The organism is Nocardia cerradoensis NBRC 101014 (genome assembly GCF_000308535.1).
Classification (GTDB): domain Bacteria; phylum Actinomycetota; class Actinomycetes; order Mycobacteriales; family Mycobacteriaceae; genus Nocardia; species Nocardia cerradoensis.
In genome coordinates, this window is sequence record NZ_BAFW01000240.1 from 1 (window position 1) to 55567 (window position 55567).

Sequence of the window (55567 nt, forward strand, 5' to 3'; positions counted from 1 at the left end):
CGAAGTGGGGTGTCGCCATGTGGTCCTCCTCCGAATACGGCCTGTACCGGCACAGGCACTCATAGAGGGGACGAGTCGGGCCACCCGAATTCATCGGCGACCGCGAACGAACGGTTGCCAGCAGCACGCGGTGAGGGCATCCTCGACAGTGCCGGATCGCGGTATCCGGCGAGTCGGACCCCCGAGCGGAAGGGAGCAACCGATGACCGATCCCACCATCGACACCACCTCCGTCGACATGGTTCCGGAGGCCGACCAGCTGGACCAGAATCTCGAGGTGGCGCCGGACGAGCCCGAATTCGACGCACCGGCCGTCGACCGCGAAGCCGCCGAGGCCGACCTCATCGAGCAATCGATCCCCGTGCCGCTCGACGACGAATACGACGAGCCCGAGGCCGGTTACTGAACCGCCGGTCAGGGATCTACCGGTTACCGAGCTGTGCGGTTCACGCTCTATTCGATGCCGGCGCGCACCGCGGCATGCAACTCGCGCAGGCTGGATCGCTCGGTCGCGACCTCCAGCACGCGAATGCCGTGGGCGTGCCCGGTCAATTCCACCGCCAGCTCGGCCGGGTCGACCTGCCGATGCGGAATCCGGTAGGCCGCGCACAGCGCGGCCAGATCCATCCCGTGCGGGGTACCGAAGATGCGCTCGAAGACGCCGGCGTACTGCGGATCGCCCTGTTCGAGCAGTTCGAAGATGCCGCCGCCGTCGTCGTTGGCGACCACGATGGTCAGATCCGCCGGGCGCGGCTCCCCCGGGCCGATCAGCAGGCCGGAGGCGTCGTGCAGGAAGGTCAGGTCGCCGATCAGCGCGAAGGTCCGGCCGGGATGACTCAGGGCCGCGCCGACCGCGGTGGACACCGTGCCGTCGATACCGGCCACGCCGCGGTTGGACAGCACCTTCACGCCGGGACGCGGATGCGACACCAGCGCCGCGTCGCGCACCGGATTCGAGGCGCCGAGCAGGAGCTGGTCGCCCTCACGCAGGGCGTCCATCACCACCGAGGCCACATGCAGGCCGGTCGGCTTGGGATGACGGGCGAGTTCGGTGCGGATCGCGCGGCAGGCCATCGCGTCGAGTTCGCGGCACTGCTCGAGCCATTCCGGGCGTGGGGCGCCCGAGGTGACCGCACGGGTGCCGGTGCCGACGACATTGCCGGACACATCGGGCCAGCGCGGCCCGGTGGTCAGCGCGAAGACGGTGACATCCGGATCGGCCAGCACCTTCGACACCTGCCGATGCAGGGTCGGCCGGCCGGTGATGATGGCCTGGCGCGGCCGCAACAGGGGCAGCGCCAGCGGATGCAGGGCGGGGCCGGGCATCGCGGCGGTGGGTTCGGCGACCGTGGGCAGCTGCGCCAGCTCGGCGCGATAGCCCGCGCCGTGACCGGAGATGACGACGGTGTCGAGCGTCAGATCGATCTCGAGCGGTACGTCCAGGGTCGCGTACTGGGTTTCGGTCCACGGCGCGTCACCGGCGCGTCCGGCCGGAATCGGCTCGCCGGCAACGGCATCGGGGACCAGCGGCTCGCGCAGCGGAATGTCGAAGTGCACGGGCCCGGCGTTGCCGGACCGGGTGCCGCGCGCGGCGGCCAGGACGCGGCAGACCGCGGCTCGCCACACACTGTTCTGGCTGCGGTAATCCGGTTCCGCTTCGGCCAGGCCCAGGCTGATCGCGGCCCGGACCTGACTGCCGAACAGGCCGAACTGCTCGACGGTCTGGTTGGCGCCGCTGCCCAGCATCTCGTAGGGCCGATTGGCGCTGAGCACGATCAGCGGCTGCCGGGCGTAGTTGGCCTCCAGCACGGCGGGCCCGAGGTTGGCGACCGCGGTTCCCGAGGTCATCACCACCGGCACCGGCGCCCCGGTGGACACCGCCATGCCGACCGCGAGGAATCCGGCGGTCCGCTCGTCGATGCGCATATGCAGTCGCAGCCGCCCCGCCGCATCGGCCGCCTGCAGCGCGAAGGCCAGCGGCGCGTTGCGCGAGCCCGGGCACAGCACGACATCGCGCACACCCCCGCGCACCAGCTCGTCCACCACGACCTGGGCCTGTGCTGTCGATGGATTCACCTCCCCAGACTGTCAGACCTTCCGGCCGCAGGGGACGTCGACCCGCTCACACCCTGTTCATCGAGTTAGGTTCTGCTAACCTAATATCCATGCCCAAGCGCATCAAATGCCGTGCGCGAGTTCCGGCCGGCCGGGCAGGGAGAATTCGGCGAAACCGCCGAGCTGGACATCGATTTCGCCATGCACGGCGGGCACACTCCCGCCTGCGGGTGGGCGGCGAACACCACCCCGGGCACCGCGGTGGCCTCCGGCCTGCGGCGACATCTCGCGAACGAGCGCGGAATCGCCAAGGCGGACATCACTTTCACGGGCTACTGGCGGTTCGGGAAGTCGGCGCCGGGCTGATCGCCACCGCGCGACTCGGGTGGATTCCGACGGGACCCGCGGCGCTCACCTCGTGCCGCCGCGGCCCCCCGCCGTTCGGCATCCGGGGATCACACTCCATCCGGATGCCGAACGACGAGGTCGCAGAATCGCAACTCAGCCGGCGTGCCGCTGGACCAGGTCGCCGACGCGCGGAAGCGCCTCGACCACATGCTTTTTCGCCGACGAACGCAGCGACGAGTACGCCTTCTTCAGCGCCGGCCGCGACGAGGCCTCGGCACGCGCGTCGGTCACCGCGAGCAGCGACTCGGCAACCTCGTCGGAGTTGGCGACCAGCAGATCGGCAAACGAGCCGCTACCCGCCGCCTGGTACTGGGCCCAGTACGGTTCCAGCCGCTCGACGAACTTGGGTGCGAACGACTCCAGCGCGTCCGAGACGATGGTCGGGCTGACCTTCTTCACCGCGGCGTAGCCGCCCTTCACGGCCAGGCCCGATGCACCCCCCTTATCGGACACCTCCGCATCCAGAACCTCCTGGGCGTCGGCCAGGAAGGCCGGGCGTTTGGCGTCATCGAGCAGGGATTCAGACAGTGCTGCAACCACTTTCAGGTTCCTCCGGATAGTTTTTCGATGAGCGAGCGCGGGTAACTATACGCATCGGACGCACCGGACACACCGTCCTCTCGCCGACTACGGCTGCCAGGGCAGCAACTGCACCATGAGCCCTTCACAATCGGCGAGCAACGTTTCGGATTCGTCGCGCAGTCGCGCGGAGACGAAAGTCTTGCGCCCGTCCACCCGATCGACGGTTCCCTCGACCGTCAGCGGCGTCTCCAGCGGTGTCACCTTGCGGTAGTTGACGTGCAGAAACGCGGTGCGACTGATCGGCCGTCCGGCGTAGTGCACCAGCGAGCCGAACAGATCGTCGAACAGCAGCGGCAGCACGCCGCCGTGCACGGCGTTGTTGCCGCCGAGGTGATACCGGCGGAATTCGCCGCGCATCCGGACTCCCGTGGGACCGGCCTCGGTCATCACCCACGGCGGCAGCAGCAGACTGCCACGCCCCGGCAGCGACGGCACTCGTCCCGACGGACCCTGCAGTTCCGGTGCGCGATAGGGCTCGAGCAGTTCGGCCAATGCGTTCGCCTGGGCGAGGGCCTGCCCGAACACCTCGTCGGGGCAGTCGACGGAGACGGTGAGGTCCTGGAGCGTGCGCATCGCCTCCAGGAACGGCGCGTAGTTCGCGCCGAGTTCGGCCTCCTCCACCTTGGGAAATCCGCCGTGCTTCTCGTACCGATCGGCATCGACCGCACTGGTGTCGATGGCCGGTTCCGCGCGCTCACTCATACCTGCACGGTAACGCCAGTTCTTACACCGTCCAACCCAACCCGTCGGTAGCTCGCCGGTTCCGCGACGTTCCGGACGAACATCACATTTGCGGCAGCCTGTCCGGGCGCGGGCGAAACGATGGTGACGGGTGGGGTGCATGATGGCTCGGGTGACGTTCAATCCGAAACTCTGGGAGCCCGTCGCGGGTTTCGAGGACCTGACCGACATCACCTATCACCGGCACATCGAGCAGGGCACCGTCCGCGTGGCCTTCGATCGTCCGGAGGTGCGCAACGCCTTCCGGCCGCACACCGTCGACGAGCTGTACCGCGCGCTCGACCACGCGCGGATGACGCCGGATGTGGGTGCGGTCCTGCTCACCGGGAACGGCCCCAGTCCCAAGGACGGCGGATGGGCGTTCTGCTCCGGCGGCGATCAGCGCATCCGCGGGCGCAGCGGATATCAGTACGCCGACGGGGAGACCGCCGACACCGTCGACAAGGCCCGCGCCGGACGCCTGCACATTCTGGAGGTGCAGCGGCTGATCCGGTTCATGCCGAAGGTGGTCATCGCGCTGGTCAACGGCTGGGCGGCCGGTGGCGGGCACAGCCTGCACGTGGTCTGCGACCTCACCCTGGCCAGCCGTGAGCACGCCCGGTTCAAGCAGACCGACGCCGACGTGGGCAGCTTCGACGGCGGCTACGGCAGCGCCTACCTGGCGAAGATGGTCGGCCAGAAATTCGCCCGGGAGATCTTCTTCCTCGGCCGCCCCTACACCGCCGAGCAGATGCACCACATGGGTGCGGTGAACGCGGTCGTCGACCACGACCGGCTCGAGGACGAGGCGCTGGAGTGGACCGCCGAGATCCTCGCGAAATCGCCGCAGGCCCAGCGCATGCTCAAATACGCGTTCAACCTGACCGACGACGGCCTGGTGGGCCAGCAGCTGTTCGCCGGGGAGGCGACCCGCCTCGCCTACATGACCGACGAGGCGGTCGAGGGCCGCGACGCGTTCCTGGAGAAGCGCAAGCCGGACTGGAGTCCCTACCCGTACTACTTCTGAGCAGGACTTCCCGCCGGACCTCGCGAAGCGGCCACTGGGCCCGAGGTCGTCCCTCTAGGCTCGATTCGTGGACATCCTCAGCAGTCGAATCATCCTGCGGCCGAGCGATTACGAACGCACGCTGGCGTTCTACCGGGACGGGCTCGAGCTGGCGATCGCGCGGGAGTATCCGGGCGGCACGGTGTTCTTCGCCGGGCAATCGCTGCTCGAGGTGGCCGCGCACGGGCGCGACGAGGCGGCTCCGGCCGGTTTCGCAGGCGCTGTGTGGTTGCAGGTGCGCGACGCGAACATCGCGGCCACGGAATTGGCGATCCGGGGCATCCCGATCGATCGCGCGCCCGTGCGGGAACCCTGGGGTCTGATCGAGATGTGGCTGCGCGATCCGGACGGCGTTCCGATCGTGCTGGTGCAGGTGCCCGCCGACCATCCGATCCGGCGCGACAGCCGCAAGCCCCCGGAATGACCCCGCCTTACCATCCCGGTTCGTCCGACATGTCGGGAACCTGGCCAACGCGTTAACGGATCGATAACGCACACTGGAGGCGTGACCGCCGAACTGTTCGTTCTGCTCATCGTCGTCGTCACGGCTCTCGTTTTCGACTTCACCAACGGCTTCCACGACACCGCCAACGCCATGGCGACCTCGATCGCCACCGGCGCCCTGCGCCCGCGCGCCGCGGTGCTGCTGTCGGGCGGGCTGAATCTGATCGGCGCCTTCCTCAGTGTCGAGGTGGCCGCCACCGTCGCCGAAGGCATCGTGCGCCTGGACGAGGTGGGCGGCGCCGATCTGCTCGCCATCGTCTTCGCGGGCCTGGTCGGCGGCATTCTGTGGAATCTGCTCACCTGGCTGTTCGGGTTGCCGTCGAGTTCCTCCCACGCCCTGTTCGGCGGGCTCATCGGCGCCACCATCGCCGCGCTCGGCTGGAGCGGGGTGATCTGGTCGGCCGGGCAGAAGGGCGTGCTCACCAAGATCATCGTGCCCGCGGTGCTGGCGCCCGTGGTCGCGGCGCTGGTCGCCTCGGTGGGCACCTGGCTGGTGTATCGGATCACCCGCAGCAGCGATCAGCGGGTGGTGAACCGGAGTTTCCGATGGGGCCAGATCGGTTCGGCCTCGCTGGTGTCGCTGGCCCACGGCACCAACGACGCGCAGAAGACCATGGGCATCATCTTCCTGGCCCTCATCGCCTACGGATCGAAACAACCCAGCGACCCGTTGCCGCTGTGGGTGATCGTGGCCTGTGCGGTGGCCATCGCCGCGGGCACCTCGCTGGGCGGCTGGCGCATCATCCGGACCCTCGGCAAGGGTCTGGTCGACATCACTCCACCGCAGGGGCTGGCGGCCGAATCCACCAGCGCCGCGATCATTCTCACCTCGGCGCATTTCGGCTTGCCGCTGTCGACCACGCAGACGGTGACGGGCGCCATCCTGGGTACGGGCATGGGCCGCCCGGGCGCCGAGGTGCGCTGGCCGGTGCTCGGGCGCATGGTGGTGGCCTGGGTCTTCACCCTCCCGCTGGCCGGACTGGCGGGCGCGATCTGCTGGGCGCTGGCGCATCTGATCGGGGGACTGCCCGGCGTGCTGGTGGTCTTCGCCATCCTCGTCGCGATGGCCGGCCTGATCTATCTGCGCTCACGCCGGACTCCGGTGCACGCCGCGAACGTCAACGAGCAGTGGACGAGCCTGCCGGGGGCCGACGGCACCGGACCGGCCGCCGAAACCCGGCCCGGCAACCTGGAGTCCGGCCCGGCCGCCGAATCCGGGCCCGCCGGTTCGGCACCCGCCGACGCCGCGGCCTCCGCACCGCCCGAGCCCGGGAAGCCCGCACGGACCGACGATTCACGCGCCTCCCATCGCGCGGCAAGGAATTTCTGATGCAGACCCTGATCGACGATCTGACCGAACTGTGGCGAGTCACCGCCGCCGCCTTGATCTTCGGGGCGGGACTGCCGGCGATCTTCGCGCTCGGCGTGCGGCTGCATTCGATCGCGGGGGCTGCGCCACAACCGGATTCCACCCGCCGGCGTGCGGCTGCGGCCTGCGCGGGGTTGTGTTATTCGGTGGTAACGCTGACCGTCATCGCCGGAGTGCTGTTCGTTGCCAGAGGTTTTCTGGCCGCGCGGCTCGGCATCCATCTGTTCGGTCAAGGCTGAGCGGCCGCACGGCGCCACCCTGATCGTCGAAAGGACATTCGTGACCACCGAACCCGCATCGCCCCAGCAACCCGAACCGAACGAGACCACGCCGTCGGTCCTGCAGAAGGTGCTGGGCTGGCTGCGCGCCGGATATCCGCAGGGTGTGCCGCAATCCGACTATGTCGCGCTGCTGGCCGTCCTGCATCGCCGGCTCACCGACTACGAGGTGCATCTGGTGGTCGAGGAGCTGGTGCGCGAACGCGCCGGCGACGACGAGATCGCCCAGCACGAGATCGAGGCAGCGATCGCCCGAGTTGCCAAGGAGCTGCCGGGCGAGGACGATATCGCTCGAGTGGCATCGCATCTGGCAGCGGGTGGTTGGCCGCTGGCGACACCGACGTCGGACTGACCTTCTCCCCGATTCAGCGAAGGAAGTGCGGACCCGTTCACGGGTCATCGACCTCGACATGACACGATCGCGAACGTGAGCACCCTGCGGACCCTCCCCATGCCCACCGGAGCCGCGGTGGGTGACGTCTTGCCGCATCTGCGGGAAGCCTTGGAGGGCAACGGTCCGGCGTGGCTGCCGATCCCCACCGGCGATCGCCGGGAATCCCATCGACTCTCCAGCGCACTGCGCCCGGGCGAGGAGATCGAGGACGACGTGGCCCTGGTGGTCACCACCTCCGGCACCACCGGCGTACCCAAGGGCGCGATGCTCACCTCGGCCGCTCTGCGCGCCAGCGGCGATGCCACCCACGAGCGGCTCGGCGGTCCGGGCCAGTGGCTGCTGGCGCTGCCGACTCATCACATCGCCGGGGTGCAGGTGCTGTTGCGCAGTATTCAGGCGGGCACCGAACCGGTGGTGCTGGACGTCTCGGGTGGCTTCCTGCCCGGCGGGCTGGCGACGGCGGTATCCGCGATGACCGGACCTCGGCGCTACACCTCGCTGGTGCCCACACAGCTCATCAAGGCGCTCGACGATCCGGTCGGCGCGCAGGCGCTCGCGGCGCTGGACGCGGTCCTGGTCGGCGGCGCGGCGACACCGAAGCCGGTACTCGACCGAGCCCGCGCGGCCGGGATCAACGTGGTCCGCACCTACGGCATGAGCGAGACGTGCGGCGGCTGCGTCTACGAGGGCGTGCCGCTGGCGGGTGCGAAGGTGCGCATCGAGGACGGGCGCGTGCTGCTGGGCGGGGCCATGCTGGCCAAGGGCTATCGCGGCATCCCCGATCATCCGGCGTTCGCCGAGCCCGGCTGGTTCCGCACCGAGGACGCCGGCACCTTCGACGACGGCGTCCTGACCATCACCGGGCGCCTGGACGAGGCGATCATGACCGGCGGCCTGCTGGTGATCCCGCAGGTCGTCGAGGCCGTGCTGGCCACCCACCCGGCGATCAACGAGGCCGTGGTGCTGGGCCTGCCCGATCCGCGGCTGGGCCAGCGGGTGGCGGTGGCGGTGGTCCCCAATCCGGGCGCGACCCTCACTCTCGACGAATTGCGCGCGCACGTGGTGGCCGAGCTGGATCCGATCGCGGCCCCGCGGGAACTGGCGATCCTCGACGAGATCCCGATGCGCGGTCCCGGCAAGCCGAATCGCGTGAAGCTGCGTGAGCACCTGCTGGAGCAGGCGACGCGCTGACCGCACGACAGTGACACCGCCCACACCGTCACTGTCCTGATCGACGCTCCCACCTGCGACGATGCCGCCGCTTGCGTGGGCGGCCCGATATGCGAGCGACCCTCGATCACCCTTGCACGACCGTGCAACAGCGGTGCAAGAAGGGTGCAAGCCGGCCCCCGCACAGTAGTGGCATGACTTCTAACGCACCTGCTGATGCACTCGCCATCGAGGCGGACGGGCTGGTCAAGGTCTTCGGGGAGCAGCGGGCCGTCGACGGCGTGAGCCTGGCGGTGCCGCAGGGCGCCGTCTACGGCGTGCTCGGCCCGAACGGGGCCGGCAAGACCACCACCATCCGCATGCTCGCCACCCTGCTGCGCCCCGACGGCGGCCGGGCCCGGATCTTCGGTCACGACGTCGTGGCCGAACCCACCGCGGTCCGCTCGCTGATCGGCGTCACCGGCCAGTACGCCTCGGTCGACGAAAAGCTCAGCGCCACCGAGAATCTGATCATCTTCTCCCGTCTGCTCGGGCTGAGCCGGTCGCAGGCCAAGCGCCGCGCGGCCGAACTGCTCGAGGAATTCGGGCTGACCGAGGCGGCGACCAAGGCCCTGGAGAACTTCTCCGGCGGTATGCGCCGGCGCCTGGATCTGGCGGCCAGCCTGATCGCGACGCCGCCGCTGCTGTTCCTCGACGAGCCGACCACCGGCCTGGATCCGCGCACTCGCGCGCAGATGTGGGAGACCATCCGCCGGCTCGTGCGCGAGGGCGCCACGGTGCTGCTCACCACGCAGTACCTGGACGAGGCCGATCAGCTCGCCGACCGCATCGCGGTGATCGACCACGGCAGGGTGATCGCCGACGGCACCTCCGACGAGCTCAAGGGTTCGGTCGGGCAGTCGGCGCTGCAGATCACCGTCGCCGACCGCGCCACCATCGAACGGGCCCGCACCCTGATCGGGGAATTCCTCTCCCGCGCCGACGGCAAACTGGTCGAGGCGAGCATCTCCCCCGAGGCCGGCCGCGTCACCGCCCCGCTCAGCGATCCGAGCGTGACGGCGGATCTGCTGATCCGGCTGCGCGACAACGATATCCGCGTCGACGAGATCACCGTCAGCAAGCCGAGCCTGGACGAGGTGTTCTTCGCCCTCACCGGCCACGCCGCCGAATCCGAGGACGCCGGCACCGATTCCGAGGGCACCGCGGCATGAGGCCCGCCCCCGCTACCTTCCCCACTCCCCCGAAGGACAAATCGTGACCACCACTCTTCCCGCTCCCGCAACCGGCCGGCACGCCGCGCGCGCCGCGATTCCCGTTGCCAGCAACCGCATTTCACTGCGCCAGACCGTCGCGAATTCGCTCACCATGGCGTATCGCGGCATCCTCAAGATCAAGCACAATCCGGAACAGCTGTTCGACGTCACCGTGCAGCCGATCCTGTTCACCGCCCTGTTCGCCTATATCTTCGGCGGCGCCATCGGCGGCAGCGTGCAGGCCTATCTACCGGTGCTGATTCCGGGCATCCTGGTCCAGACGGTCGTACTCACCTCGGTCGTCACCGGCACCCAGTTGCGCGAGGATATGGACAAGGGCGTCTTCGACCGCTTCAAATCCCTTCCCATCGCCCGGGTTTCGGCCCTGGCCGGCGCACTGATCGCCGATATGGTGCGCTACGGCATCGCGACCGTGCTCACCATCGTGGTCGGCCTGATCCTGGGCTACCGGCCCGAGGGCGGCGTGGTCGGCGTGGTCGTCGCCGGTCTGGTCGTGGTGTTCTGCTCGTTCGCCGTCAGCTGGATCTGGGCGCTGGTCGGTGTCACCGGTAAAAGCGCCGCCTCGGTGCAGGGCATCTCCATGATGATCATGTTCCCGCTGACCTTCATGTCCGGCGCGTTCGCTCTCGTCAGCACCATGCCCGGCTGGATGCAGGGCATCAACAAGGCCAATCCCGTGTACTACATGGTGAATTCGTGCCGCGAGCTGATGAACGGCAACATCTACAGCAGCAACCTGGCGTGGTGCCTGATCGGCTCGGCGGTCGTCATCGCGATCTTCGCCCCGCTGGCCATCCGGGCCTACATGCGCCGGGCGTGACGTCTCCCTCCACCCTGTCCGCCGGTCGCGAAAGCGACCGGCGGACAACGCTTTTCACGGATGTGGCCGCAGCACCCGGCACGCAGCCCGGCGACCGCTCGACTGCCGCCTCAGGCGCCGAGCAGGATCTCGAGTTCCGGCAGCATCGCGAGGACGCGCTGCGCGGCCGAACGCCGGTTGACACTCGAGACCGCCTCCTGCCCGGCGGCGATCAGTTCCGCGCCGACGGTGGCCCGAGCCAGCGCCAGGTGACGATTCCAACGCATCGAGGAATAGTCCTGGCGGCCCACCACTTTCATCGCCAGCGCCAGCAGCGTCGCGCCGGTTTCCGGATCGACTCCGGATCGCACGAGATGGGAGCCCAGCGCGCAGGCGGCACCACCGATCTGCGGGAGATCGACGAACTGGGTGAGCCGTTCCCGCGCGACCCGGGCCACCTGACCGGGCAACTCCGGCACCTCGTGCACGGCGTCATGGAGAACATGGGCGTCGAGCACGGCGGCGGCGACGATGACATCACCCGGTCCGGGCCCGGGACCGCCATTCGGCCAATCGAACAGCTGCAGACTGCGCCGGAACGTGCGTAGACCACGCTCGATATCGCCCTCCGCCAGTTCGAGTTCCGCCATTCCGGCGACGACCGCGCCCTTGCGATGGTTCGGCTGTGTCACCGGTTCGTCCAGTCCGACGCCGTCGTCGATGACCCCCAGCGCGTACTCGAGTTCCCGCCGCGCATCGACCAACTGTCCGGCGCCGACCATGGAGACGGCGAGGAAGCTACGCACTTCCACACTTTCCTCGAAGCAGCGCAACTCCTGCATCAGCTCGGCCGCGCGCCGGTAGTAGCCGACCGCCTCCTCGTAGCGCGCCGCCTGCGAGGCCATCTGCCCGAGATGCTGGGAGCACATCGCGGTGGCCCAGACATCGCGGCCCTCGACCAATGCGAGAGCGGCCCGCGCATCGCGGATCGACCCGGCGGTATAGCTCGCGTTCTCGCGCATATTGGCGCGCAGCAGCAGGGCGAGCGACCGGACGAGCTCGTCGTCGGAACGGGTACCCGCCGCCATCAAACGCACGCCGTGGGCGACATTTATGCGCGTGCAGAGCATTTCACCGAGATACCGGATCCCGGGCGTGAGCTCGGCCGTGGCGAGCACGCGGCGGGCGCGGGCCCGGATCACCGCGAGGGGCCGCAGTCCGGGCTCGCCGAAGGCCAGATGCATGGCCAGGAAGACATAGCTCTGCAGTTCCAGATCCGACTCGATCCGGGTGCGCGGGCCCTCGGGCGGTGGCACCGGCACGACCCGGGGCGCCCAGCTCATCAACTCCATATGCGCGCCCCGCATGACCCACAGCATGGCGACGGGCGCGAAGACCGAGAACACGGTTCGGGAATCGGCGGTCTCGACGGCATGGCGCAGCACCGCCAGCAGGTTGTCGAGTTCGGCAGCGAGCGACAACACCGTGCGGACCTGATCCGGTCCGGCATAGTGCTCTGCGGCTTCGCGCGCGAAGTCCCTTGCCCAGCCGCACATCCGATCCATCACCAGATCGGCTTCACCGGCCGCGATCAGCTGTTCCTCACCGAATTCGCGCACCGTCTCGAGCATGCGGTAGCGGGTGGCGACCATCTCGTCGTCGGCCAGCACCGTCAGCAGCGACTGGCTCACCAATCCGTCCACCGCGCTCACCGCGTCGATCGAATCCGGTCCGGCCACCACGGATTCCGCTGCGTTCAAGGAGAATCCGGCGGGGAACCGGCACAGCCGCCGCAGGGCCACCCGCTGTTCGGGCTCGAGCAGATTCCAGCTCCACTCGATCACCGCGTGCAGGGTGCGGTGGCGTTCGGGTGAGCTGCGGTCGCCCGAACGCAACAGCGCGAAGCGGTGTCCGAGCCGGCTTTCGATCTCCTCGACGCTCATGGTCCGCACGCGGGCCGCGGCGAGTTCGATGGCCAGCGGCAGCCCGTCGAGGGTGCGGCACAGCCGGGCCACGACCGCCGGATCCAGCCGGGCCGAGGGCCGCACCGCCCGCGCCCGGCTGACGAACAACTCCGTGGCGGGTGAGCCCTGCGCGTCGATCGCCAAGGGCGGCAACGGATATACCGTCTCCGCCGTGATGGCCAGCGGCGCCCGGCTGGTGGTCACCACCGTGAGATGTTCACAACTGCCGACCAGGTCGGCAACCACCTCGGCCGCCGCGTCGATGAGATGTTCGCAGTTGTCGAGGATCAGCAGGACGGGACGCAACGACAGCGCCTCACGCAACCGGCGCCGGCCGTCGATGGTCTGGTTGCGGCGCAACACATTCGCTTCGCGGGAGTATTCGTTGACGCCGAGCACCGCCCCGATGGCCGCCTCGATCTCCGCGCACGTCGCGGCGTGGCGCTCACCGGCGTCGCCGTCGGAAGCGGCTCGCAGCGAGGCCAATTCGACCAGCGCCACCGCTTGCCTGCCCGCGATCCGCGCGCCCAGCTCATTGGCGACGCGGGTCTTGCCGGTACCGCCCGGACCCAGCACGGTCGTCACCCGGAATTCCTGGACGAGTTTCTCCAGCGCCACCAGATCGCCGTCGCGGCCGAGCAGCGGATTGGGCGCCGCGCGCAGGCCCAGGGCCGTATTGGGCGGCGCGGCAGCGGTTTCCGGGTGGCCGTACGGCGGTTCCGAGGTGAGCGCGTGCTGGGCGGTGGACACCCGCTGGGTCGCGGAGGTGACCGGCACGGAGTGCGACTGCACCGGGCCCACCGCCGGATGGTCGCCACGCAGAATCGCGGTGTTCAACGCGACCAGCGCCGGGCCGGGGTCCGCGCCCAATTCCTCACCCAGCCGCGTCCGCAGTCCGGCGAAGACCTCCAGGGCCTCGTTCGCCCGCCCGTCGCCGGCGAGCAGGCGCATCAGGGTGGCGTGCGCGGGCTCGTCGAGCGGCTCGGCCGCGGCCGCTCGCCGCGCCACCCGCAACGCCCCGCCGAGATCCCCCGTGGCCTCCCGTGCCGCCAGTTCCAGGGTGTCCAGGGCCGACCAGCGCGCGGCCGCGAATTCGTGCAGTTCGTCGGCGACGGGGCCGGCCGGCAGATCCGCACCGGGTTCGCCCCGCCACAGCGCACGCGCCCGCTGCACGAGGCCGAGGCATCCAGCGGTGTCGCCGCGCTCGAACCGCAGCTGCGCCTCCCGTTCCAGGCCGCGGGCCAGGCTCAGGTCGACCTGTTCCTCGGTCAGCAGCAGCCGGTACCCCGCCGGGCCGATTTCCAGCGCACCCTCCGGCAAGGCCGACCGCAACCTCGAGACCTGCGTATGCAGGGCGTTCATCGGCGCGCGCGGCGGTTGCTCGCCCCAGATGTCGTCGATCAGCGCCTGGGCACTGCGGCTGCGCCCGGGATGAACGGCGAGCGCCGCGACCAGCAACCGCGCCCGGGCACCGGGCACCGCGACGAGATCCGCGTCGCGGCGCAGCGCGACCTCCCCCAGAAGCGCCACGCGAACATCCATCTCGGGCAGCCTTTCGTCCCGGCCGCTGCTGTCCGGCCGGGTATGCGTCATCCCGGCATTCGCACGGGCGGCGCGCGATGCCGGCCCGGAGCCGCTGTGATCAGGAAACATGCCGTCGCAATCGTATGTGACCGGTCGAATGAATATCGGGCGCTGCGCCGGGGCCGACCGCTCCCCGGGCCACGCATCTCGTCGAGTTTACTCCGATATATCGTAATAATGTTGTCGACTGCAGTCGCGTGGTGACACTGCGCTGCCGCCTCCGGCCCACCACCATTAGGCTGCCGGATATGGCTAGTGCAGCACAATGGCTCGAAGGCGCCCGCCCGCGGACGCTGCCCAATGCGATCGCCCCGGTCCTCGTCGGCACCGGCGCGGCCGCGTCGCTGGATGCCGCGGCGTGGTGGAAGGCCCTGCTGAGCCTGCTGGTTTCGCTGGCTCTCATCATCGGCGTCAACTACGCCAACGACTACTCCGACGGCATTCGCGGCACCGACGACGAGCGGGTCGGCCCGCTGCGACTGGTCGGTTCGGGTCTGGCGAGTCCGGCCGCGGTACGCGGCGCGGCCATCGCCTGCCTGAGCGTGGGCGCGGTCTTCGGATTGATCCTGGTGATCACCACCGCGTGGTGGCTGCTGCTGATCGGCGCGGCCTGCCTGGCCGGCGCCTGGTTCTACACCGGCGGCAGCAAACCTTACGGCTACAGCGGTTTCGGTGAGATCGCCGTCTTCGTCTTCTTCGGCCTGGTCGCGGTGCTGGGCACCGAATTCGTGCAGGCCGAACGACTCGACTGGGCCGGACTGGTCGGCGCGATCGCGGTGGGCGCGTTCTCCAGCGCCGTGCTGGTCACCAACAATCTGCGCGACATCCCCACCGATTCGGTGACCGGAAAGACCACTCTCGCCGTCAAACTGGGCGACACCCGCACCCGCACACTGCATCTGGTGCTGATGGTGGTGCCGTTCGCGGCCTCGCTGCTGCTGGTGATGCGCACACCGTGGGCCCTGGTGGGTTTGCTGGCGATCCCGCTCGCCGTGCGATCCAACGCCCCCGTGCGCGGTGGGCAGCAGGGACCGGGATTGATTCCCTCGCTGCGCGATACCGGTCTGGCGATGCTGGGCTGGTCCCTGCTCACCGCGCTGGCGCTCGGCCTCGGCTGACGAACGGGCGACGCGACAGCGTCAGTCCCGCCCGCCCTCCGGGACCAGGACGCCGAGCACCCAGTTGACGAGGGTCACGATGACGGCACCGAAGATCGCCGCCCAGAACCCGTCGACCCGCAGGCCGTAATCGGTGGTCTCGGTGATCTTCGCCGTCAGCCACAGCATGAGGGCATTGATCACCAGCAGGAACAGCCCCAGCGTGACGATGACCAACGGGAGCGACAGCAATTTCACGATCGGCTTGATCAGCGCGTTGACCAGTCCGAAGACGATCGCGACGCAGACCACGACGAGTATCTTGCCGCCGGTGCCCGCATCGGGCGGATCCTTCAATTCGATACCGCCGACCCAGGCCGCCGCGAGCCAGATCGCGAGGGCGTTGATCGCCAAACGGAGCAGAAGTGCCATGCGGCAATGCTAACGGCGGCCGGGACGAGTTACCGGTCACGCGCTGCGCCCCTTCCCCGCCCCGTGGCGTCAAGCCGCGCGGTCGAGCATCTCCTGAACCGCGCCGCGCACTCGTTCCATCCCTTCGCTCCCGCCCAGCAGTTCTCGTGTGGTGGGGTTGGGGGCGCGCAGGATGCCGAGCAGCACGTGCCCCGCCTCGATGCGGTCGTCGCCGCGGGAGATCGCTTCACGCAGGGACAGTTCCAGCGTTTTCTTGGCCTCGCGGGTGAAGGGGATGTGACCGAAGGTCATTCCGCCGCCGAACCGGAACCGCCCGCGGCCCTTGTCCGGAACCGGCACCGCCTCGTCGAAGGCCCCCTCGCCGAAGCTGGCCTGCACACTGTCTCGCACCGCGTCCAGATCGATACCGATCGATTTCAGCGCGGCCGCGTCCTCCTCGCCCAGCGGTTCTTCCGCCTGCGGCCGGCCCGGTAGCGAACTCCGGATCGCTTCGGCGGTGATGCCGTTGTCCTCCAGCACTTTTCGCAGCTGTACGTCGGCGCAGGTGGCGAGGCCCAGCAGCAGATGCTCGACATCGATACTGGGCGCACGCAATTCACGCGCTTCCTCCTGCGCGTCCACGACGGCGGAGCGCGCCGCCTTGGCAAATCTCTCGAACATCAGTGGATTCCGCCTTTCCGGTTGTACTTCTGATGGACCGCCTGCCGACTGACCTCGAGCGCCTCGGCGATGGCTTGCCAGGACCAGCCCTGCTTACGGGCATTGGCCACCTGGATCGCCTCGAGCCGCTCGAGCAATCGCCGCAGCGCGAGCACCGCCCGCAGCCCGACCTGGGGGTCGGGACTGCCGGCGGCGGCCGCCAGCGTTGTCGCTTCACTCATGTACGTCAATTTACGTTGACATCGCGGGCGCGTCAATCAAAATTGACACCAAGGGTGTTCACCTGCGGCGAACGGTGATGCGGAGATCCCGCGACTCAGGCGGTCCAGATACCCGTGGCGGTGAATTCGTCGAGAATCGCGTGCGAGCCGGCCAGGTCCAGCCCCTGCCCCGCGACCCACTCGTCGTTGAAATACGTTCCGGCATAACGGTCCCCGCCGTCGCACAGCAGCGTCACCACACTGCCCTCGCGGCCCGCGGCGATCATCTCGGCGATCAGGGCGAACGCGCCCCACAGATTGGTTCCGGTGGATCCGCCCACCCGCCGGCCGAGCACCGCACTGGCATGGCGGCACGCGGCGATGGAGGCGGCATCGGGCACCTCGATCATCCGGTCGACCACATCGCCGATGAACGACGGCTCCACCCGCGGCCGGCCGATGCCCTCGATCCGCGACGGCATACCGGTCTGATATCCCGGGTCCCCGACCTCGTACCCGCCGTAGAACGCCGAATTCTCCGGATCGACCACGGCCAGCCGGGTGACGTGGCGGCGATAGCGGATGTACCGGCCGATGGTGGCGCTCGTTCCGCCGGTGCCGGCGCCGACGACCACCCAGTCCGGAACCGGATGGGTCTCCAAAACCATTTGCTGATAGATGGATTCGGCGATGTTGTTGTTACCGCGCCAGTCGGTGGCCCGCTCGGCGTAGGTGAACTGGTCCATGTAGTGGCCGTCGCATTCGGCGGCCAGCCGCACGGCCTCGGTGTAGATATCGGGCGCACGGTCGACGAAGTGGCATCGGCCGCCCTGCGCCTCGATCAGCGCGATCTTCTCGGGCGAGGTCTTCGCCGGCACCACCGAGACGAAGTCCAGGCCGAGCAGTTTCGCGAAATAGGCCTCGCTGATCGCGGTCGACCCCGAGGACGCCTCGACAATGGTCGTCCCCTCACACACCCAGCCGTTGCAGATCGCGTAGAGGAACAGCGAACGCGCCAGCCGATGTTTCAAGCTGCCGGTCGGATGCGTGGACTCGTCCTTGAGATACAGCCGCACACCCCATTCGCGCGGCAGCGGATACCGCAGCAGGTGGGTATCGGCGCTGCGCTGCGCATCGGCCTCGATCAGTCGCACCGCATTGTCGACCCACTCGCGCGAAGCACTGCGATCGCAGTACTTCACCGCAGCCGCCCGCTCACCGCGCGGTTGTCGCTCACTGCGCCTCCTGCGCCATGCGGGACACCCGCACCCGGTCGGCGCAGCGAGCCGCTGCGCGATTGTCGCTCACTGCGCCTCCTGCGCCATGCGGGACACCCGCACCCGGTCGGCGCAGCGAGCCGCTGCGCGATTGTCGCTCACTGCGCCTCCTGCGCCATGCGGGACACCCGCACCCGGTCGGCGCAGCGAGCCGCTGCGCGATTGTCGCTCACTGCGCCTCTTCGCCGCGCAGGCGAGCTCGCAGGTTCGCTTTGTCGTTGCGGCGCTTCTCGTCGACCGCCGCGATGTCCTCGTTCACGCGCGCCCGCAGCCGCTTGAACAGGACCAGCGACAGCGGCATCGCCACGATCAGCGCGAACAGCAGCGCGACGATCAGCGGGATGTCGACGTTCACCACGTGCGCCACCACCAGGATGATCGCGGCGATCACGGCGACCAGAGCCAGCCGGGCCAGGGTGTACAGCGCCAGATTGCGCGCGAGCCGCCGACCCGCCGAGGCCGGGGCCCGATCGCTCGCGGCGTCGTCGGATCGGGATGCTTCACTCACACGACCAGGGTAGGCGACGCCACCGCACCCGTTCCGACCTGCCCGGGTCCCGCCGAATTCGATCGCCGGATGTTCGCCGGCGCGACGTACGCAGCCGTACGTATATCCGTTTTGTCTATTACTTCCCCTTTACCAACGTTAGATCGTTCGAACACCTGGGGGTCCGGGTGCAACGATGTCGCTATCTGATGAGGGATCTGTCGATTACGGAAAGGTTTGCGAATGACTGCGATCACCGCGGCGAGCCGCACGTTGGGTTCCGTCAACGGCCAGGAGGCCCTCCTGACCCCGGGCCAGGTGGCGGCGCTGTTCCACGTCGATCCGAAAACGGTCACTCGGTGGGCACATGCCGGGCGGCTGGGCTCGCTGCGCACTCCGGGCGGACATCGCCGGTTCCGTGAGTCGGAGGTAATGCAGCTGCTGAAGTCGCTGACCACCGAGGCGACTCGCCCCTGAGTTCGAGGGCTCATTCTCGCGGTCACAGTGCGACAGGTACGTACACGGGATTACCCTCGATGACAGGAGGTGAGCGACGTGGCGTACCTGTTGGCACTCATCGCGGTCGTGGCTGTCGCGGTGTTGTGCTGGAAAGCGTTCGGACCGGAGCATGCGCCCCGGATCGGCATCGGACGGGGGCCCGAGAAGCGACGCCGAGTCGTGGGTCCCGATGACGACCCCGAATTCCTGTGGCGGATCTCCCGCCAACATCGCGACGGCGATCCGGGCACGGATCACTGACGCGCATATCCTCACCTCGGGTGATGGCCCGACCGCGGGCTCAGCCGATAGGGCCTGCTGCTGCCAATGCCGCGGACACCGATTCGGCGCACGCGGGCAGGAGCGGCAGGCGTACGTGGGCGCTCGGTATCCGTCCCTGCGCGGCGAGCACTCCTTTCACCACGGTCGGGTTGGCCTCGGCGAACAGTGCCCGGGCCAGCTCGACCAACCGGTTGCCGATCTTCCGTGCCGCCTCGACGCGTCCGTCCCGCCAGGCCGCGATCAACTCCGCATAGGCCGCGGGCGCCACATTCGAGCAGGTCAGAATGGCTCCCTGCGCGCCCATCGCCAGCAGTGGCGTCGCGTACAGGTCGTCGCCGCACAGCACCGTCGTCCGGTCGCCGACCGCCGCCAGCCACGCGACCGTGGTCTCGTCCACGACGCCCACGGCATGTTTGAATCCCGCGACATTCGGCAGTTCGGCCAGCTCGGTCAACGTTTCCGAATCGAGCGGCCGGCCCGTGCGATGCGGAACGTTGTAGATCAGCAGCGGCACCGGGCTCCGCTGCGCGAGCCGCCGGAAATGTTCCACCACGCCGCGCTGCGAGGGTTTCGTGTAGTACGGGACCACCGTGAGCGCCGCCGCCACTCGCTCGTCCAGCGCGGCCAGCGCGTGCTCGGAGTCGGCCGTCGAGTTGGAGCCGGTGCCCACGATCAGCGGCGCGTCACGCTCGGCGCACACCTGGGCGCAGATGTCGACGACCCGGCGCTTCTCCTCCGGCGTCAGGGTGGCCGGCTCGCCGGTGGTGCCCAGGGCGACGATGCCGGAGGCACCCGCGTCGAGGACGTCGTGCGCGAGCCGGCCCAGAGCGTCGCAGGCCAGCTCGCCGTCCGCCGTGAACGGCGTGACGAGTGGAACGAAGAGACCGCTGAACGTCATGCCACCTACCCTCGTCTAGACGTTGATTCAGGTCCAGTTCACAAATCTTCCGTCGAGATTAAGCTGAACTTATGCTCGATGTACGCCGCCTACGGCTGTTGCGGGAATTGGCCCATCGCCGAACGATTGCTGCGGTCGCCGAGGCCGTGTCCTACACCCCGTCGGCGGTATCCCAGCAGCTCACCGCGCTGGAACGCGAGGCAGGGGTCACGCTACTGGAACGCAGCGGACGCCGCGTCACCCTCACCGCGGCGGCGCGCCGCCTGGTGGAGCACACGGAAGCGGTCCTCGCGATCCTGGAGCAGGCGGAGGCCGAACTGGCCACCGCCGAACTCACCGGCGCCCTGCACATCGGCGCCTTCCCCACCGCCGTGCAGCGGATACTGCCGCATGCGCTGGTCTCGCTCAGCCGTGCTCATCCGCGCTTGGAACTGCATGTGACGGAACTGGATCCGGCGGCCGTGCCCGCGGCACTGCGCGCCGGCACGCTGGATATCGCACTCATCCAGGAGTACGACTACGTGCCCGCCGAACCGGAGGCCGGCCTGGAAACCGAACCGTTCCTGGAGGAACCGGTGTACCTGGCCGCCCGCACCACCCAGCCGCTGGCCGCCTACCGCGAGGCGGCCTGGATCTCCGGAACACCCGGCACCCTCTGCCACACCATGACCGTAAGGGCCTGCGAGGCAGTGGGTTTCGTTCCTCGCATCCGCCACCGCTCCGACGATTTCGGCACCGTGCTCGCCCTGGTCGCCGCCGGACAGGGCGTCGCGTTCATTCCGCAGCTCGCGATTCCCCTCCACCCCGAAACCGACACCACCCCGGTCGAATTGACCCCGCTCCCCATCCGCCGCCGCACCCGCATCGCCTACCGGGCCGGCACCCGCACCCACCCGACGATCTCCGCCGCCCGCACCGCCCTGCACGCCACCACCGGAACCATCCCCCCGGTGGACGAACTCGAGTGAACTGCCGCGCCATACCACCCTGCGCGGCCGAACCGGTGGGCCGCTGCCGTCACCTCAGAGATTCCGACTGTTCAGCGGCTCGGGCCATTCGAAGGTTGCGGCCGGTCAGGGCTCTGGCCGGTGAGGCTCCGGCCGTCGACTACCGTTCGGAGTTCTTCGGGATCCCAGAAATCTCGGACACCCGGGAGGTCGGACAGGTAGTGCAGGATGCGGTCAGGCGGCCAGCCGTGGGATTCGCCGAGGCCGCCGGCCAGCATGCTGAGGTATCGCGCGGACGGTTTGGTCAGATCGACGGTCAGCGGGCTGTCCGGGGCGGTGAAGGTCAGGACCGGAATGCCGTCGACGTCGTCCACGTGCCAGAGCGTTTCGTAGTGGCCGTCGCCGAGGTGGAGCGAGCCGCGGCGAACCACCTCCTCGGGGTCGAAGACCGGCCCGTGTCCCGGTTGCCGGTGCATCTCCTGGGCCATCAGATCGCTGAACTGGCCGACGGTCAGCAGATAGCCCCGCGCGGCCGCGCCGACCGGCCAGCCCGGCGGCGGCCGGTGAGCATAGAACGCCACACCACCGCTCCACACCGGGCTCTGCCCGGCGAAATAGACGCATCCGGGAAGTGACAGCGGACAATTCCGCGCCGGCGGCGTGGGATCGCGGAAACCCCCGTAGAGACGCGGGGTGCCCGGCGGATTGCCGCCTGCCCGGTAGTAGGTGAACCGCTTCTCGAACAGGTTCGATCCGTAAGCGGCGTACCACACGCGCTCCACGGTCATCGGAGCTCGGTTCCTTCCGGAATGGCCACATTCCGACCATACGGGAGGACACCGCGGGAGCTTCGGCACCTGCGGTCCGCCGGGCTCATTCCCGCAGGTCCTCGATGCGCCGGCGCAGGTGATCGAGTAACTTTTCCGGATCGTCGAACTCCGCCGGGTCGATGGGCGTGCCGAACTGGATTCGTACCCGCTGGCGGCGGTCGAACGCGGGGCCGTCACCTCGATTGCGACGCATCGGCAGCACTCGGTCGGTGCCCGTGGTGCCCACCGGAACGATCGGAACTCCGGTGGCCAGCGCCAATTTCGCCACGCCCGGCTTGTACGGCTCGGTGTCGCCCGATGCGACCAGCCGCCCTTCCGGATAGATGATCAGCACCCCGCCGTACCGCAGAATCTGTTCCGCCTGCGCGATCGCCGACTGCCCGGACACACTGTCGCGCCGCACCACCGGAATATGACCCAGTCGCCGCACCAGCCACCCGACCACCGGCCACGACCACAACTCGGCCATCGCGATGGCAATTGCCCTGCGCCGCAACGCACCCCACAGGAACACCGCGTCCAGCATCGAGATGTGATTGCTCGCCACGATCACCGGCCCCGACTTCGGCACCAGCTCTCGCCCCACCACGGTGACGTGCACGAAGTTCGACCACGCCAGCGTGCGCAGAATTCGTCGCACGAACTGTGTGGTGAGCCATGCCCGCTTACCCAACCCCTTGGGCCGACGCCCGGATCGCTCGCGCCGACGCCCTGGTTGTTCGCTCATTTCAACCCCCCGATTCCAACCGAACGAACTCGATTCTTCCACGGGGCACCGACAATTCCGGGTTCCGCTGTCGTGCGCCGGCGGGGACCCTTCACCGGTCGCGCGTGCACGAGCGCGCACCCTGAACTTTCCGTGCAAACCTCCACGAAAATGTGCGAAAAACCGCAAAAGACGCCGCGGTTTGCACGATTGATTCGGGCTCACGCCATCAGCAGCGCAGCCCCCTCACTATCGTGAACGAGTGAGTACTGGCGCGAGCGATGATCCGCGCGGCGTGAGCGCGCGAGATCGGCGGCGGGCAGAGTTGCGCGAATATCTGCGCAGTCGCCGCGAACGGCTCACGCCCGCCGAGGTGGGCCTGCCGGAGGCCGGGCGGCGCCGCACTCCCGGATTGCGGCGCGAGGAGGTCGCCGTGCTGGCCGGGGTCGGGGTGTCCTGGTACACGTGGCTCGAGCAGGGACGCGATATCAAGGTTTCGGGCGAGGTGCTCGATGCGGTGGCCCGCGCACTGCTGCTCGACGAGGCCGAGCGCGCACATCTGTATCGCCTCTCCGGCCTCAACCCGCCGCAGCGCGAGGCGGCGCCGTCGGTTCCGGCGTCTCCGCAGATGCAGGCCCTGCTGGACGCTTGGGCTCCGCGCCCGGGATACATCCGGGACCGGCATTGGAACTTCACCGCCGTCAACGACGCCGCGCGGCGCGTATTCGGTTACGGCGACACCGACCACAACTGCCTGGTGTCCTACTTCACCAATGCCCGCTACCGCGTCCTGCATCAGCAGTGGGCGGAGAACGCGCCGGGCGTGGCGGCCGGCTTCCGCGCCGACTCCGCACGTTATCCCGACGATCCCGAATTCGACCGCATCGCCACCGATCTCGCGCAGGTGAGCCCGGAGTTCGCCGAGCTCTGGGCGCGGCACGACGCCGCCGAACACAGCGTCGCGGTGAAGGCCGTCGAACATCCCGAGGTGGGCTTGCTGATCTTCGACGCCACGCTGTTCCCGGTGCCCGACCACCCCGGCCACCACCTGATCCTGCACAATCCGCGCCCCGGCACCGACACCGCCGAACGCCTGGAACGGCTGTTGCAGCCTGGTGGTCTCACACCCAGGATGAGCTGACACTGCCTCCTCGCCTTCCGCGCGCCGAGGATCGTCCTCATGAGCAATGCACAGATGCAGGCGATCACCATTCCCGAATTCGGTCCCGCGGAGGTGCTGCGGCCGGCCACCGTCGACATCCCGGAACCCGGCCCGGGCCAGGTCTCCATCGACGTCGCCTATGCCGGAGCCAACTTCGCCGAGGTGCTGTACCGGCAGGGCGTGGTCGGTGTGCCGTTGCCGTTCGTGCCGGGTATCGAGGTCTCGGGCCGGATCCGTAGCGTCGGACCCGACGTGACGGGGCTGACGGCCGGCCAGCCGGTCGCGGCGCTGACCATCGTCGACAGTGGCGGTTACGCCGAGGTCGTGGTCACCTCCGCCGCCTTGGTCGCCCCACTCGACGGCCTCGACCTGAGCCTCGATATCGCGGCGGCGTTGCCTTCCAACAGCACCACCGCCCTTCTCGTTCTCGATCGCGTGGCGCGGATCGAGCCTGGCGAGAGTGTGCTGGTCCATGCGGCGGCCGGCGGCGTCGGCAGCCAACTCGGCCAGGCAGCACGATTGCTCGGTGCGGGCCGGGTGGTCGGCACCGTCGGCAGCGCCGAGAAGATCGACGTAGCCCGATCCTTCGGCTACGACGAGGTGATCCTGCGCGAGAACATCTCCAGCGCAGGCGAGTTCGACATCGTGGTCGATATGGTCGGCGGCCCGGCCCGACGCGCCGGCCTGGACCGGCTTCGCCCCCCTGGGCCGAATGATCGTGATGGGCAACGCTTCCGGCGCCGAGGATGTCGGAGTTTCCGCGAACGAGCTGTGGTTCACCAACAAAACGGTCTCCGGATTCAACCTCGCCGCCTTCGCCGCCACCTACCCCGCCGAAGCGGGAGCCGCACTGCGCCGGGCCGTCGAGGCCGCCGCCCGTGGAGCGCTGCGCGTCCAGGTCGAGTCGCTGCCGTTCAACCGGGTTGTCGATGCCCACCGGCGCATCGAATCGGGTTCCAGCACAGGAAAATTGGTGTTGGCGACGGCGACGGAATGACCACCCGGACGGCGTGTGGACTCACGCCGGTCCCGTCGGTGCGCGGGTCGCTGGTGGCGGTGGGTGCTGTGCGGGTCTCGGGTCGCCGGTGGCAGATCACCGGCCGCCAGTTGCCGGTCGCGGATCACCGGCCGCCCGTCGGTCGCCTGTCGCGGGTCACCGGCCGCAGGTAGCCCGGCACGGGAACACGGGTACCGGTCGCCGGCCTCGGGTTGGGATTGCATCAGGTGGATTCCCTTCTGTTGCGGCGCGTTCAGTGGGCCTGTGGGCCTGCCGATTACGAGCGGCTGCGCCGCCGTTTGTGGCCTCGGAGCGCGGGTACTGCTGAGAAGCCGCACACCGGAATCCAATTCGGTCCGGGGATCGCGGCACAGGAGGAGTGATCATGGACTTGTTGCTGGCGGCCGCCCACACCGATCCGGAAGCGGCCGGATTCATCCTGCGCGGCGTCAAAGGAATCTTCGTCGCCATCGGCAGCATCATCGCCGCGTTCATCTGCGCCGCCATCGCTGCCGCCAAGGGCCGCAACCCGTTCGGCTGGGGGTTACTGGGACTGTTCTTCAGCATCCTGACCCTCATCGTGGTCATCGTCATCCCGAGCAAGAAGTCCTGAAAGGCTTTCGTGCACAATTCGCCCCGGAAATCCGTTCATCCGGGGCGAGTTCTGCACGGGCTCGGCGACCATCTCCACGGGGTCGATCACGGTTCGATCCGCATGACGTCGGAGGTAATGGACTTGCGTCTCCCAGACGGGCAGGGTCGACAGAGTGAACGATTCCGCTGCCACCCGCGCCGTCGTCGCGGATCTGCTGACCCGCATGGCGGGCGGCGATCCGGAAAATATTGCCGCGCTGTACGCCCCGACGAGCGACTGGAAACTGAACTGGCCGGCGGACGAGCACGGCCGCGTCGCCACCCCGTGGATCACGCACCGCTCCACCCGCGCCGACGCGGCCGCGCATTTCCGCGAAATCGCTGAACACCATGTTCCCGAAGAGGTCGGCACGGTGGTCGAACGTATCCTTGTCGACGGCCCGGATGCGGTGGTACTGGGCGAGATTCGCCAAACCGCACGCGCAACGGGACGCCCCTACCGCGCCCGCTTCGCCCTTCACCTCACCGTGGACAACGGCCTGATCACCCGTCACCACGTCTACGAGGACAGCCTCGCCGTCGCCCGGGCGTTCGCCCCGGACACCACGGCCGTCACCGCGCCGTGAGGTATCGACCACCTCGGGCCGGGATACGCGCCCGAGACGTGCGAACCCCGAACTGACCGTGCGAACCTCGTCCGCCTCGCGAGTTTTCCTCCATTCCGGCGGAAATTTGCACGAAAACTCAGCCAGCGGGCAAAAAGCCCCAGGGACGACGCGACCCCGCCGAAGCTCCGCGCCGATCCACGCCGTGAATGTCGACCGCCCCGCAGGCCGAGATGCGCGTTCGAGGTGGGCGAACACTGAACTATTCGTGCAAACCTCCTCGATTTTTCGAATTTTCCGCGATTTTCGCGGAGGTTTGCACGAATAGTTCACCCCCCACCGCCCCCCGGGGCACGGAAGGCGAAGGGTTTCGCTAGAGCCCCGCGCCGATCCACGCGGCGAACCCCAGCAATCCCTCGGATTGACGGCGCTGCGCCGCGGCGATGCCGTACACGGTTTCTCGAACCGAAGGATGCAGTCGCGTCTGCTGTGGTGCGGCGGCACGGGCCTTGTTGAGCGCCGCCAGCGCTCGATCCGGCTTACCGGACATCAACCACGCGCGCGCATTGTCCTGCCAGTGGTGGCCGACGCGGGTAGGCGGCGCTCCGGCCGGCGCGGCTAGTTGCGCGCCGTCGATGGCCGCCCGGTTCGGGTCGCCTGCTTCGAGTTCCACTGCGTGAGCATGTATGTCCACGTTCAGCGGGCCGAAGGCCGTCATGTACAGATCGGTCTCGCCCGTGTGCCCGGCCAGCTCACGTGCCGAACCGATATGGTCCAGCGCGCGTGCGTAATTCAACGAACGCGCCTCGTTGATCGCCCCGGCGAGATGTGAGTAACCGGCGAGCACCATCCCCGCATGAGAGTCGTCCGCCGCGTCCAGCGCCGAATCGATCAGCCGCGCAGCGACTTCCGATTCACCGTAGTGCGTGAGCGCCCGTGCGCGAGCCAGTGCCGAGAACGCCGCGTAATTCGGGTCGTCGGCGAGCGAAGCATAGGTATCCGCCAGATCCAATGCCGGGAGGGCGAGCATCATATGCCCGGTGCGGCGCACCGACCATTCCGCCAGGACGTAAGCCGAAGTCAGCAGCGTGTATGCCCGTGCTCGCTCATCGCCGCTCAGATCTCGCACCGCGCCGTGCAGGCGGCGGATCAGATCCGGCAGTGCTTCGATCGTTTGACGCGTTCGATCGCTCCGGTAAAGCTGTTGCGCCGCAGTCAGTTCCGATTCCAGTTGCACCAGCGAACCCGGTTCGGCCGCTCGCGCGTATCGCCCCTCGGTGAGCAATACCGAGAGCCCGTTCACCGCGTCCGACAATGGCTTTCCGTCGTCGTACGGCGCCCCGGTGAGCTGTTCGGGCGTAATGTGCAACGCCCGCGCGACGGCCGAAATGAATCCCGGTGAGGCAACCTCTCGCCCCTGCTCGACCGCCTTCACCATCGACAACGAATAGTTCGCGCGCGCCGCCAACTGACGCTGCCCCAGACCGGCAATCTTGCGCTCGGATGCGATCCGCCGCCCCACGTGTTCGCCCATGCTCCGAGAGTAGATCGATACCGCCGCCCTGTCCCCCTGTCCCTTCACTGGTCCTCGAGGCTCCTACCTGCGCCGAATCTGACATACATAGACAGGAGGGGTAGGGATGAGAACACGTCCGACAGCGCTGGCCTGGATCGACCCGGAGGTCAGCACTGCGCCGAAGTGGGATGCGGCACAGGTGAAACGGCTCGCCCGGCACCTCGGTTACACGCTGCTCCGGCCGGCGCCGCATCGGACGATTCCGCTGCTCGACCAGGTCCGCACTGCCGACGTAGATGCGATCGTCATGCCCACACCCGCCCATCTCGACGCCCGCACTCTCGACCTGATCATGCACCTCGCGGATGTCGAAACCGCGTGCCCCCGCCTGTCTTTCGCACGATGGAACGCGTCCGGGGCGCGGGCGTGAATCCGACCGAACGCGCCGTCCTGCGTACGCTCGCGCCGGGTGGTCTCCTCACCACCGCCCAACTGCAACGGGCCACGGCGCACACCACGCGAAGCATTCGCAACGCGCTGGCCCGCCTGCAAGCGCGCGGCCTGATCGTCCCCAGCCGGGACCGCTCCCGATGGCAGCTGAGCCCGCGCGGCCGCGCCGTCGCGGCAACGGTCCGGTGATCGGCCTGCTGATCGCCGCAGGCCTCCCGACAGCCGTATTGCTCTGGGCCGCATGCTGGCCGACCCGCTCGGGCGAAACCTTGATCTGGAGACGCCCGCACTCGGCAGACGACCTCCACGGCACCGGATCGTCATCAACGGTGACGTCATCGGGCGTCCCGCAGGCCGGCATGAACCCCGCCCCGGCTCGGCACCGGTCTGCGGATGCGTCCGGAGATGTCACCGGAGAACGTCGCGACTACGGCCATCGGCGAGCCGGTACGCCGCCTCTTCGACGATCTGATCGATCTGAGACGGAAGGGCGCGGGGCCTCACCGACCACACAGCGAGGCGACCATCCCGTCCACGAAGATTCCGCGATGCCGTGGCCGCCCACGCCCACCGGCACACGCCATCGACGCGGCGGGAGAGGAGGCCGTGAGAGGAGGCAGTGCCCCACCCGCTGGGCGGCTCAGACCCGCAGAAGTGGGGCACCGGTTCATCCCCTAACAAACGGAGGCCGACGTATCCGCTCCCCGGGGAGGGCAACCTCCGCGCACCCACCGTAACCGGTATGAGGCCTCCGGTTAGGTCGCATTAATGCGATTGCAATGAATCGTTACCTCCCTGTCGATCCCGAGCCGCAACCCCGCAGGTACGGGCATCATCCGTGTCTACGCAGGTTGACGCAGCCTTGTTCGGATCAGCACTCGTCGATTCGGACCCCAGCACGAAATCGCAAGATTGCGCATCACCAGTCGGCAAGTCTCGTAACTGCCCGGCGACGGCGCCTTACCCGGCGGCCGCCAGTGCGGCGGCCATGCGGTCCAACAGCAACTGCCGTTCTTGTCTGGTGGGGGCGAGTTCGGCGGCTCGTTCCAGCTCGGCGGCGGCGTCGTGATGGCGGCCCAGCCGGGCGAGAAAATCTCCGCGTACCGCGCCGAGCAGGTGGTATCGGGCCATCCGCCGGTCGGCGAGCAGGGGCTCGGTGGCGGCCAGCGCGGCTTCCGGACCGTCGACGTGCAACACCGCGACCGCGCGGTTCATCTCGACCACGGGAGACGCGGTGAGCTGAGCGAGCGCGTCGTAGAGAGCGAGGATCGCGACCCAATCGGTCTCGCCGAAGGTGGTGGCGCGGGCATGGCAGGCGGAGATCGCCGCCTGCAGCGAATACGGCCCGAGTGGGCGCGCCAGATCGAAGGCACGGTCGAGCATGCCGAGGCCGTGTTCGATCAGGGTGCGATCCCAGCGGTGGCGGTCCTGGTGCTCGAGTTGGACCGGAATTCCGTTCTCGTCGACGCGGGTGCGGAACCGGGAGGCCTGTAGTTCCATGAGCGCCGCGAGGCCGAAAACCTCCGGCTCGGTGGGCAACAGGCCGGCCAGGACTCGTCCCATCCGCATGGCCTCGGTCGCGAGGTCGGTGCGGACGATGTTCTCGCCGGAGGAGGCCGAATATCCCTCGTTGAAGATCAGATACAGCACCTCGAGCACCGCGCGCAGGCGTTCGGGCAGTTCTCCGGCCGACGGCGCCTCGACCGGGACCCGAGCCTCCGCGAGCGTGCGCTTGGCGCGCGAGATGCGCTGACCGATGGTCGCCGAAGGGCACAGGAACGCCCGCGCGATCTCCTCGGTGGTCAGGCCGCCGAACAACCGCAGCGTCAGCGCGACCCGCGACTCGGGCGAGAGCACCGGATGGCAGGTGGTGAACACCATCGTCAGCAGGTCGTCCGGAATGGGAGTGAGCGCCTCGGCGGTGACGTCCGGTAGTTGCCCGTCGCGCCCGGCGAGCAGGAGCGGCGCCTTCTTGCGCGCCGTCTCCTCCCGCCGGGCACGGTCGATCGCCTTGTGCCACGCGGTGCTCATCAACCACGCGCCGGGCCTGGCCGGAACGCCCTCGGCGGGCCACTGCTCCAGGGCGGCGACGAATGCCTCGGAGACCAGGTCCTCGGCGATGTCGAGGTCGCCGATGCGGCGGGCGAGCGTGGCGATCAGCTGAGGTGCCTCGATCCGCCACAGCGCCTCGACCGATTCGCGCAGTTCCATCGGCCCGCCGGGTTCATTCCGAGGGCCGGTGCTGCAGCTGCTCGCTGCGGGCCAGGGTCTCGGCGTCGACGGTTTCGGCGAAGTCGTCCATATCGAAGAGCGGGCGAATCTCCAGAACCTGGGAATCACCGTACGACGGATCGAACGGGCAGCGCTTCGCCCATTCGACGGCCTCCGCCAGCGAGCTGACCTCCCAAATCCAATATCCCGCAATGACTTCCTTGGACTCGGTGAACGGACCGTCCACCACCGAGGTCCCGGAAGTCGAGAAGCTGACCTTCGCTCCGGTGCTGCTCGGCTGGAGGCCTTCGCCGCCGAGCATGATGCCCGCCTTCACCAGCTTCTCGTTGAACTCCCGCATCTTCTCGAACATCTCCTGGGTCGGCTGCCCCTTGCCTTCATCGGCGGCATCGCCCTTGGTCATCACCATCACGCGCATGACGAAACCTCTTCTCCTCAGTTGGTGCCCGCGACGCGGCGCAGCAGGTCGGCGATGAATCCGGAATCGACAGCGTCGCCTTCGCGGAAGTCGACGGCCTTGCGCTCACCGGACCCCAGCGACCGAAGCACCCCCGGCACCGGCTCGATCTCCTGTGCGCCGAAAACCATGAACGAGACCTTAGCCGCGGCCACATGCAACACGGCGACGTTCGTCCCGTCGACCGTGAAATGTGGCTTCCCGTACTGGAATACCTCCGCGACGCCCGGCAGAGTGCTGTGCACGGTCCGGCGCAGGTTCGCGCAGATTCCGCTCTGCCAGGCTTTCTTGCCGTCGATATAGGCGGTGACGTCGGGGTTCATCTCGTTCTTCCCTCTGTGGCTGAGCCGGCCGGTCCGGCTCTCGACAAGTCCTTCGCGCGCCCCTCGGGGATTTCGACATGGAAGGAAAACTTTCTTTCGGACCGGCACGAGTCCTTGGTCACGGCGGCACCGACGTTCGGCCCTACCGGCGCGACGGGTGCGGTGCATACGGTCGAGACACGAGCGGCGCCGGGAGTCGCATCCGCGGCGATCACGGCGCCGGGTCCCCAGCGAAGGCACGCCGATGACGGACACGCGCGAATCTCACCTCAGCCAGTCCGACCTGTTCTCGTGGAGCATGGAGCGCGACGCGATCCTGCGCTCGACGATCGTCTCGGTCGTGATGCTCGACGCCGAGCCCGACTGGGAACGACTGGTGCAGGCCGTCGATCGCGGCACCCGGGTGGCGCCCCGCTTCCGGGATCGGCTGGTCGCCCTGCCGGCCGGTCTCGCGCCGCCGCGCTGGGAGGCCGATCCCGGCTTCGACCTGTCCTGGCATATGCGCCGGGTCGCACTGCCGGCCGCGCTCGACCGGACGGCGGTGTTCGAATTCGCCCGTGTAGAGGCCATGACGGCCTTCGATCCGGTCCGCCCGCTGTGGCAGGTGACCGTGCTCGGCGATGTGGCCGGCGGCGGCAGCGCGCTGGTGCTCAAGGTGCACCACTGCCTGACCGACGGCTTGGGCGGCATCCAATTGGCCAACGAGATCGTCGATTTCACCCGCTCCGGCGGCGAACCTCGGCCGGATCCCGAGCCCGCCCCGGAAAGCCGCGGTGGACTGGCCGACATCGTCGGATGGAACTGGGCGGTGGGATCGGAGTTGCTGCGCGGCGGCCTCGCGCATGTGCTGCCGCTGGCCCGCCACGCCCTCACCCACCCGGTGGGTACCGTGCGCGACGGGGTGGGGCTGGCCGTCTCGATCGGCAAACTGGCGCGACCGGTGGTCGGCACCCTCTCCCCCGTGATGACGGAACGTGGTCTGGCGCGCCATCTTTCGACCGTCGATGTGCCGCTCGAACCGCTGCGCCGCGCCGCCCACACTGTCGGTTGCACCCTCAACGACGCCTTCCTGGCCGGGGTGGTCATCGGGCTGCACCGCTATCACGAAGTGCACGAAACGGAGGTCGAGCGGCTGCGGGTCACGATGCCGGTCAGCGTGCGCAAGGACACCGACCCGATCGGCGGAAACCGCATCACCCTGGTCAGATTCGCGCTACCGGCCGGCATCACCGACCCGGCGGCACTGATGCCCGTACTCGACGCGATGGTCCTCGGCTGGCGACACGAACCGGCGATTCCCTATTCCGCCGCGGTCGCCGCCACCCTCAACCGGCTGCCGGTCGCCATCGTCACCGCGATGCTCGAGCACGTGGACTTCGTCGCCTCGGACGTCCCCGGCTCCCCCGTACCCATCTACATCGCCGGCGCCGCCGTCGAGCGGATGTACGCCTTCGGCCCCACCATCGGCACGGCGTTCAACGTCACCCTCATCTCACACACCGACACCGGCTGTGTGGGCATCAACGCCGACACCGCCGCCGTGCCGGACGTGGAAATCTTCACCGATTGCCTCGCCGAAGGTTTCCACGCCGTCCTCGAACTGGCTGAAACTAGTTGAGTCCCGCGTACGAGTGCAACCCGCTCACCACGATGTTGATGATGAAAAGGTTGAACAGCATCGCGACGAATCCGGCCACGTTGATCCAGGCGGCCTTGGTTTCGCGCCAGCCGGAGGTCGCGCGGGCGTGCAGGTAGGCGGCGTAGATGACCCAGGCGATGAAGGAGACGGTTTCCTTCGGGTCCCAGCCCCAGAAGCGGCCCCACGCGCTTTCGGCCCAGATCGCGCCGAGGATGATGCCGGTGCCGAAGAGCGGGAAGGCCACGACCGTCGTGCGGTAGGCGAGGCGGTCGAGGGTGCGGGCGTCGGGCAGGCGGCGAGCGAGGGCGCCGAGCGGGTTGCTCGATTCCTGACCCTCCGGCTGGTTCATGCGCAGCAGGAACAGCAGGCTCGCCACACCGGAGAGCATGAAGATGCCGCTGCCGATGCTGACGATGGTGACGTGGATCGGCAGCCAGTACGACTTCAGCGCCGGAACCACGGGCGCGGCGTCGGCGTAGAGCACCTGGCCGGCCAGGAACATCAGGATCAGCACCGGGACCAGCAGGAAGACCCACATCGCGCGGTACCGGCGGTCGTGGATGAACACCAGGCCGGTGACCATCGCGGCCGCCGTCGCCATGGTGATGAACTCGTACATGTTGCCGAGCGGGAAGCGGTGGGTCGCGAAGCCACGCAACACGATCGAGGCCAGATGCAGGCCGATCGCGACGAAGAGGACGGCGAACGCCATATTGCCCAGCTGCTCCGCCAGCGAACGCTTCGGCGCGGGCTCCAGCTTGCCGGGGCCGATCGGCCGGTCCGCGCTCACACCACCGGAGGCTCCGACGCCGACCAGTTCGCGCTCACGCTCCTGGGCGCTGGTCACCTTCTTCTTCGCCGAGGCGTACTGCACGATCAGCATCGCCAGCACCAGCAGGTAGACGACGAACGCCGTCTTGAAGGCGAGATTGCTGTAACCGGCGAGTGTCTCGTCGATCGGCATGTTCACTCTCCCGTGCTCTCGGTCCGGGCGACCGGGCGCTGATCCGCGGGGCGGCCGGTATCGGTGCGGTCGGAGCCGAGCAGCCGCGTCAGCAAGCGGTCGAACTCGCCGCCCCAGCCCGCCTGGTCGGTGCGGGCCAGCCCACCCATTTCTACTACAGTACGTCGTTCACCGGAACGATCGTCGTCCGGGCCTTCCGGATAGGCGCGCAACCAGATCCGCCGCCGCTTCACCACCAGCGAGACCAGTAGTCCGGCCATCATGGTCAACGCACACACCAGGACCCAGCTCTGTGCCGGATCGTGGGACACCTGCAGATTCGCGTACTGCTGCGCGCCGTCGAAAGTGACCTTGGTGCCGTCGGCCAACGTCGCCGATTCACCGGGCCGCAGATTGACCCGCTGCTGCTTGGTCAGCCGGCCCTGTTTGATCATCTCCGGATCGAGCGAGAACAGCGACTGCGCGCGCCCGGTGTCGAGTCCGGTCTCGCCGCGATAGATGTCGATCGCCACCGCCGGATCGGTCAGGCCCGGATACGAGGAGGTCAGCAGGCTGCCGTGCATCAGCGCGGTGGGCGCGAACAGGCCCTCGATCGCGATCTGGTTCTTGCGGCGCTCGTCCTCGCTGCCGTACATGCCACCCGGCGGGTCGAACCGCATCACACCGCTGGACAGGAAGGTGGCGCCGTCGTCGGGCCGCCACTGGATGGTCTCGGTGCGCTTCTGCCCGTTCGGATAGGTGACGGTGAAGGTCGGCGCATACCCGTGTCCCTGCAGGTAGACGCGGTCGCCGGCGACGCGCAGCGGATGGTTGACCTGGATGGTGGTGTCCCGCCAGGTGTCGGTCGCCAGATCATCGCCGGTCTGATACGAGATATTCGCGGTGAACATCTCGGCCTGGCCGTTGGGCAGGTAGTCGGCCTTGAAATCCTTGACCCGCACGCACACCGGGGTCAGTCCGGTGCCGTCGTTGACCCGCCCGGCCTTGAAGGAATCGAAGACCGCCGGCGAGGTGGTGCAGAACCCGGGACCGCCGTCGGCGACGACGATCACGTTGCCCTCGTAGCCGAACAGCTTGCCCGCCGCGATCGCGACCAGCAGGCCGACCAGGGCCAGGTGGAAGACCAGATTGCCGAGCTCGCGCAGATATCCCTTCTCCGCGGACAGCGTCATCTCACCGGGACGGCCGTTGCGCACGTCGGATTCGTCGCGCACCACCGTGCGCCAGCCGCGCAGCCCGCGCCGCGCCTGCTCGATCGCCTCGGCGGGGGTGTCGTCGGTGGTGGTCGCGGCGTGATGCGGCAGCCGGGACAGGTTGCGCGGCACCATGACCGGCGGTGTGCGCAGCGCCTTGTAGTGGTCGAAGACGCGCGGCACGATGCAGCCGACCAGCGAGACGAACAGCAGAGCGTAGATCGCGGTGAACCAGAAGCTGGAGAACACGTCGAACAGCTGCAGCCGGTCCATCCACGGGCCGAGGGTGCCGCGATCGGCGATGTACTTGTCGACCTTCTGCGGGTTGAGACTGCGCTGCGGCAGCAACGCCCCCGGAATCGCCGCCAGCGCCAGCAGGAACAGCAGCATGAGCGCGGTGCGCATACTGGTCAATCCGCGCCAGGCGTTGCGCAGCAGCGCGAACGCGCGGCGCGGCAGCGACTGGCGCGGCGGTTTCGCGGCGGTGGACGGGGGCGTCATCGTGGCAGTCATGGGGCTCAGATCGGCAGGGTTACCTGGGAGACGAATACGTTGCGGATCCATCCGACGAACTGATCCCACATCCCGGTGACCAATGCGATGCCGACCACGACGAGCAGTACGCCGCCGATGATCTGGATGGTGCGCGAATTGCGCCGGAGCCAGCCGACTCCGCGTAGCGCGGTGGCCGACCCGAACGCGAGAATCACGAACGGCAGCCCGAGACCGAGGCAGTACGCCACGATCAGCGCGACACCGCGAGCGGCCGTCGCCCCCTCGGTGCCGGCGGATACCGCCATCACGCCGGACAGCGTCGGACCCAGGCACGGCGTCCAGCCGAGGGCGAACACCGCGCCCAGCAGCGGTGCGCCGACGATTCCGGTGAGCCGGCGCGGATGCATTCTGGTGTCGCGCTGCAACATCGGCACCAGGCCGAGGAACACCAGCCCCATCACGATCGTCACCACGCCGCCGATGCGTTGCAGCAGTTCACGATTGACGTTCAGGGTCTGGATGACCCCGAAGACCGTGGCCGAGGCCAGCACGAACACCACGGTGAAACCCGCGACGAAGAGTCCGGCCGCACCCGCCACGCGCATCCGCCCGGTGCGCAGCGCGACGGCCGCGTTCTTGCCCTGGGCCTCGCCGACGGTGACCGGCGGCGCTTCGGCACCCACGAGCCCGGCCAGATACGACAGATATCCCGGCACCAGCGGCACCACGCACGGCGAGGCGAACGAGACCAGTCCGGCGAGCAGGCAGGCGCCCAACGCCAGCAGCAGCGGCCCGGTGGCCGCGGTCTGCTGGAACGATTCGCCCACCGAAGCCAACGCGCTCACTGCCGGCCCTCCTGCGCGACCTGATTCACCACCGGCAACAGATCCTCGGCCAGCAACGACCGCAGGAAGACCGCGGCGACGCGATGCTGCCGATCCAGCACCAGCGTGGTGGGGATGACGCTGGTGGGGAATTTGCCGCCGAGCGCCAGCAGGCTGCGCATCTCGGGGTCGTAGATGGAGGGATAGCCGACGTGGTTGTCGGTCACGAAGTCGCGTGCCTTGTCCTGCTGCGGATCACGCACATTGATCCCCAGGAAGGCGACGCCCTTGTCCTTGGACTGTTCGTAGACCTGTTCCAACGCGGGCGCTTCGGCGCGACACGGCCCGCACCACTGCCCCCAGAGGTTCAGCACGACGACCTGATTCGGGAAGTCGTCGACCGAGACGGTCTTGCCGGTCAGCAGATTCGGTCCCGAGAGGTGGCCGATCGTGCCGCGCGCGGCCGGTGGGTCGTACCGGATGTCGGTCTTGCCACCGGGTGAGACGAAATCGAAGGTGCCGCCCTGGGCGACCGCGTCGTTACCCGACGAACAACCGGCCAGCGCGGCGACGACCGCCACGCAGGCCAGCAGCATCGGCAGCAGACGCCGGACCGCCCCGCTCACGCCCCGGTCACCCTGGGATCCGAGCCGCCGGAAGGCTCGGAGTAGACGATGTCGATCAACGTATCGCCTTGGTACACAAGCGAAGTCAGCGAAGCCAGCGAGCACTGCCGCTGCCGCGGATCGTGCCACAGCCGCTTGCCCTCCAGGAAGCGACGCAGCGTCCACACCGGCAGTTGATGCGAGACCACCACGGCCTCGTGCCCGGCCGCCTCCACCCGCGCCTTGTTCACGGCGGCGAGCATGCGATGCGCGATCTGCAGATACGGCTCCCCCCACGACGGGGTGAACGGATCGCGCAACTTCCACCAGTGCCGCGGCTTGCGCAGCGCGCCGTCGCCGACCGACACCCGCAGGCCCTCGAAGGTATTGCCGGCCTCGATGAGGTTGTCGTCGGTGCGCACGATCAGCCCGTGCTGTCCGGCGATCGGCGCGGCGGTCTCCTGGGCACGCTGCAGCGGCGAGGCGACGACCAGGGCGATGTCGTGGTCAGCGAGGGTGCGAGCGACCGTCGCCGCCTGCGAACGACCGGTCACCGAGAGACTGAAGCCGGGCAGGCGGCCGTAGAGGATGCCCTTGGGGTTGTGCACCTCGCCGTGGCGCATCACGTGCACGATCGTCTCGGTATCCGAGGCGACGTCACCGGGGAGCGAGGGAACCTTGCCGGCATCGGCTCCCGATCCGGGGACGGGCGCCTGCGGCGATTCGGTCTCCCCGTTCGCCGCGGCCGCACCGGACGACACCGGTTCTTCGTGCGAGGGGGATTCTGTTGCGGCAGTGACGGATTCGAGCTGATCTGAGTCGCTCACGCGCGGGATCCTTCGGGTGTGGCGGCCGCGGCTGCCGCGGCGGCGGCGGGCAGAGCGGCAGCGATACGGTCGAATGCGTCCTCGTCGAGGGCGGCCGAGACGAACCAGGCCTCGAACGGGCTCGGCGGCGCATAGACGCCACGTTCCAGCAGCGCGTGGAAGAAGGCCGGGAAACGCCAGGTGGCGGTGGCCTTGGCGGTGGCGTAGTCGGTAACCGGACCCTCGGCGAAGAACACGCTCACCATATTGCCCGCGAATTGCACGGTGTGCGGGACCCCCGCGGTGGTCAGAGCCTCGGTGATCAGGGATCCGAGTCGTTCGGCGTTGCGATCGAGGGCGGCGTAGACATCCGCGTCGGCGGCGCGCAGCGTGGCCAGCCCGGCCGCCACCGCCACCGGATTACCCGAGAGCGTGCCCGCCTGATAGACCGGCCCGATCGGCGCGAGGTGATCCATGACCTCGGCGCGACCACCGAAGGCCGCGGCCGGCAGTCCGCCGCTCATCACCTTGCCGAAGGTGTACAGGTCGCCCGCCACCGGATCGCGGCCATACCAGCCCGCGGCGCTCACGCGGAAGCCGGTCATCACCTCGTCCATGATCAGCAGGGCGCCGTGTTCGCTGGTCAGCTCGCGCAGGCCGGCGTTGAAACCGGGCAGCGGCGGGACCGCGCCCATATTGCCCGCGGCCGCCTCGGTGATCACGGCGGCGATCTGCCCCGGATATTCGGCGAAGGCCGTGGCGACGGCTTCGAGGTCGTTGTAGGGCAGCACGAGAGTGTCGGAGGCCTGCGCCCCGGTCACCCCCGGCGAGGTGGGCAGGCCCAAGGTGGCGACGCCGGAGCCGGCATCGGCCAGCAGCGCGTCGACATGCCCGTGATAGCAGCCCGCGAACTTGACGATCTTGCTGCGCCCGGTGAATCCACGCGCCAGCCGGACCGCGCTCATGGTGGCCTCGGTGCCGGAGTTCACCAGCCGCACCCGCTGCACCGGATCGACCCGCGCGGCGATCGCCTCGGCCAGCTCGATCTCGGCCTCGGTCGGCGCGCCGAAGGACAGCCCGCCGGTGGCGGCCCGCTGCACCGCGTCCACGACGGCCGGATGCGCATGTCCGAGGATCATCGGTCCCCAGGAACACACCAGGTCCACATAGTCGTTGCCGTCGGCGTCGGTGAGCGTGTACCCGCGCGCCGAAGCGATGAATCGCGGGGTGCCGCCGACCGAATTGAAGGCCCGCACAGGCGAGTTCACACCGCCGGGAATGATCGCGGCGGCGCGTTCGAAGAGGCGGGCGGAGACCGGCACGTTCACCTGGGTCGCGCGCGGAGAAGAACTCACGACCACCAGTGTCGCAGCCCCCGCCGGAGCGGTCGACGACAGGGTGTAGTGGGGTGAGCCACCCCACAGGACGGGTCGGCGCATTGTACTCTCACTCGCCCGACCAGCGGTTTGCCGAGAATTTCCTCACATTCGGCCGTCGGCGCCCGCAGCGCAACACGCGGCGTAAATTTCCTGCCATAAGGGTTGTGCCCAGGTTGCCCATGCGTAACCTCGTACCCATCATCACGCTCACCGCCGGGAGGGTCCATGCGAAAAGCACTATTCGGGTTAGCCCTGTTGACAACCCTCGCCGGCTCCGTCGCGGCAGCGACCCAGGCCGCCGCCGCGGCGCCCGTCGTCCAGCCCGATCAGCAGCGCGCCGGAGTGATCCTCACCCACGACGAGACCGCCGCGCTGGGCGACGGGCCGATTCCGGCACTGGTCACGATGGTCGTTCCGGAGAGCCGGATCGGTGCGGGCCTGAAGCCGGACACCCAGCTCTATCACGATCAGAACGGCAATGTGCACGCCTCACTGCGGCAGGTGATCGAGGAGGCGGCGAGCCACCCGGACGGCAGCGTCGTGGTGATGGCGAACGTACCCGGATCGCACGGCACGCGCCTGCTCGACGTCTTCCAGCAGTGGCACTGACCGAAGGTCGCTCAGGGCACCGGAACGCCCAGGCACAGCAGGGCATAGCCGGTGGACAGCAGGCAATTCAGCGGCGTGGGAAGCAGATCCAGCAGTGAGGAAACCTGCTCGGCGCGCGGCGACACCGCAGTAGCGGCCACCGAATCGGCGACAGCCGCGGCGGCTCGGTTCTGCGCACCGGATACCCGCGGGCCGGCCGGCTCCACAGTGACCGCCGAAGTTCCCGCGCCCGACGGACTTTCAGGCGAGGCCGCGGCCACGGCCACCGGGGCCATACCGATCGCCACGGCCGCGAGAATCGTGAACGAGGATTTCCGCACCGCTCGGGTGCGCGTCATGGTGCTCATTTTCCTGCAATACCCACAACACTCGATCCGCTATCGGGCGACGCGCCGCGAAAACGGATACGGCTGTGGGAAACAGGCGTTTCAGCGCGGGCGCACCGCGCACCGCACCACCAGATCGATGGCCGCGAGACCGGCGGCCGCGACCAGCACCGTGGCCAGCGCCAGCCACGGACCGGCGTAGTGAGTGGATTCGAAGGCCGGCTGATCGCCCACCGCCGCGAACCAGGTCCGGTGCACACCGTGCCGCCAGATGGGCACGGCGGCCACCGCACAGGCCACGACCAACACCAGATCGAGCAGGATCCACAGTCGGCGCATCACGCGACATCCTCCCTACCCTCGGAACCGATCTTGCCCTCGGAAGCCACGGCGCCCTCGCTGTCCGCATCGAACGCCACCACCGAATTCTCCGCATCATCGGCGCTCGCGGCGAGCACGGCGGACTCCTTCGCCGGAGAATCCGCCGCCGCGGACTTCTTCGCCGCCGGAGCCGATTCCTGCGCGAGCCGGTCGAGTGCGGCGCTCAACTCGGCGCGCAACTGCTGATGATCGCGCGCCCAGGCCTGCACCATGGCGCCGTCGCGCAATTTCAGGCCGATGCCGCGGCGGCGGCGCGGCACTCCGGTCAGCTCGCCCAGTGCGCGGGCCGCCTCCCAGGGTTCGTCGTCCCACGATTCCTCGTCCAGTTCGGGAAAGACGCGCGCGATCGACTCCAGCGGCAGCGTTTCGGTGCCCTCGCGCAGCACCGAGTCGGTGAGTTCGACGCTGACGTGGCGTTTTCCCGCCACGACCTGCAGCGTCACGAATCCGGCGAGCAGAATCGCGCAGAAGGCGAGACCGAACCAGTGCACCGGACCGCGCCGCAGCGCGAGTTCCAGGATCAGCACCAGCAGGCAGAGCAGCGGACCGTAGGCGACCGTTCGCCAGCGGGCGCCGGGCTCGCTGAACAGCACGGAATCCGGCCGCACCGCGGCGGTGGGTTGGGCGTCGCTCACGCAAGACCTCCGAATACGACGCGCGTGCCGGACCTAGCGGGTGGCGGCGGAGTCAGCCGACCTTCCCCGGGAGCAGCAGGCCGGCGAGGGTGAGCAGTGCCAGAAGCAACAGCAGTCCCATCACCAGAACATCGCGTCGAATGCTTTGCCGCTGCTGAATCACCACGCGCATCGATGTCTCCGATCCACCGAAGCCATCCGTGCTGCGCTCTCATCGCGGTGATCGATCGATGCGACCACCGACCGAAAAACCACATCCGAAGAACAACGCACAACCAACGACTTTCAGTTCCCGAGCTATCTGTGACAACCCTCACCATACATCCCGGTCGGCACGCGACAAATTCGGCCTCGCGTCTCAGTGGCCGTTCGCTCGGAAGAAAGCTTCGGATTCCTTTCTGCGGCAGAGGAATACGGCTCCGCAGGCCAGGACCGCCTGCAATATCGCCGCGGCCCCGATCAGCACCGCCGGGCCGCCCGCGACCGCGCCGAGGCCGAACATCGACCCGACGGCGCCGAGCACCAGCACCACGGTCGCCACATCGGCAACCGTGCGCGCCCACAGTCGCCCGCGACCGAGCTCGTGCACCACGGCCACCGCGCCGATCCCGACGGCCAGGCCGTAGGTGAGCACCAGCACCTCGAGAATCGAGACCACGAGCTCCATCTGCGCCACGCTGAAGTCGGGTCGCTCGCCGTGCAGCTGGTCGTAGAAGTCCTGGGCTACCTGGCGGCGATTACCGAGACGGTCGACCGCGCCGAGGATCAGCCGCAGCACACCGAGCGCGACCACGGCCCACCAGAGCTGGCAGGCGGTGCGCACATCTTCGGGTCTGGTTCGGATGCCGGGCTCGGCCGGCATTGTCGCCGGGTTCACGACAGCCAGTGCGCGGCCTCGGTGGCCCAGTAGGTCAGCACGATATCCGCGCCCGCCCGGCGGATGCCGAGAAGCGATTCGAGGATGGCGCCGCGGCGGTCGATCCAGCCGCGTTCGGCGGCGGCCGTGATCATCGCGTACTCACCGGAGATCTGATACGCCGCGACCGGAACCGGCGAATGATCGGCGACGTCACGCAGGATGTCGAGGTACGACATGGCCGGTTTGACCATCACGATGTCGGCGCCCTCGGCCAGGTCCAGCTCGAGTTCGCGCAGCGATTCACGCCGATTCGCGGCATCCTGCTGATAGGTGCGGCGATCGCCCTGCAGCGACGATCCGACGGCCTCCCGGAAGGGGCCGTAGAACGCCGAGGCGTATTTGGCCGCGTAGGCGAGGATTCCGGCATCGATGTGGCCGGCGGCATCCAGACCCGCGCGGATCGCGCCGACCTGGCCGTCCATCATGCCGCTGGTGCCCAGCAGTTCGGCGCCGGCCTCGGCCTGGGCCAGCGCCATCTCGACGTAGCGGTCCAGGGTCGCGTCGTTGTCGACGGAGCCGTCGCCGGCCAGCACCCCGCAGTGCCCGTGATCGGTGAATTCGTCCAGACAGGTATCGGCCATCACGACGGTGTCGCCGCCGACCTCCTCGGTCAGCGCGCGCAGGCCACGGTTGAGAATGCCGTCCGGGGCACTGGCCTGGCTGCCCACCGCGTCCTTGTCCTCCGGACGCGGCACACCGAACAGCATGAGCCCGCCGACGCCCGCGCCGACCGCCTCCGCCGCGGCCTTGCGCAGCGAATCCATCGAATGCTGGTACACGCCGGGCATCGAACTGATCTCGCGCGGTTCGGCCAGTCCGTCGGCGACGAACATGGGCAGTACCAATTGCCTTGGTTCCAAGGTGGTTTCGGCGACGAGGCGACGCATCGCGGGGGTACGACGCAACCGCCGCGGGCGGTCCATTCCGGTCATAACCGCACGATACGCCGCGCGCAAGCCCGGCTCCCAGGCACCTCCCGGCCGGTTGGCGCGGATCACAGCCGGCAAATTCCGGGCGACGCGCGGGCGACCCGGCCGCGCGCCGAAACCCGTTGCGGGGCCCGATTTTTGTCGGCGCCCTCCGGTAGAATCGAAGATGTGTTCGAGGGGATTCGTCAGCAGTCGAACCGGCCTCGGTAGTGCGCTACTGCCCACGGCGCACGACCGATCGATCGGCGGTGGGACGGACTGCCCATATCCGTCCCGCCTTCGATTCCGCCCACCGACGGCCCGGCGAATCTCCATCCGAGGGGAGGATTCTCATGCCCACCGCACCGACGATCATCGATCCCTACGCGCCGCTGCTGAAACAGCCCCTACCGGCCGGACGGCCGCGCTCCTGGTACGTCATGCACAACCGCAGGCTGAAGGCCATGCGACTGGCCATCGCCCTGCTCGACTCCGGCGTCTACCGCGCCAACCTCGCCGACAATCAGACCATCCGGCACACCGCCGAGGTGGTCGGCATCCGCCCGCCCTCGAACAAGACCTGCAGCCTCGTCCGCGACCTCATGCGCGTACGCCGAGTATGAGGGGCTCCTAGCGGCCCTGCCCATCGAGCCGCTAGCGGCTGCGGCGGCTCTTCTTGCGCGGCGGGGGCAGCAGGCCCTCGGCGCGCAAGTGGGCGGCGTGTTCGGCCAGGGCGTCGACCAGCGGGCCGACCTGAGCGATCTCGGGTTGCACATCCACGCGCAGGCCGAATTCGATGGCCGTTTCGGCGGTTTTGGGGCCGATACAGGCAACGATGGTGCGCGCGTGCGGCTTTCCGGCGATACCGACCAGATTCCGGACCGTGGACGAGGAGGTGAACAGCACGGCGTCGAAACCGCCGGTCTTGATCATCTCCCGCGTTTCGGCCGGCGGCGGCGAGGCCCGCACGGTGCGGTACGCGGTGACATCGTCGATCTCCCAGCCGCGGTCGCGCAGACCCTCCGCCAGCGTTTCGGTGGCGATATCGGCGCGCGGCAGCAGTACGCGGTTGACCGGGTCGAAAACATCGTCGTAGGGCGGGAAGTCGGCCAGCAGGCCTTCCGAGGACTGCTCACCACTGGGCACCAGTTCGGGATTGATGCCGAACGAGCGCACCTTGTCCGCGGTCGCCTCTCCGACGCAGGCGATCTTCACACCGGAGAAAGCCCGTGCGTCCAAACCGAATTCGCCGAACTTCTCCCACACCGCGCGCACGGCGTTGGTGGAGGTGAACACCACCCACTGGTAGCGACCGTCGACCAGGCCCTTCACCGCGCGCTCCATCTGCGCGGGGCTGCGCGGCGGCTCGACGGCGATGGTCGGAACTTCCATCGGGATGGCGCCGTGCATGACGAGCTTCTCGCTCATCTCACCGGCCTGCTCCTTGGTGCGCGGCACCAGCACGGTCCAGCCGTACAGCGCCCGCGACTCCCACCACGACATCTTGGAGCGCTTCTCGACCTCCTTGCCGACCGTGACCACGAGCGGCCCGACCAGCTCCGAGGCGGCGGAGTTCAGGGTGGCCAGCGTCGCCTCGATGGTGCGCTGCTGCCGGGTGGTGCCGCGCACGGTCACCGCGACCGGGGTCTGCGGGGCGAGGCCGTGCTCGACCAGCGCGCTCGCGGTCTCGGCCAGGTGGCCGGAGGTGGCGTGCAGCACCAGCGGGCCGGGGGCGGCGGCGACGGAGGCCCAGTCGACCTCGCCACGCACATCGACCTCGGTGTGCGAGGAGCCGAGCGCGATACCGGCATAGGCCGGCACCGTGGTCGCCGACGGCAGCCCGGGCAGCACCTCGAAGTTCATATGCGACCGGGTCACGGCATTGACCTCGGAGATCACCGAATCGGTGGTCATCGGATCGCCGGAGACCAGCCGCACCACATCGTGTCCGGCGCGGGCCTCGTGCACCAGCGTCTTCGCGACCTCGGCCGGCTCGCCCAGTGCGGGACGCACGTCGACGGCGGATTCCCCGTCGGGCCCCGGCTCGACGGCGGTGCCGATCATGGTCAGCACGCCCTTGTCGACATCGGGATCGGTGAACGCCAGGCGCGCTCGTCCCAGCACCTCGCGGGCGCGGACCGTGAGCAGCGCCGGGTCACCAGGACCCGACCCGACGAACAGGATCCGACCGGGATGCTTCTTGGTGGCTCGGCTCATGGCTTGTTCTCCATCGGGCTGGGATTGGTGAAGTCGGACGCGCCGGCGGATACCTCGCCGGCCAGCAGGTCGCGCGCCCCCAGCTCCAGGAGCTCACGCGCCAGATCGCGGCCCAGCTGCTCTGCGTTCGCGAGCGAGCCGACCGCCGAGGCCCGGATGACATCCGAGCCGTCGATCGCCGCCGCGCCGCCGCGCAGCGACAGTTCCTCCACCACGCGGCCCTCGTCGTCGAGCGATTCGACGACCTCGGCGAGCGCACCGACCGGCGCCGTGCAACCGGCTTCGAGTTCGGCGAGCAGCGCGCGTTCGGCGACGACCGTGGCGCGACTGCCCGGATCGTCGAGGGTGGACAGGATGCTGACGAGATCGCTTTCCTCGCTGCGGCATTCGACCGCGAGCGCGCCCTGGGCCGGTGCCGGCAACATCTGCACGGGCTCCAGGGCCTCGGTGACCGAACCGAGCCGGTCCACACGGGACAGCCCGGCCCGCGCGACGACCACGGCGTCGAGTTCACCCTCGGCGACCTTGCGAAGTCTGGTGTCGATATTGCCGCGCAACGGCACGATCTCGAGACCGAGCCCGAGTGCGCGCAACTGGGCGGCACGCCGCGGCGCGGAGGTGCCGACCCGGGATCCGGCGGGTAGTTCGCCCAGCACCAGACCGTCCCGGGCGACCAGGACGTCACGCGGATCCTCGCGCGGCGGGATCGCGGCGATGGTGAAGCGCGGGTCGGGCGCGGTGGGCAGATCCTTATAGGAGTGCACCGCGATGTCGACCGTCCCGGCCGCCAGTTCCTCACGCAGCGCGGCGGTGAACACCCCGACACCGATCTTCTCGACCGGGTCCGACGACTGATCACCCGCGGTCTTCACGATCACCAATTCGGCGTGCTGCCCAGTGGCGATCAGCGCGTCGCGCACGGTGCCGGCCTGGGTCAGTGCCAGCACGCTGCCGCGGGTGCCGATCCGCCACGGGGCGTCGGTGGTGCCGCGTCGCGTCATGTTGTGCTCCTGCGTGTCGACCCCGGTGGCCGCGCCCCCGAATGCGGTGGCCGTATCAGCGCTCACTGCGGATGCCCCTGTTCGTCTCCGAGATGGCTCGTGGTGAAGTCGTCGGCCAGTTCGCCGCCGAGGGTGGCGATTTCCATCGGCGCCGCAACAGCTTGTGCCGCACCGGGTTTCAATTCGAACAATTCGCGCAGCGCCTCGGCGTAGCTGCCGCCGCCGGGCGCCGAGGCCAGCTGCTTGACCCGGACCGTGGGCGCGTGCAGCAGTTTGTCGACCACCCGGCGCACCGTGCGGGCCACCTCTTCACGCTGCGGATCGCCGAGATCGGGCAGTTTGGATTCCAGCCGCATCAGTTCGGCCTCGACCACCTCGGCCGCGCGCTGGCGCAGGGCCGCGACGGTCGGGGTGACTTCGGCCATCCGCTGGCCGGACAGATATTTGGCGAGTTCCTCGGCGACCAGGGCGCGCGCGGCGCTGGTGTCGTCGGCCGCCGCACCCGCTGCTGGGTCGCGCTGCAGCGTCTCCATGTCGATGACGGTGATATCGGGCAGGCCGGCCACCGCGGGATCCACATCGCGCGGCAGCCCCAGGTCGCAGATCACCATCTGATGTCCGGCGCGGGAGACGTTGAGGGCGCGGTGGGCGTCGGCCAGGCTCACCACCGAACCGACCGCGCCGGTGCTGGTGATCACGATGTCGGCATCGGCCATGGCGTTCACCAGGTTCGACAGCTCCATCGCGGTCGCCGGTGCGCCGTGCATGGTGGTCGCGGTGTGGGCCAGCCGCTGGGCACGCGCGAGCGTGCGGTTGACCACGATGATTCTGCCGATTCCGGCCCGCGCCAGATGTGCGACCGACAGCCCGCCCATCGCGCCCGCGCCGACCACGACCGCGGTGCGCCCGGCCAGATCACCGAGCACGTTCGCGGCGCGATCCAGCGCGACCGACACCACCGAGGCGCCCGCGCGGTCGATTCCGGTCTCCGAATGCACCCGCTTGCCGACCCGCAGCGCGTGCTGGGCCAATTCGTGCAGGGTGCGCCCGGCGGCCTGCTGGGCATCGGCGGCGGCGTAGGCCGAGCGGATCTGGCTGAGCACCTGCTGCTCGCCGACGACCATCGAATCCAGGCCGCTGGCCACGGCGAACAGATGTTCGGCCGCGGCCTCGCTGTAGCGCACGTAGGCGTGTTTGGTCAGTTCGGGCAGCGGCAGATCGGAATGCCGGGCCAGCAGATCACCGACCTCGGCGAGCCCACCATGGAAGGCGTCGACGACGGCGTAGATCTCGACGCGGTTGCAGGTGGAGACGATCATCGCCTCGGAGATGTGCTGGGAGGCCAGCATGCGATCGGTGAGCTTGGGCCGGTCCTCCTCGGTGACCGCGACCTTCTCCAGCACCGCCACGGGAGCGCTGCGATGCGAAATTCCGACGAGAAGCACACTCATGGTGCGACCACCGATCCCTTGCTGGTTGGCTCCGTTGCCGAATGCGAGGTTGTCTTGCGGGGTGCGGGCTGGTGGGCCGCGCGTCCGGCCATTCGCCGCCCGATCGGGGTGGATACCGCGTGCACGGTCTCCCCCGCGGCGACGCGCTCGGTCGCGGCCGGCTCGGCGGCCTCGAGTTCCGCGCTGCGAGCGCGCTCGAACGACAGCATCTGCAGTTCGACGGCGAGGTCGACGCGGCGGACCTCCACGGTGGCCGGAACCGCCAGGTTCACCGGCGAGAAGCTGAGGATGCACTGCACCCCGGCGGCGACGAGTTCGTCGCAGACGCTCTGGGCCGCGGCATCGGGAACGGTGACGACCGCGATCGTGGGGGCGAGTTCGGCGACCGCGGCCCGCAGCCGGGCGGTGTCGAGCACGCGCAGCCCGGCGACCGGGGCGCCGATCACCGCGGGATCGTTGTCGAAGATGCCGACCATGGTGAATCCGCGCCGCGAGAATCCGCCGTAACCGGCCAGCGCCCGGCCCAGATTTCCGGCGCCGACCAGGATCACGCGATGGCCGTCGGCCAGGCCGAGAACGTCTTCGATGCGGTTGCGCAACTTGGCCACGTCGTAGCCGACGCCGCGAACCCCGTTGGGGCCGAGGAAGGATAGATCCTTACGAAGCTTGGCCGAACCGACACCCGCCGCGACAGCCAGTTCTTCACTCGATACGATGAGCACACCCTCGTCGGCCAGGACGGCGAGCACTCGGAGGTAGGTGGCCAAACGGGTCACCGTCGCCTGCGGGATGTCCTTGTTGATGGATTTGCCGGAAACGCTGTTCAGAGCTCTGCCGGAGACGCCACCTGGCGTCTCATGCTGCTCTGTCACGTCGTTCGGCTCCTCGTCCGGCCGGGGGGTAGTGTCCGGGTTTTCGCTTGGTCCGCCGCCGATACCGGGCACAGGCATCGGTATCGGATCGGTATTGATACACGGGGTGCGGTTGCGTCCGCCGCCAGAAGCAGGCGGGTCGCGTGTCACCACCGTAACCGCTTGTGAAGCCCTGCACAAAGTCGGTGAATTCAGTCACTCTCCACTCGTCGGCTTCACGAATGCCTGCTCACATTCAACCGCCGTGGCACGAGCTTCGGGGCAGGCACGCCGGACCGGCGTTTTCGTCGCGCGAATCCGGCGATTCGCGGCTAATCGCAGCTCTGTCGGCACCGTGGCATTTAATGGCGATATGAGTACTGCCACGCATTCGGTGACTTTGCTGACCCGCGACGGCTGCGGTATGTGCACGGTCGCACTGACGCAACTGCGCGCCATCTGCGCGGACTTCGGGCTGGAGCCGGCGACCGTCGATGTGGACGCGGCGGCGGCCACCGACCCGTCGCTGCGAGCCGAGTTCGGCGACCGGCTGCCGGTGGTGCTGCTCGACGGCCGGGAACACAGTTACTTCGACGTCGACGAACCGCGATTGCGGGCCGATTTGAGTCGCTGAGCACACATCGCCGAGCAGCCATCGGGACAACGCTGTGCTCGGCTAATGTTGGAGTGTTCGCGCGAACAGGCGGAGGTACTGGTGCCGGAACGATCGAAAGATGCGAGGACGGGCTTCATCGCGGGCAGGTTCGGCGAATTCCCGGCGCGCTGGGGGCAGGGGCTGTCGGATCAGCTCACGCGGATCGCGCGCAGCCCGTTCGGACCCAGCGAGGAGGAGGTACGCGCCAACCTCGCCGGTGAGGCCAGCGCCGACGCGGCCCTCGCACTGCACGACGCGGAATTGGCCGAAACCTATGGGGCCGAATCCGATTCGGAATTACCGCCACATGCGCGCCCGCCCCGCGACCTGACCGCGGCGGCATTTTTCGACGTGGACAACACGATGGTGCAGGGCGCCTCGATCGTGCACTTCGCGCGCGGCCTGGCGGCGCGGAAATATTTCAAGACTTCCGACCTCGTCGATATGGCCTGGAAGCAGGTGAAATTCCGGGTCACGGGCAAGGAAAGCCAGGGCGATATGGCCAGCGGTAAGGAAAAGGCGCTGTCATTCATCGCCGGCCGCTCGACCGCCGAACTCGCGGCACTCGGCGAGGAAATCTACGACGAAATCATCGCCGACAAGATCTGGCCCGGCACCCGCGCACTGGCGCAAATGCATCTGGACGCCGGGCAGCAGGTGTGGCTGGTGACCGCGACGCCGGTGGAACTCGCACAGGTCATCGCGAAACGCCTCGGGCTGACCGGCGCGCTGGGCACGGTCGCCGAAAGCGTGGACGGCGTCTTCACCGGACGGCTGGTCGGCGATATTCTGCACGGCCTCGGCAAAGCGCATGCGGTGCGCACCCTGGCCATTCGCGAGGGTCTCAATCTCAAACGCTGCACGGCCTATTCCGACAGCCACAACGACGTGCCGATGCTCTCGCTGGCCGGGACCGCGGTGGCGATCAACCCGGATTCGGACCTGCGCGAGGTCGCCAAGAACCGCGGGTGGGAGATTCGCGATTTCCGGACCGGCCGCAAGGCCGCCAAGATCGGCGTGCCCACCGCATTGGCGCTGGGTGCGGCCGGTGGCGCGGCGGCCGCCGTGCTCACCCGCAGGCGCGAACAGCACGGCTGAGTCTCCCCGCCGGGGCGAGGAGACTCAGTTCGTCCGGCTCGTTCTCGATCAGCCGGTAAAGGGATTGCGCCGCTTGGTGAGCAGTTTGTACAGCGTCTGCTGGATGGTTTCGCGGACCTGATCGGTGACCTCGAACATCGTCATCGGGTCGTCGGCCGCCTCGGCCGCGTAATCCTCGGTCGCGATGGGCTTGCCGAATTCGATGGTCCACTTCGACGGCAACGGGATCGCACCCAGCGGTCCCAGATGCGGAAATGTCGGAGTCACCGGGAAATACGGCAATCCGAGCAGCCGCGCCAACGGCTTGATATCGGCGAGTTTCGGATAGATCTCCTCGGAACCGACGATCGAGCACGGAATGATCGGCACACCGGTTTTCACCGCCGCCGAAACGAATCCGCCGCGGCCGAAGCGCTGCAACTTGTAGCGCTCCGCATACGGCTTGCCGATGCCCTTGAAACCCTCGGGGAACACGCCCGCGACCTCGCCCGACCGCAGCAGCCGTTCGGCGTCGGCCGGGCAGGCCAGGGTGTGGCCGGCCTTGCGGGCCAGCCCGCCCACCACCGGCATCTCGAACACCAGATCCGCGGCCAGCAATCGCAGCGACCGATGGGCGGGATGCCGATCGTGCACCGCCAGCTGCAGCATCAGCGCGTCCAGTGCCACCACGCCGGCGTGATTGGAGACGACCAGCGCGCCACCGGAGGACGGAATGTTCTCGATACCGTTGACGTCCACCCGGAACCACAGATCCGACAGCGGTCGCAGTGACGGCAGGATGACCGATTGGAGCAGATGTTCGTCGCGACCGAACTCGTCGACCTGATAGTCCCCGGTGAGGCGGCGGCGGGCGAAATCGGCGGTATTGCGAATACCGTCGGCCACCGCACCCCGCACCAGATCACCCAGCGAGCGCGGCGGCGCCGATTCGGCCAGCCGCTCGGTCAGCGAGGTCACCGGCTGCAGGGCCGACTCCCCGGGCCAGCGCCGCGATGCCGGGCGCTGCCGGGCCTCGAAATCCGTCTCGTGCAGGTGAATGACTTTGGCCACGTCGTTCATCGATGTGCTCCCGTCCCGGCCCCGACGAGGCCGAGGAGTCTGTTTTCTGCAGCGTCGATCCAGCGCGGATCGATGACGGGCCGCAACGCTGCGCCCCCGATGAAGTCGTCGAACGCCTGCACCGTTGTCCAACGCGGTGCGAAGCCGAGTTCGGTACGCATTCTCGTGGTGTCCAATCCACAGCCGAAGTGGAAGTAATCGATCTGCTCGGTGGTGAACTCACGCATCACCGGGCCCATGAACGACCGGCCGACCGTATGGAAAACACTCATCGGCACCGGTAGTTCGACGCGACCCGCACGACGGATGGCCTGCGACAATGCCAGCGCCCCGTCACCGGCGACATTGAAGGTGCCGCCGGGAGCGGAATGCGCGGCATGCGCCAGCGCCGCGATCGCGTCCTCTTCGTGCAACAGCTGCATACGGGGGTCGCGGCCGAAGATCGTCGGCGTGATCGGGGAACGGAAATACTGCACGCCCCGGCCCGCCAGACGCGGCCCCACTATCGGTGCGAATCGAAGGATCGCCGCGGCGATATCCGGACGCCGGCGTGCCATTCCGCGGACGAATCCCTCGACCTCGATCATGTCGCGCGCGAACCAGCCCTTCGGCGGCGTGCGCGCACTCATCTCCTCGGTGAATTTCGCCGGATCCTTCGGACCGCAGCCGTAGACCGCCGAGGAGGAGCGGACCACGACACGGCGCACACTCGGCGCCTTCTGACAGACCGCCATCAGCTGCATGGCGCCGAAGACGTTGTAGTCCTTCATCGCCGCCCGGCCGCCACCGGCGGGCGGGCGGGACAGTACGGCCGGATGCACGACGGTGTCGACCTTGTTCCCGTCGATCACCTTGCGGATCAACGGATTTCGAATGTCGGCGCGAACGAACTCGGCGCGCCCCATCCGGCGCAGCAGATCGCGACTGGGCATCCGGGCGTCGACGGCGATGACGCGTTCGATCGCGGGATCGGCCGCCAGCCGTGTGATGACATTGCCGCCGAAGAAGCGGCTCGCGCCGGTGACGAGAACGACTTGTGGCGGCTGGTCGTCGCGGCCAGCCGTTCGCCCGTCCCGCATATCCGAACCCACGCCGAATCCCACCTGTGCACCCCTGCTTTGGCTAGTTCCGTTAACCAGAGTAGCGGCTGTTACGGAGGTGGCCGACAGTATTTACCAGGATCTAACGATGACTTCAGTCACCGGAAACAAATGCTGAAGCCCGCCACCTGAAACGGTGGCGGGCTTCCAGCTAATTTCCAGCGTGTAAGGCTTACTTGCCGAGTTTGCGACGCTGCACGCGCGTACGGCGAAGCAGCTTGCGGTGCTTCTTCTTCGACATCCGCTTACGGCGCTTCTTGATCACAGAACCCATAGGGTTGTTCCTCGCGTTCTCTCTCTACCCTCGGCACGCACGCCGGTTACGTACGCCCATCTTCCGGTTCGCTCGGCGGCCGCCTGGCAACCAGTGTTCAGCTCCCGACCTGACCCAGATCGGCAGCGGGTAACACAACGGTGGTTCATCGTACCGGGCCAACCCACGGCGAACGAAACGGGCACCGATGTGCCCGGTCGCCGACACCGCCGACCGGCGTTCACACGTCCCTACCCGGCGTCGAAGTACGACGTCTGCAGGTAGTCGTGTACCGCCTTGGCGTGTACCCGGAACGATCGACCGACTCTGACAGCGGGTAGTTCTCCCGAGTGAACCAGCCGATACACCGTCATCTTCGAAACCCGCATCAGATTCGCCACCTCGGCAACGGTGAGGAACTGTGTTCCTCCACCGCCGATGACAGGACCGGAACTCGCAGAGCTGTTTCCAGACATCATTGCGCCACTGACCTCCGGCACGTCCGCGCCGCCGGCTTCCCCACCGGCGGAACAGACACGCACGTGCTCCCTCGAGCTTAGCGTGACCAGTGGGATTGCTGCGACGGGTGGGAGAAATAGCAGTGTCACCAGCGGATGTCACGTCACACCCAGCGGCCACCGCGCGGTTACTCGCCGGTCGCCCCCTGTTCGACCGAGCGGCGCTTGGCCGCGTGCAGCGCCTCCCAGAACGCCGAGCGCACGCCGCCGCGCTCGAGCTCGCGCACGGCCGCCGCGGTCGTCCCCGCCGGCGAGGTCACCGCGGCACGCAACTCCGCGGCATCCTGTCCGGATTCCTCCAGCAGCGCCGCCGAGCCGAGCATGGTCTGCACGACCAGTTCGGTGGCCACGTCCCGGGTCAGGCCGAGGCCGACACCGGCCTCCACCATGGCCTCGACCACCAGGAAGAAGTACGCGGGCCCGGATCCGGACACCGCGGTCACCGCGTCCATCTGACTCTCGGCGACGGTGACGACCCTGCCGACCGCGCCCAGCAGTTCCGAAACCGTATCCAGCTCGCCGGATTTGGCATGACGACCGGCCGCGATCGCGCTCATGCCCTGGCCGACCAGCATCGGGGTGTTCGGCATGACCCGCACCACCGGGAATCCGGCGGGCAACTTCGACTCCACCCGGGCGGTGGTCACGCCGGCAGCCAGCGACACCAGGATCTGATCGCGGTCGTTGTCGAGTTCGAGTTTGCCGAGTTCGGTCAGCACGGCGTCGACATCGTGCGGCTTCACCGCGACCACCAGCACATCCGCGCCCGCCGCGGCCTCGGCCAGACTGTCGGTGACCCGGATGCCGAACCGCTCGCTCAACACCTGCGCGCGGGCCGTCACCGTCTCGACCACGACCAGATCCTTACCCGGTCGCCCGGCCTCGAGCAGCCCGGCAATCAACGCCTCGCCGATCCGTCCGCCACCGATCACCGCAATTCTCGTCATGAGGCCCAAGGCTATCCGTGCGCGGCGAGCGGCGCGGGGCAGGGGCGATCAGGGGGCGGCGTGGCAGCGAATCAGCGCGGCAGGGGAATCAGCGCGAGCTGGCGGGACTGCGCCACCACCGCGCCCGTGCTGTCGAGCACGATCTGATCCTCGTCGAACATGCGCTCACCGATCTCGTGGGCGGTCGCGATCACCCGCAGCCAGCCCGGGGCGGGACGCCGCCGCAGGTAGGTGGTGAGCTGCACGGTCGGAGCCCAGCCGAACCGGCCCATATTCATCGGCACCGGCGGGCTCATATCGCCCGCCATCATGGCGAAGTAGGCGGCGACGTCGGGATCGCTGCCGTCACCGGCGCGCGGACGGATCCACAGGCGCAGCCGCGGCTCGCCCTGCTCGCCGGACAGGAACCGCGCCCAGGACGGATCGATCGCCACCGACGCGCCCCGCGCGACATTGACCAACCGGCCCATCGGAGAATCCGGTTCGTCGTATCCCAGGGCGTCGGCGGGTGGCTCCGGCGGCATATCCGCCACGGTCTCGCGCCGATAGGCCGGTTCCGCGTCGTCGAGGTGACCGAAGGTGAACGCCGAATGCACCAGCGTGCGGCCACCCTGGACCAGATCGGCGTCGACCAGGCAGATCTGGCGGCCCGTCTTGCGGATACGGACCTCGTACTCGACCTCGCCCGGATCGGGAGCGCCGAGGAAATCGGTGCTCGCCGCGATCGGGGACATCTCGGCCAGCTCGGGGTGGGTGGTGCGCAACCGGGTCGTGGCGGCGGCCGCCGACGAGGCGATCATGGTGCCGCCGTGCAGTTTCTTGCCGATCGTCCACACCGGATCGATCACGCCGCGATAGCGCGCGAGCTCCGCGGAAGCCTCCACCTCGGTCACCGCGCACACCCGGCTGAACGGTGCGTCGTCCACCTCCGGTCGTACCGTCTCGACCGCCAGTTCCGTCACCCGCCGCTCCTCTCCGTGGGCCAGCCGGTTCCGACCGGCTCGTACACCGTATAAGTCTGCCGGAAGGTCGCTCGATTCCCTACCGGGTGTGACGAAGCTGTACGGGCCGAGCTGTAGCAGGCGGAGCTGTACCGGGCGGTGGCCGCTCACCACTGCCTGGTCGGTTCCCGCCCCGGCGCCGGCTGCAGATTGTTCAGATGGGTGCGGGCGAACCGCAGCGATCGCCCCAGCATCGCGGCGCGGTCGGCGGTGGTCCGCGCGTTCTGGGTGTTCACCTCGATCACGGCATGACCGCGGAAACCGTTGCGCACCAACGCTTCACACACTTCCACACAGGGCTGCGCACCCTCGCCGGGAATCAGGTGTTCGTCGTGCGCGGCGCCGCGGCCGTCGGCCAGGTGCAAATGCGCCAGACCGCTGCCCATGCGATCGGCCAATGTCAGTGCGTCCATTCCGGCGGTCGCGGTGTGCGACAGATCCAGGGTGTAGTGCCGGAAGCCGGTGTCGGTCGGATCGTAGGACGGACTGAACGCGGTCACGGAAAGTCCCGGCCCGCCACGGCGTTCCAGCCGGCGCGCCGAGCCGGAGCGGCGCCCGAACAGCGTGTCGGCGCGCATGGGGAACATGTTCTCCACCGCGACCACGACCGGACTGCTGTCCTCGAGTTCGCCCACCTGCTGCGCGAAACCCTCCGCATAGCGCCGCTGCCAGCGGAAGGGCGGATGCACCACCACGGTCGCCGCCCCCAGCGACTCCGCGGCTCGCACACTGCGTTCGAGCTTGGCCACCGGATCGGCGCCCCACACCCGCTGCGAAATGAGCAAACAGGGCGCGTGCACCGCCAGCACCGGCACCGAGTACCGGCGCACGTACGACTGGACGGTGGCGATGTTCTGGCTGGCCGGTTCGGCCCAGACCATCAATTCCACACCGTCGTAACCCAAGTCGGCGGCGT

Annotated in this window: 63 protein-coding genes (1 of these 63 cut by a window edge); 25 read left to right on the top strand and 38 right to left on the bottom strand. The window is 68.6% G+C overall.

Going from position 1 to position 55567, the window contains the following annotated elements; genetic code table 11:
* The first annotated feature begins 202 nt into the window (after positions 1 to 202).
* Entirely contained in the window at positions 203 to 406 is a 204-nt protein-coding gene (locus tag ON23_RS24840; RefSeq protein ID WP_039781142.1) for an Rv3202a family protein, read from the top strand.
* Between the two features lie 47 nt (positions 407 to 453).
* Here the strand turns inward: ON23_RS24840 and menD are convergent, their stop codons facing one another.
* Complete coding sequence (gene menD, locus ON23_RS24845; protein WP_039781143.1) at positions 454 to 2076, bottom strand: 2-succinyl-5-enolpyruvyl-6-hydroxy-3-cyclohexene-1-carboxylic-acid synthase; 1623 nt, start codon at positions 2074 to 2076, stop codon at positions 454 to 456.
* 111 nt (positions 2077 to 2187) lie between these two features.
* Between menD and ON23_RS24850 the strand changes: the two genes are divergently transcribed.
* Positions 2188 to 2421 carry a siderophore-interacting protein gene (locus ON23_RS24850; protein WP_039781144.1) on the top strand — a complete coding sequence of 78 codons (234 nt, stop codon included), beginning with the start codon at positions 2188 to 2190 and terminating at the stop codon, positions 2419 to 2421.
* A 135-nt stretch (positions 2422 to 2556) separates the two neighbouring features.
* Here the strand turns inward: ON23_RS24850 and ON23_RS24855 are convergent, their stop codons facing one another.
* Together ON23_RS24855 and ON23_RS24860 are read right to left on the bottom strand one after the other, a co-directional pair.
* Entirely contained in the window at positions 2557 to 3003 is a 447-nt protein-coding gene (locus tag ON23_RS24855) for a DUF6918 family protein (RefSeq protein WP_030516248.1), read from the bottom strand.
* Positions 3004 to 3090: 87 nt separating this feature from the next.
* A complete protein-coding gene (locus ON23_RS24860; protein WP_039781145.1) occupies positions 3091 to 3747 on the bottom strand; it encodes a PaaI family thioesterase in 657 nt (218 codons plus the stop codon).
* A gap of 142 nt (positions 3748 to 3889) precedes the next feature.
* Here ON23_RS24860 and ON23_RS24865 point away from each other — a divergent pair, with 142 nt between their 5' ends.
* The 8 genes from ON23_RS24865 to ON23_RS24900 all read left to right on the top strand — a co-directional run bounded on the left by ON23_RS24865 (position 3890) and on the right by ON23_RS24900 (position 10640).
* Complete coding sequence (locus ON23_RS24865; protein WP_039781242.1) at positions 3890 to 4792, top strand: 1,4-dihydroxy-2-naphthoyl-CoA synthase; 903 nt, start codon at positions 3890 to 3892, stop codon at positions 4790 to 4792.
* Positions 4793 to 4859: 67 nt separating this feature from the next.
* A complete protein-coding gene (locus tag ON23_RS24870; protein ID WP_039781146.1) occupies positions 4860 to 5255 on the top strand; it encodes a VOC family protein in 396 nt (131 codons plus the stop codon).
* An 81-nt stretch (positions 5256 to 5336) separates the two neighbouring features.
* Positions 5337 to 6665 (top strand): inorganic phosphate transporter, encoded by a 1329-nt coding sequence (locus ON23_RS24875; protein ID WP_039781148.1) that lies wholly within the window; start codon positions 5337 to 5339, stop codon positions 6663 to 6665.
* Positions 6665 to 6943 carry a hypothetical protein gene (locus tag ON23_RS24880; protein WP_039781149.1) on the top strand — a complete coding sequence of 93 codons (279 nt, stop codon included), beginning with the start codon at positions 6665 to 6667 and terminating at the stop codon, positions 6941 to 6943. The genes ON23_RS24875 and ON23_RS24880 overlap by 1 nt, the downstream gene beginning before the upstream one ends.
* A 40-nt stretch (positions 6944 to 6983) precedes the next feature.
* Positions 6984 to 7334: a DUF3349 domain-containing protein gene (locus ON23_RS24885; protein ID WP_083904218.1), complete on the top strand. Its 351-nt coding sequence runs from the start codon at positions 6984 to 6986 to the stop codon at positions 7332 to 7334.
* A gap of 75 nt (positions 7335 to 7409) precedes the next feature.
* Entirely contained in the window at positions 7410 to 8567 is a 1158-nt protein-coding gene (gene menE, locus ON23_RS24890; RefSeq protein ID WP_039781150.1) for an o-succinylbenzoate--CoA ligase, read from the top strand.
* A gap of 173 nt (positions 8568 to 8740) precedes the next feature.
* On the top strand, positions 8741 to 9757 hold the full coding sequence (locus ON23_RS24895; RefSeq protein ID WP_039781151.1) for a daunorubicin resistance protein DrrA family ABC transporter ATP-binding protein: 1017 nt from the start codon (positions 8741 to 8743) through the stop codon (positions 9755 to 9757).
* Between the two features lie 43 nt (positions 9758 to 9800).
* Positions 9801 to 10640 (top strand): ABC transporter permease, encoded by an 840-nt coding sequence (locus ON23_RS24900; protein ID WP_039781152.1) that lies wholly within the window; start codon positions 9801 to 9803, stop codon positions 10638 to 10640.
* A gap of 110 nt (positions 10641 to 10750) precedes the next feature.
* Here the strand turns inward: ON23_RS24900 and ON23_RS24905 are convergent, their stop codons facing one another.
* Entirely contained in the window at positions 10751 to 14113 is a 3363-nt protein-coding gene (locus ON23_RS24905; RefSeq protein WP_245556101.1) for an AfsR/SARP family transcriptional regulator, read from the bottom strand.
* Positions 14114 to 14415: 302 nt separating this feature from the next.
* Here ON23_RS24905 and ON23_RS24910 point away from each other — a divergent pair, with 302 nt between their 5' ends.
* Positions 14416 to 15285: a 1,4-dihydroxy-2-naphthoate polyprenyltransferase gene (locus ON23_RS24910; RefSeq protein WP_039781153.1), complete on the top strand. Its 870-nt coding sequence runs from the start codon at positions 14416 to 14418 to the stop codon at positions 15283 to 15285.
* A 21-nt stretch (positions 15286 to 15306) separates the two neighbouring features.
* On the opposite strand, the gene ON23_RS24915 is transcribed toward ON23_RS24910, so the two are convergent.
* From ON23_RS24915 to ON23_RS24935, 5 genes are all read right to left on the bottom strand, one after another.
* The gene (locus ON23_RS24915; RefSeq protein ID WP_039781154.1) at positions 15307 to 15696 is read right to left on the bottom strand and encodes a phage holin family protein; all 390 of its coding nucleotides are present in this window, start codon (positions 15694 to 15696) and stop codon (positions 15307 to 15309) included.
* Positions 15697 to 15765: 69 nt separating this feature from the next.
* Positions 15766 to 16356 carry a Clp protease N-terminal domain-containing protein gene (locus tag ON23_RS24920; protein WP_039781155.1) on the bottom strand — a complete coding sequence of 197 codons (591 nt, stop codon included), beginning with the start codon at positions 16354 to 16356 and terminating at the stop codon, positions 15766 to 15768.
* Positions 16356 to 16577, bottom strand: a complete 222-nt coding sequence (locus tag ON23_RS24925; protein ID WP_036505955.1) for a helix-turn-helix domain-containing protein — start codon at positions 16575 to 16577, stop codon at positions 16356 to 16358. The genes ON23_RS24920 and ON23_RS24925 overlap by 1 nt, the downstream gene beginning before the upstream one ends.
* Before the next feature lie 95 nt (positions 16578 to 16672).
* Positions 16673 to 17758: an L-cysteine desulfhydrase Cds1 gene (cds1, locus tag ON23_RS24930; protein ID WP_039781156.1), complete on the bottom strand. Its 1086-nt coding sequence runs from the start codon at positions 17756 to 17758 to the stop codon at positions 16673 to 16675.
* A 244-nt stretch (positions 17759 to 18002) separates the two neighbouring features.
* A complete protein-coding gene (locus tag ON23_RS24935) occupies positions 18003 to 18341 on the bottom strand; it encodes a DUF4229 domain-containing protein (RefSeq protein WP_039781158.1) in 339 nt (112 codons plus the stop codon).
* Between the two features lie 222 nt (positions 18342 to 18563).
* Between ON23_RS24935 and ON23_RS24940 the strand changes: the two genes are divergently transcribed.
* Both ON23_RS24940 and ON23_RS24945 read left to right on the top strand, forming a co-directional pair.
* Positions 18564 to 18797, top strand: a complete 234-nt coding sequence (locus tag ON23_RS24940; RefSeq protein ID WP_051025198.1) for a BldC family transcriptional regulator — start codon at positions 18564 to 18566, stop codon at positions 18795 to 18797.
* Positions 18798 to 18875: 78 nt separating this feature from the next.
* Positions 18876 to 19079: a hypothetical protein gene (locus ON23_RS24945; RefSeq protein ID WP_036506051.1), complete on the top strand. Its 204-nt coding sequence runs from the start codon at positions 18876 to 18878 to the stop codon at positions 19077 to 19079.
* A 40-nt stretch (positions 19080 to 19119) separates the two neighbouring features.
* On the opposite strand, the gene dapA is transcribed toward ON23_RS24945, so the two are convergent.
* Positions 19120 to 19998, bottom strand: coding sequence for a 4-hydroxy-tetrahydrodipicolinate synthase (gene dapA, locus ON23_RS24950; RefSeq protein WP_039781159.1), 879 nt, complete (start codon positions 19996 to 19998; stop codon positions 19120 to 19122).
* A 71-nt stretch (positions 19999 to 20069) separates the two neighbouring features.
* On the opposite strand from dapA, the gene ON23_RS24955 reads away from it, so the two are divergent.
* Positions 20070 to 20966, top strand: coding sequence for a LysR family transcriptional regulator (locus ON23_RS24955; protein ID WP_039781160.1), 897 nt, complete (start codon positions 20070 to 20072; stop codon positions 20964 to 20966).
* Between the two features lie 71 nt (positions 20967 to 21037).
* Here the strand turns inward: ON23_RS24955 and ON23_RS24960 are convergent, their stop codons facing one another.
* Both ON23_RS24960 and ON23_RS24965 read right to left on the bottom strand, forming a co-directional pair.
* Positions 21038 to 21733 carry a hypothetical protein gene (locus ON23_RS24960; protein ID WP_051043282.1) on the bottom strand — a complete coding sequence of 232 codons (696 nt, stop codon included), beginning with the start codon at positions 21731 to 21733 and terminating at the stop codon, positions 21038 to 21040.
* A gap of 85 nt (positions 21734 to 21818) precedes the next feature.
* Positions 21819 to 22502 (bottom strand): lysophospholipid acyltransferase family protein, encoded by a 684-nt coding sequence (locus ON23_RS24965; RefSeq protein WP_051043284.1) that lies wholly within the window; start codon positions 22500 to 22502, stop codon positions 21819 to 21821.
* Positions 22503 to 22743: 241 nt separating this feature from the next.
* Here ON23_RS24965 and ON23_RS24970 point away from each other — a divergent pair, with 241 nt between their 5' ends.
* From ON23_RS24970 to ON23_RS24985, 4 genes are all read left to right on the top strand, one after another.
* Complete coding sequence (locus ON23_RS24970; protein WP_223273549.1) at positions 22744 to 23622, top strand: helix-turn-helix transcriptional regulator; 879 nt, start codon at positions 22744 to 22746, stop codon at positions 23620 to 23622.
* A 39-nt stretch (positions 23623 to 23661) separates the two neighbouring features.
* Positions 23662 to 24813 (top strand): quinone oxidoreductase family protein, encoded by a 1152-nt coding sequence (locus ON23_RS39965; RefSeq protein WP_210743863.1) that lies wholly within the window; start codon positions 23662 to 23664, stop codon positions 24811 to 24813.
* Between the two features lie 212 nt (positions 24814 to 25025).
* Positions 25026 to 25253: a deoxyribodipyrimidine photolyase gene (locus ON23_RS24980; protein ID WP_210743864.1), complete on the top strand. Its 228-nt coding sequence runs from the start codon at positions 25026 to 25028 to the stop codon at positions 25251 to 25253.
* Between the two features lie 154 nt (positions 25254 to 25407).
* The gene (locus ON23_RS24985) at positions 25408 to 25860 is read left to right on the top strand and encodes a nuclear transport factor 2 family protein (protein WP_039781163.1); all 453 of its coding nucleotides are present in this window, start codon (positions 25408 to 25410) and stop codon (positions 25858 to 25860) included.
* Between the two features lie 352 nt (positions 25861 to 26212).
* On the opposite strand, the gene ON23_RS24990 is transcribed toward ON23_RS24985, so the two are convergent.
* Complete coding sequence (locus ON23_RS24990; protein WP_039781165.1) at positions 26213 to 27373, bottom strand: helix-turn-helix domain-containing protein; 1161 nt, start codon at positions 27371 to 27373, stop codon at positions 26213 to 26215.
* Positions 27374 to 27479: 106 nt separating this feature from the next.
* Between ON23_RS24990 and ON23_RS24995 the strand changes: the two genes are divergently transcribed.
* The gene (locus ON23_RS24995) at positions 27480 to 27785 is read left to right on the top strand and encodes a hypothetical protein (protein WP_039781166.1); all 306 of its coding nucleotides are present in this window, start codon (positions 27480 to 27482) and stop codon (positions 27783 to 27785) included.
* The gene (locus ON23_RS25000) at positions 27782 to 27994 is read left to right on the top strand and encodes a MarR family transcriptional regulator (RefSeq protein WP_157170288.1); all 213 of its coding nucleotides are present in this window, start codon (positions 27782 to 27784) and stop codon (positions 27992 to 27994) included. Before ON23_RS24995 ends, ON23_RS25000 begins: the two co-directional genes overlap by 4 nt.
* A gap of 771 nt (positions 27995 to 28765) precedes the next feature.
* On the opposite strand, the gene ON23_RS25005 is transcribed toward ON23_RS25000, so the two are convergent.
* Genes ON23_RS25005 through ON23_RS25015 form a run of 3 tightly spaced genes read right to left on the bottom strand, consistent with a single transcriptional unit; the run spans position 28766 to position 30817 of the window.
* Entirely contained in the window at positions 28766 to 30016 is a 1251-nt protein-coding gene (locus ON23_RS25005; RefSeq protein ID WP_039781170.1) for an RNA polymerase sigma factor, read from the bottom strand.
* A 13-nt stretch (positions 30017 to 30029) separates the two neighbouring features.
* Positions 30030 to 30455, bottom strand: a complete 426-nt coding sequence (locus ON23_RS25010) for a YciI family protein (RefSeq protein ID WP_039781171.1) — start codon at positions 30453 to 30455, stop codon at positions 30030 to 30032.
* Between the two features lie 17 nt (positions 30456 to 30472).
* Positions 30473 to 30817, bottom strand: a complete 345-nt coding sequence (locus ON23_RS25015; RefSeq protein ID WP_039781173.1) for a DUF1801 domain-containing protein — start codon at positions 30815 to 30817, stop codon at positions 30473 to 30475.
* A gap of 244 nt (positions 30818 to 31061) precedes the next feature.
* On the opposite strand from ON23_RS25015, the gene ON23_RS25020 reads away from it, so the two are divergent.
* Positions 31062 to 32435 carry a wax ester/triacylglycerol synthase domain-containing protein gene (locus ON23_RS25020; RefSeq protein ID WP_039781175.1) on the top strand — a complete coding sequence of 458 codons (1374 nt, stop codon included), beginning with the start codon at positions 31062 to 31064 and terminating at the stop codon, positions 32433 to 32435.
* Here ON23_RS25020 and ccsB read toward each other — a convergent pair.
* The 6 genes from ccsB to hemL form a co-directional block, all read right to left on the bottom strand.
* On the bottom strand, positions 32428 to 33420 hold the full coding sequence (ccsB, locus tag ON23_RS25025; protein WP_039781176.1) for a c-type cytochrome biogenesis protein CcsB: 993 nt from the start codon (positions 33418 to 33420) through the stop codon (positions 32428 to 32430). The two genes, ON23_RS25020 and ccsB, sit on opposite strands and share 8 nt — an antisense overlap.
* Before the next feature lie 2 nt (positions 33421 to 33422).
* Positions 33423 to 35126, bottom strand: a complete 1704-nt coding sequence (resB, locus tag ON23_RS25030) for a cytochrome c biogenesis protein ResB (RefSeq protein ID WP_039781177.1) — start codon at positions 35124 to 35126, stop codon at positions 33423 to 33425.
* A gap of 5 nt (positions 35127 to 35131) precedes the next feature.
* Entirely contained in the window at positions 35132 to 35953 is an 822-nt protein-coding gene (locus ON23_RS25035) for a cytochrome c biogenesis CcdA family protein (protein ID WP_039781178.1), read from the bottom strand.
* A complete protein-coding gene (locus tag ON23_RS25040) occupies positions 35950 to 36528 on the bottom strand; it encodes a TlpA disulfide reductase family protein (protein ID WP_039781250.1) in 579 nt (192 codons plus the stop codon). The genes ON23_RS25035 and ON23_RS25040 overlap by 4 nt, the downstream gene beginning before the upstream one ends.
* Positions 36529 to 36554: 26 nt before the next feature.
* On the bottom strand, positions 36555 to 37160 hold the full coding sequence (locus tag ON23_RS25045; protein WP_051025203.1) for a histidine phosphatase family protein: 606 nt from the start codon (positions 37158 to 37160) through the stop codon (positions 36555 to 36557).
* Positions 37161 to 37360: 200 nt separating this feature from the next.
* A complete protein-coding gene (gene hemL / locus ON23_RS25050; RefSeq protein ID WP_039781253.1) occupies positions 37361 to 38698 on the bottom strand; it encodes a glutamate-1-semialdehyde 2,1-aminomutase in 1338 nt (445 codons plus the stop codon).
* Positions 38699 to 38977: 279 nt separating this feature from the next.
* On the opposite strand from hemL, the gene ON23_RS25055 reads away from it, so the two are divergent.
* Positions 38978 to 39331 (top strand): hypothetical protein, encoded by a 354-nt coding sequence (locus ON23_RS25055; protein ID WP_223273548.1) that lies wholly within the window; start codon positions 38978 to 38980, stop codon positions 39329 to 39331.
* A gap of 11 nt (positions 39332 to 39342) precedes the next feature.
* Here the strand turns inward: ON23_RS25055 and ON23_RS25060 are convergent, their stop codons facing one another.
* From ON23_RS25060 to hemB, 5 genes are all read right to left on the bottom strand, one after another.
* A complete protein-coding gene (locus ON23_RS25060; protein ID WP_143860070.1) occupies positions 39343 to 39669 on the bottom strand; it encodes a hypothetical protein in 327 nt (108 codons plus the stop codon).
* A 90-nt stretch (positions 39670 to 39759) separates the two neighbouring features.
* On the bottom strand, positions 39760 to 39999 hold the full coding sequence (locus tag ON23_RS25065; RefSeq protein ID WP_143860068.1) for a hypothetical protein: 240 nt from the start codon (positions 39997 to 39999) through the stop codon (positions 39760 to 39762).
* Positions 39996 to 40673, bottom strand: a complete 678-nt coding sequence (gene mce1N / locus ON23_RS25070; RefSeq protein WP_063821327.1) for a transport-regulating membrane protein Mce1N — start codon at positions 40671 to 40673, stop codon at positions 39996 to 39998. The genes ON23_RS25065 and mce1N overlap by 4 nt, the downstream gene beginning before the upstream one ends.
* Positions 40674 to 41031: 358 nt before the next feature.
* Positions 41032 to 41550, bottom strand: a complete 519-nt coding sequence (locus tag ON23_RS25075) for a hypothetical protein (RefSeq protein ID WP_143860066.1) — start codon at positions 41548 to 41550, stop codon at positions 41032 to 41034.
* Positions 41547 to 42524: a porphobilinogen synthase gene (gene hemB / locus ON23_RS25080; RefSeq protein WP_039781182.1), complete on the bottom strand. Its 978-nt coding sequence runs from the start codon at positions 42522 to 42524 to the stop codon at positions 41547 to 41549. Before hemB ends, ON23_RS25075 begins: the two co-directional genes overlap by 4 nt.
* A gap of 329 nt (positions 42525 to 42853) precedes the next feature.
* Here hemB and ON23_RS25085 point away from each other — a divergent pair, with 329 nt between their 5' ends.
* The gene (locus tag ON23_RS25085) at positions 42854 to 43123 is read left to right on the top strand and encodes a hypothetical protein (RefSeq protein ID WP_039781183.1); all 270 of its coding nucleotides are present in this window, start codon (positions 42854 to 42856) and stop codon (positions 43121 to 43123) included.
* A 31-nt stretch (positions 43124 to 43154) separates the two neighbouring features.
* On the opposite strand, the gene ON23_RS25090 is transcribed toward ON23_RS25085, so the two are convergent.
* The 4 genes from ON23_RS25090 to ON23_RS25105 form a co-directional block, all read right to left on the bottom strand.
* On the bottom strand, positions 43155 to 44717 hold the full coding sequence (locus tag ON23_RS25090) for a bifunctional uroporphyrinogen-III C-methyltransferase/uroporphyrinogen-III synthase (RefSeq protein WP_039781185.1): 1563 nt from the start codon (positions 44715 to 44717) through the stop codon (positions 43155 to 43157).
* A complete protein-coding gene (gene hemC / locus ON23_RS25095) occupies positions 44714 to 45718 on the bottom strand; it encodes a hydroxymethylbilane synthase (protein WP_039781255.1) in 1005 nt (334 codons plus the stop codon). The genes ON23_RS25090 and hemC overlap by 4 nt, the downstream gene beginning before the upstream one ends.
* 62 nt (positions 45719 to 45780) lie before the next feature.
* Positions 45781 to 47169, bottom strand: a complete 1389-nt coding sequence (locus ON23_RS25100; RefSeq protein WP_039781186.1) for a glutamyl-tRNA reductase — start codon at positions 47167 to 47169, stop codon at positions 45781 to 45783.
* Positions 47166 to 48041, bottom strand: coding sequence for a redox-sensing transcriptional repressor Rex (locus ON23_RS25105; RefSeq protein WP_039781256.1), 876 nt, complete (start codon positions 48039 to 48041; stop codon positions 47166 to 47168). Before ON23_RS25105 ends, ON23_RS25100 begins: the two co-directional genes overlap by 4 nt.
* A gap of 352 nt (positions 48042 to 48393) precedes the next feature.
* Between ON23_RS25105 and ON23_RS25110 the strand changes: the two genes are divergently transcribed.
* Positions 48394 to 48654: a glutaredoxin family protein gene (locus ON23_RS25110; RefSeq protein ID WP_036505996.1), complete on the top strand. Its 261-nt coding sequence runs from the start codon at positions 48394 to 48396 to the stop codon at positions 48652 to 48654.
* An 81-nt stretch (positions 48655 to 48735) separates the two neighbouring features.
* Entirely contained in the window at positions 48736 to 49773 is a 1038-nt protein-coding gene (locus tag ON23_RS25115) for an HAD family hydrolase (RefSeq protein WP_373282250.1), read from the top strand.
* Between the two features lie 48 nt (positions 49774 to 49821).
* Here the strand turns inward: ON23_RS25115 and ON23_RS25120 are convergent, their stop codons facing one another.
* The 7 genes from ON23_RS25120 to ON23_RS25145 all read right to left on the bottom strand — a co-directional run.
* Positions 49822 to 50832: a lysophospholipid acyltransferase family protein gene (locus ON23_RS25120; protein WP_039781189.1), complete on the bottom strand. Its 1011-nt coding sequence runs from the start codon at positions 50830 to 50832 to the stop codon at positions 49822 to 49824.
* Positions 50829 to 51911: an NAD-dependent epimerase/dehydratase family protein gene (locus ON23_RS25125; RefSeq protein ID WP_039781258.1), complete on the bottom strand. Its 1083-nt coding sequence runs from the start codon at positions 51909 to 51911 to the stop codon at positions 50829 to 50831. Before ON23_RS25125 ends, ON23_RS25120 begins: the two co-directional genes overlap by 4 nt.
* A gap of 193 nt (positions 51912 to 52104) precedes the next feature.
* Complete coding sequence (locus ON23_RS37065; protein ID WP_003402602.1) at positions 52105 to 52206, bottom strand: 30S ribosomal protein bS22; 102 nt, start codon at positions 52204 to 52206, stop codon at positions 52105 to 52107.
* Positions 52207 to 52436: 230 nt separating this feature from the next.
* Complete coding sequence (locus ON23_RS25130) at positions 52437 to 52664, bottom strand: helix-turn-helix domain-containing protein (RefSeq protein ID WP_030516190.1); 228 nt, start codon at positions 52662 to 52664, stop codon at positions 52437 to 52439.
* 167 nt (positions 52665 to 52831) lie between these two features.
* A complete protein-coding gene (gene proC, locus ON23_RS25135; protein ID WP_039781190.1) occupies positions 52832 to 53650 on the bottom strand; it encodes a pyrroline-5-carboxylate reductase in 819 nt (272 codons plus the stop codon).
* A 71-nt stretch (positions 53651 to 53721) separates the two neighbouring features.
* Positions 53722 to 54612, bottom strand: coding sequence for a thioesterase family protein (locus ON23_RS25140; protein ID WP_083904219.1), 891 nt, complete (start codon positions 54610 to 54612; stop codon positions 53722 to 53724).
* Between the two features lie 146 nt (positions 54613 to 54758).
* Positions 54759 to 55567: the 3' portion of a sugar phosphate isomerase/epimerase family protein gene (locus ON23_RS25145; protein ID WP_051043306.1), read on the bottom strand. Its footprint extends 55 nt past the window's final position; 809 of the gene's 864 nt are visible here — the last part of the coding sequence; its start codon lies off the right edge, out of view; the stop codon is at positions 54759 to 54761.

Coding starts and splice junctions, on each gene's coding strand:
- ON23_RS24840 (WP_039781142.1), top strand. CDS start 203: ATGACCGATCCCACCATCGACACCACCTCCGTCGACATGGTTCCGGAG.
- ON23_RS24860 (WP_039781145.1), bottom strand. CDS start 3,747: ATGAGTGAGCGCGCGGAACCGGCCATCGACACCAGTGCGGTCGATGCC.
- ON23_RS24865 (WP_039781242.1), top strand. CDS start 3,890: ATGGCTCGGGTGACGTTCAATCCGAAACTCTGGGAGCCCGTCGCGGGT.
- ON23_RS24880 (WP_039781149.1), top strand. CDS start 6,665: ATGCAGACCCTGATCGACGATCTGACCGAACTGTGGCGAGTCACCGCC.
- ON23_RS24895 (WP_039781151.1), top strand. CDS start 8,741: ATGACTTCTAACGCACCTGCTGATGCACTCGCCATCGAGGCGGACGGG.
- ON23_RS24910 (WP_039781153.1), top strand. CDS start 14,416: ATGGCTAGTGCAGCACAATGGCTCGAAGGCGCCCGCCCGCGGACGCTG.
- ON23_RS24915 (WP_039781154.1), bottom strand. CDS start 15,696: ATGGCACTTCTGCTCCGTTTGGCGATCAACGCCCTCGCGATCTGGCTC.
- ON23_RS24920 (WP_039781155.1), bottom strand. CDS start 16,356: ATGTTCGAGAGATTTGCCAAGGCGGCGCGCTCCGCCGTCGTGGACGCG.
- ON23_RS24925 (WP_036505955.1), bottom strand. CDS start 16,577: ATGAGTGAAGCGACAACGCTGGCGGCCGCCGCCGGCAGTCCCGACCCC.
- ON23_RS24940 (WP_051025198.1), top strand. CDS start 18,564: ATGACTGCGATCACCGCGGCGAGCCGCACGTTGGGTTCCGTCAACGGC.
- dapA (WP_039781159.1), bottom strand. CDS start 19,998: ATGACGTTCAGCGGTCTCTTCGTTCCACTCGTCACGCCGTTCACGGCG.
- ON23_RS24955 (WP_039781160.1), top strand. CDS start 20,070: ATGCTCGATGTACGCCGCCTACGGCTGTTGCGGGAATTGGCCCATCGC.
- ON23_RS24960 (WP_051043282.1), bottom strand. CDS start 21,733: ATGACCGTGGAGCGCGTGTGGTACGCCGCTTACGGATCGAACCTGTTC.
- ON23_RS24965 (WP_051043284.1), bottom strand. CDS start 22,502: ATGAGCGAACAACCAGGGCGTCGGCGCGAGCGATCCGGGCGTCGGCCC.
- ON23_RS39965 (WP_210743863.1), top strand. CDS start 23,662: ATGAGCAATGCACAGATGCAGGCGATCACCATTCCCGAATTCGGTCCC.
- ON23_RS24980 (WP_210743864.1), top strand. CDS start 25,026: ATGGACTTGTTGCTGGCGGCCGCCCACACCGATCCGGAAGCGGCCGGA.
- ON23_RS24990 (WP_039781165.1), bottom strand. CDS start 27,373: ATGGGCGAACACGTGGGGCGGCGGATCGCATCCGAGCGCAAGATTGCC.
- ON23_RS24995 (WP_039781166.1), top strand. CDS start 27,480: ATGAGAACACGTCCGACAGCGCTGGCCTGGATCGACCCGGAGGTCAGC.
- ON23_RS25005 (WP_039781170.1), bottom strand. CDS start 30,016: ATGGAACTGCGCGAATCGGTCGAGGCGCTGTGGCGGATCGAGGCACCT.
- ON23_RS25010 (WP_039781171.1), bottom strand. CDS start 30,455: ATGCGCGTGATGGTGATGACCAAGGGCGATGCCGCCGATGAAGGCAAG.
- ON23_RS25015 (WP_039781173.1), bottom strand. CDS start 30,817: ATGAACCCCGACGTCACCGCCTATATCGACGGCAAGAAAGCCTGGCAG.
- ON23_RS25020 (WP_039781175.1), top strand. CDS start 31,062: ATGACGGACACGCGCGAATCTCACCTCAGCCAGTCCGACCTGTTCTCG.
- ccsB (WP_039781176.1), bottom strand. CDS start 33,420: ATGCCGATCGACGAGACACTCGCCGGTTACAGCAATCTCGCCTTCAAG.
- resB (WP_039781177.1), bottom strand. CDS start 35,126: ATGACTGCCACGATGACGCCCCCGTCCACCGCCGCGAAACCGCCGCGC.
- ON23_RS25040 (WP_039781250.1), bottom strand. CDS start 36,528: ATGCTGCTGGCCTGCGTGGCGGTCGTCGCCGCGCTGGCCGGTTGTTCG.
- ON23_RS25045 (WP_051025203.1), bottom strand. CDS start 37,160: ATGCGCCACGGCGAGGTGCACAACCCCAAGGGCATCCTCTACGGCCGC.
- ON23_RS25060 (WP_143860070.1), bottom strand. CDS start 39,669: ATGACGCGCACCCGAGCGGTGCGGAAATCCTCGTTCACGATTCTCGCG.
- hemB (WP_039781182.1), bottom strand. CDS start 42,524: ATGACCGGAATGGACCGCCCGCGGCGGTTGCGTCGTACCCCCGCGATG.
- ON23_RS25085 (WP_039781183.1), top strand. CDS start 42,854: ATGCCCACCGCACCGACGATCATCGATCCCTACGCGCCGCTGCTGAAA.
- ON23_RS25090 (WP_039781185.1), bottom strand. CDS start 44,717: ATGAGCCGAGCCACCAAGAAGCATCCCGGTCGGATCCTGTTCGTCGGG.
- hemC (WP_039781255.1), bottom strand. CDS start 45,718: ATGACGCGACGCGGCACCACCGACGCCCCGTGGCGGATCGGCACCCGC.
- ON23_RS25100 (WP_039781186.1), bottom strand. CDS start 47,169: ATGAGTGTGCTTCTCGTCGGAATTTCGCATCGCAGCGCTCCCGTGGCG.
- ON23_RS25110 (WP_036505996.1), top strand. CDS start 48,394: ATGAGTACTGCCACGCATTCGGTGACTTTGCTGACCCGCGACGGCTGC.
- ON23_RS25120 (WP_039781189.1), bottom strand. CDS start 50,832: ATGAACGACGTGGCCAAAGTCATTCACCTGCACGAGACGGATTTCGAG.
- ON23_RS25125 (WP_039781258.1), bottom strand. CDS start 51,911: ATGCGGGACGGGCGAACGGCTGGCCGCGACGACCAGCCGCCACAAGTC.
- ON23_RS37065 (WP_003402602.1), bottom strand. CDS start 52,206: ATGGGTTCTGTGATCAAGAAGCGCCGTAAGCGGATGTCGAAGAAGAAG.
- ON23_RS25130 (WP_030516190.1), bottom strand. CDS start 52,664: ATGATGTCTGGAAACAGCTCTGCGAGTTCCGGTCCTGTCATCGGCGGT.
- proC (WP_039781190.1), bottom strand. CDS start 53,650: ATGACGAGAATTGCGGTGATCGGTGGCGGACGGATCGGCGAGGCGTTG.